Here is a 57,023-nt window from a genome sequence, read left to right on the forward strand (position 1 = left end):
CTTCGACAAGGACACGGCCGGCAACGGCAAGTCGGTCTGCAACGGCCAGTGCGCCACCAACTGGCCGCCGTACATGGCGGCCGATGGCGACAAGGCCGCGGGCGACTTCAGCATCGTCACGCGCGACGACGGCAAGAAGCAGTGGGCCGCCAAGGGCTGGCCGCTGTACTACTGGATCAAGGACACGAAGCCCGGCGACAAGACCGGCGACGGCGTCAACGGCAGCTGGAAGACCGCCAAGCCCTGAGCCCGGGCCTTCCCGCCTTCCATGGACGCCCGCCAGCTCGCCCCGCACATTCCCGGCCTGCGCCGCTATGCGCGCGCGCTGACCGGCAATGCCTGGGCGGCCGACGACCTGGTGCAGGACACGCTCGAGCGCGCCTGCAGCAAGTGGCGGCTGTGGGTGGCGGGCAGCGACCTGCGCGCCTGGCTGTTCGCGATCATGCACAACCTCTTCGCGAGCCAGGTGCGCCGTGCGCCGCCGCCGCATGCGGCGGTATCGCTCGACGAACTGCCGCCCGAACAGCAGGGCGGCGTCGACCCCGGCCGCGATCACGGCGTGCGGCTCGACCTGCAGCGCTGCCTGCTGCAGCTGCCGGAAGAGCAGCGCGCCGTGCTGCTGCTGGTGACGCTCGAAGACCTGTCCTATGCCGAGGTCGCGAAGGTGCTCGGCATTCCGCTGGGCACCGTGATGTCGCGGCTCTCGCGTGCCCGCGCGCGGCTGCAGGAACTGCTCGATGGCGCCGCCGCATCCGGTGCATTGGCGGGCACGTCGGCAGGCACACTGGCGGGCAGTGCGCCCCCGCGCCCCGGCCTGCGCCGCCTCAAGTAACGCCATGAACCGCCCCGCCCCGCCCCCTTCCGACGACGAGTTGCACGCCTGGGTCGACGGCCGGCTCGCGCCCGAGCGCCGCGCCGCCATCGAGGCCGCGCTGGCGGACGATCCTGCGCTCGCGGCGCGGGTCTCGCTCTGGCAAACGCAGCGCGACACGCTGCGGCAGCTCCATGCCGAGCTGCTGCACGAACCCGTGCCGGCCCACCTGTCGGCCGTGCTCGAGCGCGAGGCCGCGCCGCGCGACGGCTGGTGGCGCTGGGGCGGCATCGCGGCCGGCCTGCTGATCGCCTTCGGCGCCGGCTGGCTCGGCAATGCCCAATGGAGCGCCAGCCAGCGCCCGGGCACCGCGCTGGCGCGCGCGCCGGCGGTGCGCGAATTCGTCCATGCGGCCTCGCTCGCGCACCAGGTCTACACGCCCGAGAAGCGCCACCCGGTCGAGGTGGCCGCGGCCGAGCAGCAGCACCTGGTGCAGTGGCTGTCACGGCGGCTCGACCGGCCGCTCAAGGTGCCGGACTTCTCGACCCTGGGCTACACGCTGGTCGGCGGCCGGCTGCTGCCCGGCGAGAACGGCGCCCGGGCCCAGTTCATGTTCGAGGATGCGGCCGGCGAGCGCGTCACGCTCTATGTCGGCCAGCTCGATCCGAAGACCGCGGGCGCCGCGCCGGCCCCCGCGCCCGAGACCGCGTTCCGCTTCGCCACCGAGGGCGCCGTGCCCAGCTTCTACTGGGTCGACCAGGGTTTCGGCTACGCGGTGGCCGGCCGGCTGCCGCGCGAGACGCTGATGAAACTCGCGACGCTGGCCTACCGGGATCTGTCTTGAGCGCGGCATACACTCGGCCGGTTCGCGCATGCATTCCCTCATTTCCATGTTCGCGATCACTCAACGAAGGAGAAACTGCATGAAATTGCTCAGCGCCTCGATCCTCGCGGCCGCCCTGCTCGCCGGCTGCGGCAGCATGTCCAACCAGAGCGCCAGCGCGCCCGACACCCCGACGCGCACCGCCGACGGCGTGCTGGTCGGCCCCAACGGCATGTCGCTCTACACCTTCACCAAGGATGCCGCCGGTTCGGGCACCTCGGCCTGCAACGGCCAGTGCGCGACCAACTGGCCGCCGCTGGGCGTGGCCGAAACCGCCAAGCCGATGGGTGGCTACACCATCATCATCCGCGAGGACGGCAAGCGCCAATGGGCCTACAAGGGCTGGCCGCTGTACTACTGGGCCAAGGACGCCAAGCCGGGCGACAAGACCGGCGACGGCTTCGGCAACGGCGCCTGGAAGCTCGCGCGTCCCTGAGACAGCGCCCATCGCCCGGGGCTCGCGCCCGGGCGATCCACACGCCAGGAAGGCGGCCCGCGGTGGCCGCCTTTTTCGTTTCCGGACCCGCCGCGCGCAGGCGGCAGAATGACCCGATGCCCTTGAACGCCAACCTCGACGCCTTCGCCGCCCTGCTCCCCCTCGGGCTCATCACCGACGAACAGCACGATGCCGCGCTGGCCCATCGCGGATTCGCCGCTCTGCCTTCCCTGCCGACCCCGGCCCATGCGCTGGACTGGATGCAGCAGCAGGGGCTGATCGATCCCGTGGCCTCGCACGTGCTGCGCATCCAGCTCGACCGGCGCGTCGAGCGCAACGAGCTCGACCGCGGCACGCGCGACGAGGCCGTGGACGTCGCCGAACAGGCCGAGGCGCTGCACCGGCTCGGCGAGCGCGGCATCGTGCGCGAGGCCGTGCTCACGCTGCATGCGGACGGCCGCATCGACGCCGATGCGCGCGACGAGGCACTGGAGCGCGTGCCGGTCGGCGGTGCCGAGCCCGACCCCGAGGCCGCGCACGCCTGGCTCGACCCCGAGCCCTTCGAGGCGCTGGTCCTCCAGGGCCTGGTCGATGCGCCCCGGCTCGCCATCGCGCGCGCCCATCCCGAATACGCGAGCCTGCCCAAGCCGCCCACGCCGGCCCATGCCTATGCCTGGATGCGGCTGCGCGGGCTGCTGCCGGCCGAGAACGAGGACCAGGACACGCTGATCGAGCGCATCGTCGCGGCGCACGGCGATTCGATGGCCGAGGACGCGGAGGACACGCTCGACGAATCCGACGAGCTGCTCGAGGCCGGCGCGATCGGTCTCTCGCATGCGGTGGTGCAGGCGCTGCGCGACGACGGCCTGCTCGACGCCGAAGACCTCGAGGAGGCGCTGCCCTGGGTGCCGCTGGTGGCCGACAAGCGCGCCGATCCGCCCACCGCCCTCGCCTGGCTGGTGACCGACGGCTGGCTCGAGGAAGAACGCTTCGAGGCCATCGCCGCGCGCGTGGAGGCCGAGCCGGCCTTCGTCGGCGCCGACGAGCGGCGACGGATCATCGCGCAGGCGCGCGAGCGCATCGCGGCCGAGACCGCGAGCGCGAAGGCCGCGACGCGCAAGCGCTCGACGGGGCTGCGCCCCCCGCGCTGGCTCGGCGTGATCGCGGTGCTCGCGATGGTCGGCGCGGCGGGCGCCTATCTGTGGAAGCTCAACGCCCTGCCGGCCTGCAACAGCGACCTGGCGCGGCGCGAACTCGGCAGCCTGGTGTCGAGCACTAGCAACGACGAGCGGCTGCGTTCCGAGCCCGGCGTCGAGGCCCGCGTGAGCGCGCTGCACGAGATCGGCTTCCTCAAGCCCGACAAGGTGCGCGGCTGCCTGGCCACGCTGTCGCGCGACGGGAAGACCGAGACCATCGGCTTCACCATCGGGTCCGACAGCGGCGGCTCGGGCGGCGACACGGTGGTGCGCGGCGCCGAGGCGGCGATCGTCGAGGCGCGCTTCGGCGCGCTCGATGCCGAAGGCCGCCCGCGGCACAACGCCGAGCCGGTCGGCCGGCCGGCGCTCGCGGACGCGCTGCGCGAAGGCGTGGACAAGCTGGAGGCGCGCATGCGGGCGCCCAAGACCCTGCAGGAACGCCTGCGCGCGCTGCGCGAAATGCCGCTCATGGCGATCGATCCGGACCCCAGGCTCGCGCTGACCGAGGTCGAACCCGCGGGCGCCTGCCAGGCCGGGGACGGGCAGCAGCAGGTCTGCCCGGTGGTGATGGTCTACGACGACCGTCGGCTCGGCGCCATCGGCGGCGTGCAAGCCAGCGGCGCCGCGTCGCTGCCGCTGCGCGCCGAGATCACGCTGGCGCCCGACGACAACGACGTCTGGCGCGTGGATGGGGATTTCGATCGACGCTTCGCGATGGCGGTGGTCGAGGCGCGGCTCACGAAACAGGGCGTGAGCGATGCCGCGCTGGGACCGCTCGAGCTGCCCGAGCCGCCGCCGCCCCCGCCGACGATCGTGCTGCCGAAGCTGCCGCCACCGAAAGTGGCGCGCTGAGTGGCGCGCTAAGTGGTGCGCTGAACGCCGCGCCCGGCCTCGATGGCCGGGACGCGGGGACCGTCGTCAGACGGCCGATTCGCGGCTCGCGCGCTTGCGCTCGTGTTCCTTCAGGAAGCGCTTGCGCAGGCGCACGCTCTTGGGCGTGATCTCGACCAGTTCGTCGTCCTCGATGAACTCGACGCCGTATTCGAGCGTGAGGTCGATCGGCGGCGTGATCTTGATCGCGTCTTCCTTGCCCGAGACGCGGAAGTTCGTGAGCTGCTTGGTGCGGGTGGCGTTCACCACCAGGTCATTGTCGCGGCTGTGGATGCCGACGATCATGCCTTCGTAGACCGGATCGTTCGCCTTCACGAACATGCGGCCGCGGTCGTCGAGCTTGCCGAGGGCGTAGGTGAAGATCTCACCGTCGTCCATCGAGATCAGCACGCCGTTCTTGCGGCTGCCGATCTCGCCCTTGTGCGGCTCGTAGCTGTCGAAGATGTTGCTGATCAGGCCCGAACCGCGCGTCAGGTTCAGGAATTCGTTGGTGAAGCCGATCAGGCCGCGCGCCGGAATGCGGTACTCGAGGCGCACGCGGCCACGGCCGTCCGGTTCCATGTTGACGAGTTCGCCCTTGCGCTCTCCCAGGGCCTGCATCACGCCACCCTGGTGCTGCTCTTCGATGTCGGCCGTCACCAGCTCGATCGGCTCGTGCTTCTCGCCGTTGACGTTGCGGAACACCACGCGCGGCTTCGAGACGGCCATCTCGTAGCCTTCGCGGCGCATGTTCTCCAGCAGGATGGTCAGGTGCAGTTCGCCGCGGCCCATGACTTCGAACACGCCTTCCTCGTCGGTCTCGTTCACGCGCAGCGCCACGTTGTGCTGCAGTTCCTTCTGCAGGCGGTCCCAGATCTGGCGGCTGGTGACGTACTTGCCTTCGCGGCCGGCCAGCGGGCTGGTGTTGACGCAGAAGTTCATGGTCAGCGTGGGCTCGTCGACCTTGAGCATCGGCAGCGGGGCCGGGTTCGCGGGATCGGTCACGGTGACGCCGATGCCGATGTCGGCGATGCCGTTGATCAGCACGATCTCGCCCGGGCCGGCTTCGGTGGCCTGCACGCGGTCCAGGCCCTGGAAGGTCAGCACCTGGTTGATGCGGCCCTTGACGGACTGGCCGTCCGGGCCTTCCATCACCAGCACGTCCATCATCGGCTTCAGGGTGCCCTGGCTGATGCGGCCCACGCCGATGCGGCCGACGAAGGTCGAGAAGTCGAGGGCCGAGATCTGCAGCTGCAGCGGCGCGGCCGGGTCGCCCTTCTGCGAAGGCACGTGCTTCAGGATGGTGTCGAACAGGGCCGACATGTCGGGACCCCACTGCTCGCCGGGCGCGCCCTCTTCGAGCGAGGACCAGCCATTGATGCCCGAGGCGTAGACCACGGGGAAGTCGAGCTGTTCGTCGGTCGCGCCGAGCTTGTCGAACAGGTCGAAGGCGGCGTTGACCACCTTGTCGGGGTTGGCGCCGGGCTTGTCGACCTTGTTCACCACCAGGATCGGCTTCAGGCCCAGGGCCAGTGCCTTCTTGGTCACGAAGCGCGTCTGCGGCATCGGGCCTTCCTGCGCGTCGATCAGCAGCACCACGCCGTCGACCATCGACAGCGCGCGTTCCACTTCACCGCCGAAGTCCGCGTGGCCGGGGGTGTCGACGATGTTGATGTGCGTGCCCTGCCAGGTCACGGCGCAGTTCTTCGCCAGGATCGTGATGCCACGTTCCTTTTCGATCGCGTTGTTGTCCATCACCGTGTCGACGACCTTCTCGTGCTCGGCGAAGGTGCCCGATTGGCGCAGCAGCTGGTCGACCATCGTGGTCTTGCCATGGTCCACGTGGGCAATGATGGCGATATTGCGGATTTGCTTGGTCATGGTGTCGCTTCGGTCTGTGGTGCGTTCAAAAGAATTTGCTGGATTTCGATGGGGTTCAGCAAGCGCCCCGGGATCAGTTCATGGGCGGCCACATGGGCCGTGCCGAGGAAGGCCGGGGGCGATTCGCCGAACACCGCGACCCGGGCCGCATCGGCCCACGGCCCGCGCCGACGCAGGCCGGACAGAAAGCGCCCTGCATCCTCGCTGCCCAGCGTGACGATCGTGTGGCCCTCGACCAGGCATTCGGCAGGCAACAACCGGGCCAGCCGCTCGTCCTCGTCCATGGCCTCCAGGGCCTCGAGCGTGATGCACTGGGCCGCCACGAAGCCGCCGGTGGCGGTGCGACGCAGCGAGCTCAGGTGGGCGCCGCAGCCCAGGGCCTCGCCGATGTCCTCGCCCAGGGTGCGGATGTAGGTGCCCTTGCTGACCGAGGCCTCGATGCGGATGGCATCGGCCCCGGTCTGCGCGATCTTCAGCGCGTGGATGACGACGTCGCGCGGCGCGCGCTCGACCTCGATGCCCTCGCGCGCGTATTCATAGAGTGCCTTGCCGTCCTTCTTGAGCGCGCTGTGCATCGGCGGCACCTGGCGGATCGGGCCGGTGAACAGCGCCTCGGCGCGCGCGAGGTCCTCGGCCGTGACCTGGACCGGGCGTTCGGCGATCACCTCGCCCTCGGCGTCGCCGGTGGCGGTGCGGATACCCAGCCGCGCGGTGGCGACGTAGGTCTTGTCGGCGTCGAGATGCAATTGGCTGAACTTGGTGGCCGCGCCGAAGCACAGCGGCAGCACGCCGGTGGCCAGCGGATCGAGCGTGCCGGTATGGCCCGCCTTCTCGGCGCGCAGCAACCACTTGGCCTTCTGCAAGGCCTGGTTGCTGGACAGTCCCAGCGGTTTGTCGAGCAGCAACACCCCATGCACAGGGCGCCGCTGCACCCTTGTGCGTGGCGCATTCATGGCTAGTCGTCTTTCGAACGCGAAGCGACGGCCTGCGCAATCAGCGCGTTCATGTCGGCGGCACGCTCGGTGGTGCGGTCGAACACGAAGTGCAACGTGGGCACGGTGTGGATGTGCAGGCGCTTGAACAGGCCGTTGCGCAGGAAGCCCGCGGCCTGGTTGAGCGCTTCGGTGGTCTCGTCCACGTCGCCGGTGAGCAGGCTGAAGAAGATCTTCGCGTGCGCATAGTCGGGCGTGACTTCCACCGCCTGCAACGTGACCATGCCCACGCGCGGGTCCTTCAACTCGCGCGCGATCAGCTCCGTCAGATCGCGCTGGATCTGATCGGCGACCTTGAAGGCGCGGTTGGGAGTGGCGGCTTTTCTTTTGGGCATTGACGAATGCGGAAGCGTTCCCGGATGTGGAAAGCGCAGATCGCGAAGCTCGGCGCTTCGCGACCTGCGCGTTCGGTCGTCCGTTTACAGCGTCCGGGCGATCTCCTTGATTTCGAAGAATTCGAGTTGATCGCCTTCCTTGATGTCGTTGTAGTTCTTGAGCTTGATACCGCACTCGAAGCCTTCGCGCACTTCGCGGACGTCGTCCTTCATGCGCTTGAGCGAGTCGACTTCGCCGGTGTAGACCACCACGTTGTCGCGCAGCAGGCGGAAGTGCGAGCTGCGGGTGACATAGCCCGAGGTGACGTACGAGCCGGCCACGGTACCGATCTTCGAGGCCACGAACACCGTGCGGATCTCGGCCGAGCCGATGATTTCCTCGCGGCGCTCCGGCGCCAGCATGCCCGACATGGCGACCTTGATCTCGTCCACCGCGTCGTAAATGATGCTGTAGTAGTTGAGCTGGACACCATTGCCCTCGGCCAGCTTGCGCGCGCCGGCATCGGCACGCACGTTGAAGCCGATCACCACCGCCTTCGAGGCGATCGCGAGGTTGATGTCGCTTTCGCTGATACCGCCCACGCCGGCATACACCACCTGCACCTTGACCTCTTCGGTCGCGAGCTTGAGCAGCGATTGCGCGAGCGCTTCCTGCGAGCCCTGCACGTCGGCCTTGATGATGATGCGCAGCGTCTGCACTTCGCCCGCCGACAGGTCGGTGAACATGTTCTGCAGGTTCGCGGCCTGCAGCTTCGCCAACTTGGTGTTGCGGAACTTGCCGGCACGGTAGGTGGCGATTTCGCGCGCACGGCGCTCGTCGCTCATCACCATGAACTCGTCGCCGGCCTGCGGCACTTCGGTCAGGCCCTGGATCTCGACCGGGATCGACGGACCCGCCGTCTTGGTCGGCTTGCCGTCCTCGTCGAGCATGGCGCGCACGCGGCCATAGGTCGAGCCGGCCAGCACCACGTCGCCGGTCTTGAGCGTGCCGGACTGAACCAGCACGGTCGCGACCGGGCCGCGGCCCTTGTCGAGCTGCGCTTCGATGACCAGGCCCTTGGCGGCGGCATCCACCGGCGCCTTGAGTTCCAGCACTTCGGCCTGCAGCAGCACCTGTTCGAGCAGGTCGTCGATGCCCTGGCCGGTCTTGGCCGAGACGCCGACGAACGGAACGTCGCCGCCGTACTCTTCGGGCACGACCTCCTCGGCCACCAGTTCCTGCTTCACGCGGTCCAGGTTGGCATCGGGCTTGTCGATCTTGTTGATCGCGACCACGATCGGCACACCCGCCGCCTTCGCATGCTTGATGGCTTCCTTGGTCTGGGGCATGACGCCGTCGTCGGCCGCCACCACCAGGATCACGATGTCGGTGGCCTGCGCACCGCGGGCACGCATGGCGGTGAACGCCTCGTGACCCGGGGTGTCGAGGAACGACACCATGCCGCGTTCGGTTTCCACGTGGTAGGCACCGATGTGCTGCGTGATGCCGCCGGCTTCGCCCGCGGCCACCTTGGCGCGGCGGATGTAGTCCAGCAGCGAGGTCTTGCCGTGGTCGACGTGACCCATGACGGTCACGACCGGTGCGCGCGGCAGGGCCTCGGCGGTTTGCGCCGACACGTCCTCGTCGGTGAAGGCTTCGGGATCGTCGAGCGCGGCAACCACCGCGTTGTGACCCATTTCCTCCACCACGATCATCGCGGTGTCCTGGTCGAGCGCCTGGTTCATCGTGGCCATCTGGCCCAGCTTCATCAGCTGCTTGATCACCTCGGACGCCTTGACCGACATCTTGTGCGCGAGCTCGGACACCGTGATGGTTTCCGGCACGTGCACCTCGATGATGCGGGCCTCGACCGGTGCTGCCGGTGCGTGCTGCTGGTCGTCGTGGCCACGGTCGTTGCCGCGGCGTCCGCGCGGACCGCCGCGCCAGTTGCCACGGCCCACGCCGCCGCTCGCGTCGCCGCGGGTCTTGATTTCCTTCTTCTTGGCGGTGTCGCCGGCCCAGCTCGACGAGAGCTTGGCCGATTTCACTTCCTTGCCGGCGGCACCGCCGGCGGGCGCGGCCGCGGCACCCGGCGCGGCCGGCGCGCCGGCGCGGGCCGCGGGCGCGGTCGGCTTGTGCAGCGTGCCCTTGACGCCACCGGCGGGCTTGACCTCGGCGGGCTTCTCGGCCTTGTGCGGCACCAGCACTCGGGCCGGCGCATTCATCATGGCGCGGATGGCCTCGGCTTCGGCCAGGGCCTTGCGGCGACGCTCGTCGAGGTCGCGCGCACGCGCGGCTTCCTCGTCGGCACGGGCCTTGGACTCGGCGGCGGCCTTGGCCTTCGCGTCTTCCTTGGCTTGCGCGGCGGCGGCCTGGGCCGTGGCCTTGGCCTCGGCGGCCTGCTTGGCGGCGGCGACCTGCGCTTCCGCGGCTTCCTTCAGCGCAGCGACTTCGGCCTCGGCCTTGGCGGCACTGTTGGCGGAGCTGCGAGCGACCGGCTTGGCCGCTTCGGCTTCGGTCTCGGCCTTCTTCTGGGCTTCCTGGCGAGCCACCTGCGCGGCTTCCTGGCGTGCCTGCTCGGCCTGTTCGGCCTGCTCGGCGCGTTCCACCTTCTCGCGTTCGCGGGCTTCGGCTTCCTCGCGCTGGCGGCGCTTCTCGGCCAGCTCTTCTTCCTGGCGACGGATCAGCTCGGCCTGGCGGCGGGCTTCCTCCTCGCGACGCGCGAGTTCGGCTTCATCGATGCGCGGCGCGGCCGGCTCGGCCGGGGCGGCGACGGGCGCGGCGGCCACCGGTGCCGGTGCCTCGACGGCACCCGCGGGGCCTTCGTCGCGCTGGATGAAGGTGCGCTTCTTGCGCACCTCGACCTGGATCGTGCGGGCGCGGCCGGTGGCGTCCGCCTGCTTGATCTCGCTGGTCGACTTCTTGGTCAACGTGATCTTCTTGCGCTCGGGCTCGACAGTGCCGTGGCTGGCCTTCAGGAAACCGAGCAGGCGCTGCTTGTCCGACTCGGTCAGTGCGTCGCTGGCGGCCGCTTTGGGCACACCGGCGCTGCGAAGCTGATCGAGCAAGGTTTCGGGAGTCTTCTTGAGTTCATTCGCGAACTCGGCGACAGTGGTACTGGACATATTCGTTTCGTGCCTCCATGACCATCACTCTTGGCCAGCGAACCAGTGTTCGCGGGCCTTCAAGATGAGGGTTTTGGCGTCATCGGCGCTCAGGCCGGTGATCTCGGTGAGTTCATCGACCGCGAGGTCGGCCAGGTCGTCGCGGGTGTTCACCCCCGCCTCGGCCAGCTTCGGAATCAGGTCGGGGTTCAGGCCTTCGAGGTCGCGCAGGTTCTGCGAGACGGTATCGACGCCCTCTTCCTTGGCGATTTCCATGGTCAGCAGCGCATCCTTGGCACGCGAGCGCAGCTCGTTGACCGTGTCTTCGTCGAAGGCTTCGATCTCGAGCATCTCGGAGATCGGCACGTAGGCCACTTCCTCGAGGCTGGTGAAGCCCTCGGAGATCAGGATGTCCGCGATTTCCTCGTCGACGTCGAGCTTCTCCATGAACAGGCGGCGCGCGGCATCGGTCTCGTTCGCCTGCTTCTGGGCCGACTCGTTGGCGTCCATGATGTTGATCTTCCAGCCGGTGAGCTCGGAAGCCAGACGCACGTTCTGGCCGCCACGGCCGATCGCGATCGCGAGATTTTCCTCGTCGACCACCACGTCCATGGCGTGCTTTTCCTCGTCCACCACGATGGACGACACGTTGGCCGGCGCCAGGGCGCCGATCACGAATTGGGCCGGATCCTCGCTCCACAGCACGATGTCCACGCGCTCGCCGGCGAGCTCGTTGGTCACGGCGTTGACGCGTGTGCCGCGCACGCCGACGCAGGTGCCGATCGGGTCGACGCGCTTGTCGTGCGAGAGCACGGCGATCTTGGCGCGCGAACCGGGGTCGCGGGCGCAGCTCTTGATCTCGAGCAGGCCCTGTTCGATCTCGGGCACTTCCTGGCGGAACAGCTCGATCATGAACTCGGGGGCCGAGCGCGACAGGATGATCGGCGCGCCGCGCAGCGTCAGGTCGACCTCCATGATCATGGCGCGCACGCGGTCGCCGTTGCGCAGGTTTTCCTTGGCGATCATCTCGCTGCGGCGCAGGCGGCCTTCGACGCGGCCGGCCTCGACGATGATGTCGCCCTTGTCCAGGCGCTTGACGGTGCCCACGAAGATCTTGTCGCCGCGCGACATGAAGTCGTTGAGCAGCATCTCGCGCTCGGCGTCGCGGATCTTCTGCAGGATCACCTGCTTGGCGGCCATGGCGCCGATGCGGCCGATCGGCACCGAGTCCACCGATTCCTCGATGTACTCGTCGACCTCGATGTCGGGCATCTCTTCCTTGGCCTCGAACAGCAGGATTTCCTGGTCGGGCTGCTGCAGGCCGGCTTCGTCGGGCACCACGTGCCAGCGACGGAAGGTCTCGTAGTCGCCGCTGTCGCGGTCGACGGCGACGCGGATGTCCACCTCGCCCTGGTACAGCTTCTTGGTGGCCTGCGCCAGCGCGGACTCGACCGCGCCGAAGACGACGTCACGCTCGACGTTCTTCTCGCGCGAGATCGCATCCACCAACATCAACATTTCGCGATTCATGCCACCACTCCTCTAGTCAGTCCGGAACCTTTGTTCCGCCAATGTCCTGCGAGCCCTGACGGGCCCTGGGCTTGCGCCCCTTGAAATCCACGATGGGTGCCAGCCGCGCTTCGCGCAGCTCGTCCAGCACGAAGCCCAGCGCCTGCAACGGTGCCGGCGCGCGCTTCCTGCTGACCTTCTGACCCGGCTTGGGCTCCGGCGCGTCGCTCCAGACGATCTGCCAGCCCTGAGGGCCGTCGGCCCCTTCCGCCTGTGCGGCCCGCTCGAGCGTGCCGCGAAACTTCTTGCGATTGGCCGACACCTGGCCGGCCGCCGCCTCGCCGATCGGCGCCTTCAGCGTGATGTCGATCACCTCGCCCTCGAAGCGCTCGAAATCCTTCTCGTGGCGCAGCGGGCGGTCGATGCCCGGCGAGGACACCTCGAGCCGCTTGTACTCGGCGCCGTCGACCTCGAGCGCGAACTGGAGCTGTCGCGTGACCTTCTCGCAGTCCTCGACCGTGACGAAGGGCTCGGGCGTGCCGGCGGCGAGAGCCTCCGATGTGGGGGCCGTCCACGGCAAATCAATCGTCACGCGCAGCAATCCTCCCGCCGAGCGTTCGATCTCGACCAGGTCGTAGCCGAGCCCGGCCACGGTTTGTTCCACTGTCTGCTGCAATGCCACGTGTTCGAAGATGCCTTTTTATTCAGTTCAACGATGCGCAAGACCCGCCCGCCAGGTAATGCGCCATCGATCAAAAAATCCGTGAGAGACCGGGTCTTGCCCGGCGATCCGAGAACGGATGGACCAAAAAAAACGGGCGGTTGGTACCCGCCCGTTTGGTCGTGAGCCTCGAATTATATGCCACTTCTGTGATAAATGAAGGGGCACTTCTGCACACGGGCCACACCCGTTCGCGTCTCAGGGCGTGGCAGCCCCTTCCCGTGCGGCGGCCACGCGCCGCGAGCGCGCCCAGACGGCCGCGAACAGCACCGATCCCAGCGCCAGCGCGGCAGCGGCGACCAGCAGCGGAATCTGGAACGAACCCGTGCGCTGCGCCAGCGGCGCCGCGAACAGCGGGCCGATGATTTGCCCCACGCCGTACGAGGCGGTGGCATAGCCGATCAGCCCGGCCGCCGCGTTGCCGCGCAGCCGGCGCGCGTCGCGCACCGCGAACAGCGTGATGGCGGTGAACGGCATGCCCAGCAACAGGCTGCCGAGGGCGAAGCCGACCACGCTGGGCCAGGCCACCGACAGCACCACCCCGACCGCCTGCAGCGCATAGGCGATCGCCAGCAGCAGGCGGTTGTCCCAGTGCACCGGCGCGCGCGCGCCGATCAGCGCGCCCGGGATGATGGCGGCGCCGAACAGCGGCCAGAAATAGTCGGGCCAGAACGAGCCCGGCAGCGCCTGGCGCGCGATCACCGGCAGGAAGGTGGCGGTGATGATGTAGCCGAAGCCCGCCAGCCCGTAGAGCGCGACCAGCCAGATCGCATCGGTGCGCGCCGCGGCCGAATCCCGCGCGCTCGGCGCCGCGGCGGGCGCGGGGGCCGCCCCGCCGGCCACGGCCTGCTCGCCGTCGTTGAAGACGCGCCAGATCACCGCGATCAGCACCAGCGCCAACAGGCCCAGGCCGATCCAGCCGGTTTCCGATCCCCAGCGGCCGAGCGCCCCGCCCAGCAGCCCCGTCATGGCGATGCCGACGCCCGGGCCGGTGTAGATCACGCCGCCGAGCGCCGGCGAACGCGTTTCGGCCAGCCGGCGCAGGCCCCAGGTCGAGGCGAACACGAACACCCAGGCGCTCATCACGCCGGCCGCCGCGCGCAGCACGCCCCAGGCACCGAAGCTGTGCAGCAGCCCCATGCCGATCAGCAGCGCGGCGGTGGCCAGCAGCCCGCCGCGCACCATGGTCTTGGCGCGCACCCCGATGGCGGCGCAGCTGACCGCGCCGACGAAGTAGCCGAGGTAATTGAGCGAGGCCAGCAGCCCGCCGGCCTCGAGCTCGAGCTTGCCCTCGTGCAGCATGATCGGCAGCATCGGCGTGAAGGCGAAGCGCCCCAGCCCCATGGCCACCGCCAGCGTCACCATGCAGGCGAGCGCCGCCCGCCAGGCGCCGCGCCTGTCTTGTCCGATTTCCGACATCTTTTCGCGCAATGCTCGTTGTTGTGGGTGGCGCCCGCCCTCAGGCCAGTTGCGCGGCGGCCACCAGTTTCTGCGTGTAGGGGTGTTCGGGCGCGTCGAGCACCCGGTCGACCGGGCCCGATTCGAGGATGGCCCCGTCCTTCATGACGATGACCTGGTGCGCCATGGCGCGGATCACCTCCACGTCGTGCGTGATCAGCAGATAGCTCAGCCCGCGTTCGCGCTGCAGCCGCTGCAGCAGCCCCAGCACCTGCTTCTGGATCGTGACGTCGAGCGCGCTGGTGGGCTCGTCGAGCACCAGCAGGCGCGGATCGACGATCAGCGCGCGCGCGATCGCCAGCCGCTGCCGCTGGCCGCCCGAGAACTCGTGCGGATAGCGGTCGAGCAGCGCCGGGAACTGCGCCTCGGTGAGCCCGACGTCGGCCAGCGCCTGCAGCGCGCGCGCGCGACGGTCGGACGCCTTGAGCTCGGGCGCATGCACCAGCAGGCCCTCGCCGACGATCTGCTCGACGGTCATGCGCGGCGAGAGCGAGGAGAACGGGTCCTGGAACACCACCTGCATCGCGCGCCGCAGCGCGAGATCGGACGCCTGGCCCTGCCCCCAGCCCTGCCCCTCGACCTCGAGCGCGCCCTGGAAGCGCAGCAGCCCCAGCGCGGCGAGCGCCAGGGTCGACTTGCCCGAGCCCGACTCGCCGACCACGCCCAGGGTTTCGCCGGGCGCGATGCGGAAATCGGCGCCCTGCACCGCCACGAACTCGCCCTTGCCGAACCAGCCAGCGAACCCGGGCTTGGGCACCGGGTAGCTCACCCGCAAGCCCGTGGCCGAGAGGATCGGCGCCGCGTCGGGGCGTGCCGGCGCAGGCGTCACGTCCCGTGTGGGATGGCTGTCGATCAGCTTGCGCGTGTAGGGATGCTGCGGCGCCTCGAACACGCCCGCGACCGGGCCGTGCTCGACGATGTGGCCCTGCTCCATCACCGCGACGCGGTCGGCGAAGTGCCGCACCAGGTTCAGGTCGTGGGTGATCAACAGCACCGCCATGCCGTACTTGCGCTGCAGCTCGGCCAGCAGCGCGAGGATCTGGGCGCGCACCGTCACGTCGAGCGCGGTGGTCGGTTCGTCGGCCAGCAGCAGGCGCGGCCGGCAGGCCAGCGCCATGGCGATCATGGCGCGCTGGCGCTGGCCGCCCGAGAGCTGGTGCGGCACGCGCGCGCGCGCGCCGCGCCGGCTCGGGAATGCCGGTGTCGGCGAGCAGCTGCACCGCGGCCTCCTGCGCGGCGCGCGCCGGCAGGCCCTCGTGCAGCTCCAGCACCTCGGCGATCTGGTCGCCCACGCTGTAGAGCGCGTTGAGCGCGGTCATCGGCTCCTGGAAGATCATCGCGATCTCCTTGCCGCGGATGCCGCGCAGCTCGCGCTCGGGGGATCGACAGCAGGTCGCGCCCGTCCCGCGCGTGCTCGGCATCGAAGAGGCGCGACGAACCCGAGAGCTCGGCGTTCTGCACCAGCCGCAAGAGCGACAGCGCGGTGACGGTCTTGCCCGAGCCCGACTCGCCCACCAGCGCGAACTTCTCGCCGGCCGCGATCTGGAAATCGACGCCGTGCACCACCGGCTTGCCGCCGAAGGCCACGCGCAGGCCGCGCACGTCGAGCAGCGGCGCGCCGGCCGCGAGGGAGGATTCGCCCGGCTTCACTTGTCGGCCTTCCGTGGATCGAGGGCGTCGCGCAGCGCGTCGCCCATGAAGGTCAGCAGCATCAGGGTGAACACCAGCACGCCGAAGGTGGACATCGAGATCCACCAGGCGTCGATGTTCGCCTTGCCCTGGTTGAGCAGTTCGCCCAGCGAGGGCGTGCCTGGCGGCACGCCGAGCCCGAGGAAGTCGAGCGAGGTCAGCGCGAGGATCGCCGCACTCATGCGGAACGGCAGGAAGGTGACGACCGGCACCATGCTGTTGGGCAGGATGTGGCGCCGCATGATCTGCAGGTTGCTCACGCCGAGCGCGCGCGCGGCGCGTACGTAGTCCATCTGGCGGTTGCGCAGGAACTCGGCACGCACGTAGTCGGCCAGCGACATCCAGCCGAACAGGCTCAGCAGCACCAGCAGCAGCAGCACGCTGGGCGTGAAGATGGCGCTGAAGATGATCAGCAGGTAGAGCTCGGGCATCGAACCCCAGATCTCGAGGAGCCGCTGCAGGAACAGGTCGGTCTTGCCCGCGAAGAAACCCTGGATCGCGCCGATGGCGATGCCCAGCACCACGCCCACCGCCGTGAGCGCCAGCGCGAACAGCACGCTGACGCGAAAGCCGTAGATCAGCTGCGCCAGCAGGTCGCGCCCGCGGTCGTCGGTGCCCAGCAGGTTCTCGCCCGAGGGCGCGGCCGGATTGGGCTGCTTGGCGAAGTAGTTGAGCGTGCGCGGGCCGTAAGGATTGGGCGCGTAGAGCGCCCAGTTGGCGCCGGCCGTGATGCGGTCGCGGATGAAGGGATCGAGGTAGTCGGCCGGCGTCTCGAAGTCGCCGCCGAAAGTCTTCTCGGAGTAGTCGCGCAGCACCGGGAAGTAGGTCTGGCCCTCGTAGCGCACCACCAGCGGCTTGTCGGTGGACAGCAGCTCGGCGAACAGGCTCAGCACCACCAGCACGGAGAAGAGGACCAGGCTCCAGAAGCCCAGCGGATTGCGGCGGAAACGGCGCCAGGCGCGCCGGCCGGGGCTGTCCGATTTGGCCGGCGGACGCGGCGCGGCGGGAGTGGGCATCGATTCAGTCAAACTTCACCCTCGGATCGACCCAGACGTAGCAGAGATCGGAAATCAGCTTGGTCACCAGCCCGATCAGCGTGAACAGGTAGAGCGTGCCCAGCACCACCGGGTAGTCGCGCCGGATCACGCTCTCGTAGCTCAGCAGGCCCAGGCCATCGAGCGTGAACAGCGTCTCGATCAGCAGCGAGCCGGTGAAGAAGGCGCCGATGAAGGCGGCCGGAAAGCCCGTGATGATCGGGATCAGGGCGTTGCGGAACACGTGCTTCCAGAGCACCTGCCGCTCGGCGAGGCCCTTGGCGCGCGCGGTCAGCACGTACTGCTTGCGGATTTCCTCGAGGAAGGAGTTCTTGGTCAGCATCGCCGTCACGGCGAAGCTGCCGATCACCATGGCCGTGACCGGCAGCGCGATGTGCCAGAGGTAGTCGACGATGCGCGCGCCCCAGCTCAGGCTCTCCCAGTTCGGCGAGGTGAGGCCGCGCAGCGGGAACCACTGCAGCTGGCCGCCGAAGATCACCAGCAGCGCCACGCCGAGCACGAAGCCCGGGATGGCATAGCCCACGAGCACGATCAGCGTGGTGAGGAAGTCGAAGCGCGAGCCGGCGCGCACCGCCTTGGCCACGCCCAGCGGCACCGCGATCAGGTAGCTGATGAAGAAGGTCCACAGGCCCAGGCTGATCGAGACCGGCATCTTCTCCTTGACCAGTTCCCACACGTCCTTGCGCTGGTAGAAGCTGGTGCCGAGGTCGAAGCGCGCGAAGGACTTGAGCATGGTCCACAGGCGTTCGTGGGCCGGCTTGTCGAAGCCGTAGAGCTTCTTGATCTCCTCGATGCGCTGCGGATCGAGGCCCTGGCGGCCGCGGTAGCCGGCACCGCTGCTCGCGGCCCGCTCGCCGCCCGAATCGCGTCCCTGCAATTGCGCCACCATCTGCTCGACCGGACCGCCCGGCACGAACTGGATCACGCCGAAGGTGATGATCAGCACGCCCAGGAGCGTGGGGATCATCAGCAGCAGTCGCTTGAGGATGTAGCTGGCCATGCGGTTGTCGTGCTCCGGATCTCTTCTGGTGCGGCGGGCGCTACTTGTTGGCCGGCGAGGCCCACCACGTCGCGAGGGCCCAGTCGCCCACATCGTAGTACGGCGGAACGGTCGGCGGCAGCACCACGCCGGCCGGGCGGTAGCCGACCAGGAAGGCGCTGCCGTAGTACATCGGGATCGAGTAATAGCCGGCCGACAGCACGCGGTCGAGCACGCGCAAGGCGGTGGTGAGCTCGGGGCGCGTGGTGGCCGACACCACCTTGCCGACGATGGCGTCGACCGCTGGATCGGCGATGCCCCAGTAGTTGGAGGAGCCCGGCGTCTCGGCCGACTTCGAGCCGAACAGCTCGAACAGTTCGCCGCCCGGCGCGCTGTTGCCCGGCAGCCGCATCGAGGTCATGTCGAAGTCGTAGTTCTGCATGCGCTGCTGCGAGAGCGAGAAGTCGACGGTGCGAAAGCTCATCTCGATGCCCAGCTTCTTGAGCGCGGTCTGCAGCGGCGTGGCCACGCGGATCAGCGAGGGCTGGTCGTTGAGGAACTCGATGGTGAAGGCCTCGTTCTTCGCGTTGCGCAGCGCGCCGTCGCGGTAGGTCCAGCCGGCCCCGGCCAAGAGCGCCCTCGCCTTGCGCAGGTTCTCGCGCAGGCTGCCGGGCGGATCGGTGCTCGCGGGCACCGGCGCGGGCCCGAACACCTCGGGCCGGAGCTTGGCGCGCAGCGGTTCCATCAGCGCCAGCTCGTCGGGCCCGGGCAGGCCGTCGGCATGGAAGTCGCTGTTCGGGAAGTAGCCCTGCACGCGCGTGTAGATGCCGTAGAACAGCTGGCGGTTGAGCCACTCGAAGTCCATCGCGAGGCCGATGGCCTGGCGCACGCGCACGTCCTTGAACTTGTCGCGGCGCGTGTTGAAGATGTAGCCCTGGAAGTCGCCGGGGTTGTGGTTCTCGAAACCGCGCTTGGTGATCTCGCCGCTGTCGAACTGCTTGCCCTTGTACTGGCGCGCCCAGTTGCGCGAGACGAACTCGCGCATGAAGTCGAACTCGCCGGCCTTCAGGCCCTCGAAGCGCGCGGTCTCGTCGAGGTAGACCTTGTAGGCAATGCGGTCGAAGTTGAACAGGCCCTTGCGCACCGGCAGCTCGGCGCCCCAGTAGTCGGCGCGGCGCACGTAGGTGATGTCGCGGCCCAGCCGGTCGCTCGCGGGCTTGTAGGGGCCCGAGGCGATCGGCACCTCGGTCACGATCTGGTCGAAGGGCTTGCCGCCGCCCCATTTGCGGCTGAACACCGCCATGCTGCCGACCACCAGCGGCAGCTCGCGGTTCGGGCTCGCGAAGTCGAAGCGCACCGTGCGCTCGCCGAGCGCGCTTGCCTTCTTGACCTCGGCATAGATGGTCTTGAACTGCGGCGCCGCGAGCGGGCCGATCAGGGTCTGGAACGAATGGACCACGTCGGCCGCCAGCACCGGCGAGCCGTCGTTGAAGCGGGCCTTGGGGTTGAGCCTGAAGGTGGCCGAGAGCCGATCGGGCGCCACGTCGATGTCTTCGGCCAGCAGGCCGTAGGCGGTGGTCGGCTCCTCGGAGTTGCCGGTCATCAGGCTCTCGAACATCAGCTGGCCGAGGCCCGAGGGCCCGGTGCCCTTGAGCGTGAACGGGTTGAACTTGTCGAAATTGGTGGGCCGGGTCGGCGGCACCAGCCTGAATTCACCGCCCTTGGGGGCGTTGGGATTCACGTAGTCGAAATGCGTGAAACCCGGCGCGTACTTGATGTCGCCGAATTGCGCGTACGCATGGGCGGCCCACGAAGGGGCCGCCGAGAGCGCCAAACCGAACCAGAGCAGCCAACCTCGCATGCGAGAATTCTGCCCCGAGATTTTCACGAGGCAACTCCATGGGCTTTCTTTCCGGCAAAAAACTCCTGATCACCGGCGTGCTGAGCAACCGCTCGATCGCCTACGGCATCGCCAAGGCCTGCCACGAACAGGGTGCCGAGCTCGCCTTCAGCTATGTCGGCGAGCGCTTCAAGGACCGCATCACCGAGTTCGCGGCCGACTTCGGCTCGAAGCTGATCTTCGACTGCGACGTCGGCGACGACGCCCAGATCGAGAAGCTGTTCGCCGACCTGTCGCAGGTCTGGCCGAAGTTCGACGGCTTCGTGCACAGCATCGGCTTCGCGCCGCGCGAGGCGATCGCGGGCGACTTCCTCGAGGGCCTGTCGCGCGAGGGTTTCCGCATCGCGCACGACATCAGCGCCTACAGCTTCCCGGCGATGGCCAAGGCGGCCCAGCCCTACCTCAACGACAAGTCGGCCCTGCTCACGCTGACCTACCTGGGCGCCGAGCGCGCGCTGCCCAACTACAACACCATGGGCCTGGCCAAGGCTTCGCTCGAGGCCTCGGTGCGCTACACGGCGGCCTCGCTGGGCCCGAAGGGCGTGCGCGTCAACGGCATCAGCGCCGGCCCGATCAAGACGCTCGCGGCCAGCGGCATCAAGGGCTTCGGCAAGATGCTCGGCGCCGTGGCCGAGGCCTCGCCGATCCGCCGCAACGTGACGATCGAGGAAGTCGGCAACGTGGCGGCCTTCCTGCTGAGCGACCTCGCCAGCGGCGTGACGGCCGAGATCACCTATGTCGACGGCGGCTTCAGCAACGTCGTCGGCGGCATGGCCGAGTAAGCGGCACCACGGCTCCCGGACGCGTTCTCGCGCCCGTCGGACGGCGATGCGCGCCGGTCGCGCAGCGCTTGCCTCGCCATGGAACTTCGGCCTCAAATGGGCATCCATCGGTCGTTTCCAGCTACTCATTTCATAGCACCCGTGCTCCATCGACGTTCCCTGCTGCTCGCCACCCTGGGGTTGGCGCTGACCTTGCCGGCGCTCGCCGGCGCGCCCGCGCTGATGCTGGCCGAGGTCTACAGGCCGGGCATGTCGCTGGCCGACTACTGGGTCAGCGAGAAGTACGACGGCGTGCGCGCGTACTGGGACGGGCGCCAGCTCTTCACGCGCGGCGGCGAGCGCATCCTGGCGCCGGCCTGGTTCACCGCGGCACTGCCCAGGCAGCCGCTTGACGGCGAGCTCTGGGCCGGCCGCGGGCGCTTCGCGCATGCGGTGTCGACGGTGCGCAGCCAGACGCCCAACGACGTCGCCTGGCACGAGATGAAGTTCATGGTGTTCGACCTGCCGGCCCAGGGCGGCGACTTCACGGCCCGCCTCGGCGTGCTGCGCCGGCTGCTGCCGATCACCGACGCGCCCTGGGTGGTCGCGGTGCCGCAGGAGCGCGCCACCACGGCCGAGGCGCTGCAGGCGCTGCTCGACAAGACCGTGAAGATGGGCGGCGAAGGCCTGATGCTGCACCGCGGCGCCTCGCTCTACCGCGCCGAGCGCAACAACGACCTGCTCAAGGTCAAGACGCACGATGACGCCGAAGCCCGCGTGGTCGGCCACGTGCCGGGCAAGGGCAAACACGCCCATCGGCTCGGCGCGCTGCTCGTCGAAATGCCCGGTGGCCAGCGCTTCAAGCTGGGCACCGGCCTGAGCGATGCCGAACGCGAGCAGCCGCCCGCGATCGGCAGCTGGGTCACCTACCGCTACAACGGGCTCACGGCCGGCGGGCTGCCGCGCTTCGCACGCTTCATGCGCGTGCGCGAGGACGGCTGAGCCGCCCCTCCCGCCCTGCCCGCTTCGCGCCGCGGCGCTCAGGCGCTCTTTCGCACGCAGTCGGCGTAGTAGCGCTTCTTGCCCGTCTCGTCGACGCGCGCCACCAGGCCGTGGATGTCGGTCTCGAAGCCCGGGCACTGCGTGTTGAACTCGCGCGAGAACTTCAGGTAGTCGACGATCTTCTTGTTGAAGACCTCGCCCGGGATCAAGAGCGGAATGCCCGGCGGGTACGGCGTGATCAGGCTGGTGGTGATGCGGCCCTCGAGCTCGTCGATCTCCACGCGCTCGGTCTTGCGGTGCGCGATGTGCGCGAAGGCGTCGCTGGGCTTCATCGCCGGCGTGAGGTCGCTCAGGTACATCTCGGTCGTCAGGCGGGCCACGTCGTAGCGCGCGTAGAGCTGGTGGATGTGCTGGCACAGGTCGCGCAGGCCGAGGCGCTCGTAGCCGGAATGCTGCTGGCAGAACTCCGGCATGATCCGCCACATCGGCTGGTTGCGCGCGTAGTCGTCCTTGAACTGCTGCAGCGCCGTCAGCAGCGTGTTCCAGCGGCCCTTGGTGATGCCGATGGTGAACATGATGAAGAAGCTGTAGAGGCCGGTCTTCTCGACGATCACACCGTGCTCGGCCAGGAACTTGGTCACCACGCTGGCGGGAATGCCGCTGTCGGCGAAGTTGCCCTCGAGGTCCAGGCCCGGCGTCACGATGGTCGACTTGATCGGGTCGAGCATGTTGAAACCGTCGACCAGTTCGCCGAAGCCGTGCCAGTTGCGCGGCGACTTCTTCGAGCGGCTCTTGCCGTTCTTCTCGCCGTGCATGATCCAGTCGTCCGGGACGCCGATGCCCTCGTCCACGAGCTTCTCGGGGCCCCAGACCTTGAACCACCACTCGTCCTTGCCGAACTCCTCCTCGACCTTGCGCATGGCGCGGCGGAAGTCGAGCGCCTCGAGGATGCTCTCCTCCACCAGCGCGGTGCCGCCGGGCGGCTCCATCATCGCGGCGGCCACGTCGCAGCTCGCGATGATCGCGTACTGCGGGCTGGTCGACGAGTGCATCAGGTAGGCCTCGTTGAACAGGTCGCGGTCGAGCTGGCGGTTCTGCGAGTCCTGCACCAGCACGTGGCTGGCCTGGCTGATGCCGGCCAGCAGCTTGTGCGTGGACTGGGTCGCGAACACCAGCGACTCCTTCGGCCGCACACGGCGCTTGCCCATCGCGTGGTAGGAGCCGTAGAACGGGTGGAAGGCGGCGTGCGGCAGCCAGGCTTCGTCGAAGTGCAGCGTGTCGACGTAGCCGTCGAGCGTGTTCTTGATGGTCTCGGTGTTGTAGATCACGCCGTCGTAGGTCGACTGCGTGAGCGTCATCACGCGCGGCTTGACCTTGTTGGCGTCGACGTCGGACAGCAGCGGGTTGGCCTTGATCTTGGCCTTGATCGCCTCGGGCTCGAACTCGCTCTTGGGGATCGGGCCGATGATGCCGAAGTGGTTGCGCGTGGGCTTCATGAACACGGGGATCGCGCCCGTCATGATGATCGCGTGCAGGATCGACTTGTGGCAGTTGCGGTCCACCACCACCACGTCGTCGGGCGCCACCGTGTGGTGCCACACCATCTTGTTGCTGGTGCTGGTGCCGTTGGTCACGAAGAAGCAGTGGTCGGCATTGAAGATGCGCGCCGCGTTGCGCTCGCTGGCCGCCACCGGGCCGGTGTGGTCGAGCAGCTCGCCCAGTTCCTCCACCGCGTTGCAGACGTCGGCACGCAGCATGTTCTCGCCGAAGAACTGGTGGAACATCTGGCCCACCGGGCTCTTGAGGAAGGCGACGCCGCCCGAGTGGCCCGGGCAGTGCCACGAGTAGGAACCGTCTTCCGCGTAATCGATCAGCGCCTTAAAGAAAGGAGGCTGTACGCTCTCGAGGTAGCTCTTGGCCTCGCGGATGATGTGGCGCGCCACGAATTCGGGGGTGTCCTCGAACATGTGGATGAAGCCGTGCAGCTCGCGCAGGATGTCGTTCGGGATATGGCGCGAGGTCTTGGTCTCGCCATAGATGTAGATCGGCACGTCGGCGTTCTTGCGCCGCACTTCGCCGATGAAATTGCGCAAGTTCAGCACCGCCGGATCCAGGTCGGGACCGACCGTGAATTCCTCGTCGTCGATCGACAGGATGAAGGCGCTGGCACGGCTTTGCTGCTGAGCGAACTGGCTCAGGTCGCCGTAGCTCGTGACGCCCAGCACCTCGAAGCCTTCCGTCTCGATGGCCTGCGCGAGCGCGCGGATACCGAGGCCCGAGGTGTTCTCGGAGCGGAAGTCCTCGTCGATGATGACGATGGGAAAGCGGAATTTCATGGGGCGGAGCTCCGGACAGGCAATGAGGCGCGAAGTGTACGGAATTCAGATGAAGAATTCGCCCACGCGCCGAATGTCCGCCGAATGCCGTCGCGACACGCTTTTCGCCGCCGCGCCGGGGAGCCCCCACAAAGTGCAGGCGAGTCCGGGGCCTCGCGAGCGCATGCCTCAGAATGGCGTCGCCTGAAACAAAACACAGAGGAGATGTCATGGCGAATTCCACGATCTGGTGGTTGATCGCTGGCGCGGCAATCGTGGTCGAACTCCTGTCCGGCACGGTCTACCTGCTGCTGCTGGCCGGCGGGTTCGCCGCCGCGGCGATCTCCGCCCACCTGGGCTTCGGTACCGTCACGCAGTTGCTGGTGGCCGCCGTCGTCGGCGTGGTGGCGGTGCTGACCTGGTACTCGATCCAGCGCAAGCGCCCGCCGCCCCCTCCCACCGAAGCCAACCGCGACCTCAATCTCGACATCGGCGAGAGCGTGCAGGTCGAGGCCTGGAACCCCGACGGCACCGCCACCGTGCGCTACCGCGGCGCGCAGTGGACCGTCGTGCAGCGCGCGGGCCATGCGCCCTCCACCGGCGAACACCGCGTGGTCGAGGTCGTCGGCAGCCGGCTGGTGGTCGACAAGGTCTAGCTAGAACCCGAGAACGAAAGAGGAAAGGTACAGAGTCATGGAATATTCGGTCCCCATCATCATCCTGGTCATCGCGATCATCTTCATCAGCCAGTCGGTGAAGTTCGTGCCGCAGCAGAACGCCTGGGTGCGCGAGCGCCTGGGCAAGTACCACGGCACCATGACGCCCGGCCCCAACTTCCTGATCCCCTTCATCGACCGCGTGGCCTACAAGCACAGCCTGAAGGAAATCCCGCTCGACGTGCCGAGCCAGATCTGCATCACGCGCGACAACACGCAGCTGCAGGTCGACGGCATCCTCTACTTCCAGGTCACCGACCCGATGCGCGCGAGCTACGGCTCGTCGAACTACATCGTGGCCGTGACCCAGCTCGCCCAGACCTCGCTGCGCAGCGTGATCGGCAAGCTGGAGCTCGACAAGACCTTCGAGGAACGCGACGTCATCAATGCCCAGGTGGTCGCGGCCATCGACGAGGCCGCGCTCAACTGGGCGTGAAGGTGCTGCGCTACGAGATCAAGGACCTGACGCCGCCGAAGGAAATCCTGCAGGCCATGCAGCGCCAGATCACGGCCGAACGCGAGAAGCGCGCGCTGATCGCGGCCTCCGAGGGCCGGCGCCAGGAGCAGATCAACATCGCCACCGGCGAACGCGAGGCCTTCATCGCGCGCTCCGAGGGCGAGAAGCAGGCCCAGATCAACAACGCCCAGGGCGAGGCGGCCGCGATCACCGCGGTGGCCACGGCGACGGCCGACGCCATCGAGCGCGTGGCCGCTGCCATCCAGCAACCGGGCGGCGAGCAGGCGGTGCAGCTCAAGGTCGCCGAACGCGCGGTCGATGCCTACGGCAAGGTCGCGGCCGATTCCAAGACCACGCTGATCGTGCCGAGCAACATGACCGAGACCGCGGCACTGATCGCCTCGGCCATGCGCATGGTGCAGGCCGGCAAATCCTCGGGCCCGACGGCCTGAGGCTTTCCGGAAACGGGCCCGGCGACTGCTACAATCGTGGGCTTCGGAGCGGTGGATGAGCGGTTTAAGTCGCACGCCTGGAAAGCGTGTGAGGGTTAATAGCCCTCCGCGGGTTCGAATCCCGCCTGCTCCGCCAGAGAGTCTTTGTTCGCAACCGTTCGCGAACATGCAAATAGCCCGAGTTGCCTTTGGCACTTGGGCTTTTTTGTGGGCGCCCGTTGCTTGCGCGCGACTGGCGTACGATCAGCAGGTACTCAGTTCCCAGGAGGCGCCGCATGGCAGGACACCCCAGCACCAAGCCGCTCGGCATCACGTCGCTCGATCGCACGCTCGAGAAAACCGAGCAGGTCGCCGCCGACGTGCAGAAGGCCTCCGACAATCTCGCGGTGGTCAACACCGTGCTCGAGCAGGAGCTGCCCGAGGAGGTGCAGGTGGGCGACGTGGCACTGGCCATCGCGCACACCAGCCAGCTCGAGGAGAAGCTCGCGCAGTCGGCCGAGCAGCTCGCCGAGGTCAACGCAGCCCTCAGCGAGGAGATCGAGAAGCGCATCGAGGCCACGGCCCAGCGCGACGAGAGCGTGGCCCGCGCGAAGAAGCTCGAACAGGCCGCCGGCACGGGCAAGCGCGCGAGCGACTGACGCCATGGCACCCGGCGATGCCCGAGTGCCATGGACATCGTATGAAATAGGGACACGCCGCGTTTCTCCGTCTCCTTTCTCCTACGCAGCAAGCGCGCGCGGCACGCTACGCTATTGGTTCTCACACCCTAACCGTGGCATGGCCCTCATCACGTTCCTCGTCGAGGACAACAAGACCATCAGGGACAACCTGGTTCCGGCACTCGAGGACCTCGTGAATGCCCAAGTCGTTGGCTTTGCCGAAACCGAATCCGAAGCGCTGGCATGGCTGCGCGACCATCCGGCCGCGTGGGAACTGCTGATCGTCGATCTGTTCCTCAAGGAAGGCTCGGGCCTGGGCGTGCTCGCGGGCTGCAAGGAACGCCGTCCCGGCCAGCGCGCGGTGGTGCTGAGCAACTACGTGACGGCCGACATCCGCGCGCGCTGCGAAACGCTCGGCGCCGACGCGGTGTTCGACAAGTCGCGCGACCTCGATGCCTTCATCGAGTACTGCAACACCGACCGCCCCTCGGGACTCGCGCCGCTCTGAGATCGCGGGCGTTCCCCGCCCTTCCCTTCGTCCCCTGACGTTTCGAGCGCTCATGAAAAAAGGGCCCGAAGGCCCTTTCTCTTTGGAACGCGGATCGCAGCCGATCAGCGCACCACGGCGATCTGCGTACGCTGGCCACCCTTGTAGGTGTAGAGCGTCAGCGCGCCGTTCTTGATGTCGCCCTTCTCGTCGAAGGCGATCGGGCCGGTCACGCCCTTGTACTGGATCTTGCCGACTTCGGGCAGGTACTTCTCGGGGTCGGACGAACCGGCCTTGACCATGGCTTCGGCCAGCACGTTGACCGCGTCGTAGACGTACGGTGCGTAGATCTGGACGTCGACGCCGTTCTTGGTCTTGAACTTGGCCTTGAAGTCTTCCAGCGGTTGCTTGAAGTCGCCGTCCACGCCGCCGGCTTCCGCGCACACCACCATGTCTTCGCCGATGGCATCGCCAGCGAGCTTCGGCAGTTCGCCGGTGCACAGGCCGTCGCCGCCCATGAACTTGACGTTCAGGCCGAGCTGCTTGACCTGCTTGAGCATCGGGCCGCCGACGGCGTCCATGCCGCCGAAGAACAGCACGTCGGGCTTGGCCGACTTGAGCTTGGTCAGGATGGCGTTGAAGTCGGTCGACTTGTCGGTGGTGAATTCGTGACCCACGATGGTGGCGCCGGCGGCCTTGGCCGACTTCTCGAATTCTTCGGCGACGCCCTGGCCGTAGGCCGTGCGGTCGTCGATCACGGCGATGTTCTTGCCCTTGAGCGTTTCGACCGCGTACTTGCCCAGCGTGCCGCCGAGTTGCGTGTCGTCAGCCACCACGCGGAAGGTGGTCTTGAAGCCCTGGCGGGTGTACTTGGGGTTCGTCGCCGACGGCGAGATCTGGGGGATGCCGGCGTCGCTGTAGAGCTTCGAGGCGGGGATGGTGGTGCCCGAGTTCAGGTGACCGACCACGCCGTTGACCTTGCTGTCGACCAGCTTCTGGGCCACGGCCGTGCCTTGCTTCGGATCGCCGGCGTCGTCTTCGGCGACCAGTTCGAACTTGGCGACCTTGTCGCCGATCTTCAGACCCTTGGCATTCAGTTCCTCGATCGCCATCTTGGCGCCGAACTCGTTGTCCTTGCCGAGGTGGGCAATGGGACCGCTGGTCGGAGCCACGTGGCCGATCTTCACGACCAGTGCATCGGCGGGAGGTGCAGCGGGTGCCGGGGCGGCCGCGGTGGGCGCCGGGGCAGCAGCGGGTGCCGCAGCTTCTTCTTTCTTGCCGCAAGCCACCAGCGTGAGTGCAGCCAGAGCGACCGCAGTCCATTTCAATTGCATGAGAACCTCCAGAACATGGATGATGAGATTGAGAAACCGGTCGTGTGATCCGGGCGCTCCTGACCTCGCAAGTTCCGCGCCGCAGACCCGGGCCACCCTAACCCTCCAGCTTTGGCCCACCCGACCTGGCGCGCAGTTTAGCTGAAGCTTCACCCCTCGAAAGTTGGCGTAGACCCTGGGTTTTCCGAGAGTTCGGCGGCCATTGCCTCGATCACCAACGCACGCAAAACGGCTTCGATTTCGCCACGCAAACGCGGCACCATCGCATCGAGTTGCTGCTGCACGGCGGCGGCCACGGTGTCACTCAAACGCTCCTCGAGCGAGAAGTCCACGCGCTGAAGAACACGGTGCAGCAACTGCTCCTCGAGCCGCACGATGTCGGCCTCGGAACGCTGCACCGCGGGCGGCAATGCAACGGCCTGGGCCGGGTCGGGCACGGCCGGCGCGGTGGCATCCGCGGCCGCGTTGTCGGCGAGTGGCGAATGCGCCGCGACCGGCTCGGCGGGCAGGTCGAGCACCGTCGTCAGGGTGGGAACGAAACGCGGCGGTGTGCGGGTCGGACTGGCCATCAGGATGCGCTCCTCGCGAAGTCGTGCGGCTGGATCGTGTAGCCGCGATCGGCGTAATGGCGCCAGCGCGCGCGGCCGATCTGGCGGTCGTCGGGCTCGTTGCTCACGATGTCGATCAGGCGCTCGTAGCGCTCGAAGCCCGCGGGCACCTGCGCACCGAGATTGACCAGCAGTTCGCGGTGCGGCAGCGCGGCCGACTCGGCGCCCTCGTCGGCCAGGATCACCGGCGAGCGCGAGAGCACATGGGCCGGCGCGTCGCCGCGGCAATGCGCGACGAACTCGGTCGGCGCGAGCTGCCAGAGCCCGGCATCGACCGCATCGAGCCACTGCGCCTCGCCGACCACCACCACGCGCATGCCGCGCGTGGCGACGGCCTTGCGCACGAGCCGGCAGGCGTAGCTGAGCTTGTCCGGCGCGTTGTAGTGAAAGCCGATCTCCGTCACTGCACCGAACGCGCCTTGCGGGCCGCCGCCTTGCTGTCGCCCTTGCCCTTGCCCTTGCCCTTGGCATTGCCGGCGCCGGCAGTCGCCGCGCCGTCCTGCGCGCGGCCCGTCAGGTACGAGACCAGCAGGCCGACCGGCCGGCCCGTCGAGCCCTTGGCCGCGCCGCTCTTCCACGCGGTACCCGCGATGTCCAGGTGCGCCCAGGCGAAGTCAGCCGTGAAGCGCTGCAGGAACTTGGCCGCGGTGATGGCACCGCCCGCGCGGCCCGCCACGTTGGCGACGTCGGCGAAGTTGGTCTTCAGCCCCTCGGCATATTCGTCGTCGAGCGGCAGGCGCCAGCAGCGGTCCTGCGAGCTTTCGCCCGCGGCCTCGAGTGCCGCGGCCAGCGCGTCGTCGCTCGAGAACAGGCCGCTGCGCACGCCGCCCAGGGCCACCACGCAGGCGCCCGTGAGCGTCGCGATGTCGATCACGGCGGCGGGGTCGAAGCGCTTCGCATAGGTCAGTGCGTCGCAGAGGATCAGCCGGCCCTCGGCATCGGTGTTGAGGATCTCGATGGTCTGGCCGCTCATGCTGGTGACCACGTCGCCGGGCTTGATGGCGCGGCCGTCGTTCATGTTCTCGCACGAGGGGATCAGGCCGATCACGTTGATCGCGGGCTGGATGCCGGCCAGTGCGCGGAAGGTGCCGAGCACGCTCGCGGCACCGCACATGTCGAACTTCATCTCGTCCATTTCGGCCGCCGGCTTGAGCGAGACGCCGCCGGTGTCGAAGGTGATGCCCTTGCCGACCAGCACCACGGGCGCCTGGTCCTTGGGTCCGCCCTGGTAGCGCAGCACGATGAAGCGCAGCGGCTCGGCCGAACCCTGGGCCACGGCGGCGAAGGCACCCATGCCGAGCTTGTCGACCTCCTTGGGACCGAGCACTTCGCACTTGATGCCGGGCAGCTTGCCCAGGCCCTTGGCGGCCTCGGCCAGCATGGTCGGCGTGGCGTGGTTGGCGGGGCGGTTGCCCCATTCCTTGGCGAACTCGATGCCCTCGACGGTGGCGCGCGCCTGCTCGAAGGCCGCGCCGACCGGGGCCGCGTCGGCCACGCCCACGGTCACCTGGCGGATGCTGCGCGGCTCGGCCTTGGACTTGGTGGCGGTGTAGACATAGCTGGCGTCGGCGGCCGCGAGGACGGCGCTCGCCACGGCCGCGGGCTCGGCCTCCTGGGCGAAGGCCAGCACCACGCGCTTGGGCGACTGGGCCTTGGCGGCGTTGACGGCGGCGATCACGCCGCTGCGTACCGAGGCCGGCTTGCCGTCGCCGATGGCCGCCAGCACCACGCGGGCGGCGGCCACGTCCTCGGGCCGGTACAGGGACAGCAGCTTGCCGGCCTTGTCGGGCAGGTCGCCGGCCTTGCGGGCGGCCGCGATCTGAACGGAGAGGGGGTCCTTGGACGCGAGCGGCGCGCTGCCCACGAGCACGATCAGGACGTCGGATTTTTCGGCCGCTGCGCGGGCGACGGTGAGGGTCTTGAGTTGAAAGTCCATAATCCTTTTTTTCCTCGAACGATGTTATTCCATTCTTCCCTACGCAAGGAGCTGTCCCGCAGCTTCGGAGCGACCCTCGTGGTCCTGGTCACCATCGTGATGACCATGATGCTCATCCGCACGCTCGGACTGGCCTCCAAGGGCAGCGTGAACCCGTCCGAAGTGTTCCTCGTCATGGCCTACACGGTGCTCGGCTACATGCCGACCATCCTGAGCCTGAGCCTGTTCATCGCCATCGTCGGCACCCTGTCGCGCATGTACCGCGACAGCGAGATGGTGATCTGGTTCTCCAGCGGCCGCGGGCTGTCCGACTTCGTGCAGCCGCTGTTCCGCTTCGCCTGGCCGGTGCTGCTGCTGATCGCCGCCATGGCGCTGATCGGCTGGCCCTGGGCCAACTCGCAGACCATGGGCATGCGCCAGCAGTACGAGCAGCGCGGCGACCTCGAGCGCGTGTCGCCCGGCGAATTCCGTGAGTCGGCCGGCCGGCTGCGCGTGTTCTTCATCGACAAGGACTCCGCCGACAGCGCCACCGCCACCAACGTCTTCATCTGGTCGATCGAGCGCAACCTGCAGATCACGACCTCGGCGCGCAGCGGCCGCATCGAGACGCTCGGCAATTCGCGCTACCTGATGCTGAGCAACGGCCAGCGCCTGGAGCGCCCGCTGCTGCCCGACAGCGGCCTGAAGATCAGCGAATTCGAGACCTACGGCACGCGCGCCGGCGGCAGCGCCGCGGGCTCCAGCGACGCCACGCCGCCACGCGCGCGCACCACGCTGTCGCTGCTGGGCGACTTCAACGCCAACGCGGCGCGCGGCGAACTCGCCTGGCGCGTGGGCATGCTGCTGGCGGCCATCAACTTCGTGCTGCTGGCGCTGGCCGTCTCCAGCGTCAACCCGCGCGTGGGCCGCAGCGGCAACCTGCTGTTCGCGCTGTTCGCCTTCGTCATCTACTACAACCTGCTGAACCTGGGCCAGAGCTGGATCAGTTCGGGCCGCTACGGCATGGGCGGCTTCATGCTGCTGCTGCACGGCGGCGTGGCGCTGATCGCCGTCTCGTGGCTCACGTTGCGCAACAACAACTGGGCGCGTCGCAAGAGCCGCGGCGGCCCCGGCGCCGGCCCCACGCCGCCCGCCACCACCGCCCGGCTGGAACCCACGCCATGAGAACCATCCGCCGCCTGATCTACGTCGAGGCGCTGAAGGCCGTGGCCTTCGTGACCCTCGGCTTCCTGAGCCTGTTCTTCTTCTTCGACTTCGTCGACGAGCTGCAGGCCGTGGGCCGCCCCGAAAGCCTGGCCTACGGGCCGGCGCAGGCGCTGCTCTACGTGACCTTGCTGCTGCCGAGCCATCTCTACGAGCTGCTGCCGATCACGGTGCTGATCGGCTGCATCTTCGTGATGGCGCGGCTCGCGCAGAGCTCCGAATACACCATCCTGCGCACCAGCGGCCTCGGCCCCTGGCGCGCGCTGCGCACGCTGCTGGTGCTCGGCCTGGGCTTCGTGGTGCTGACCTTCGCCGTCGGCGACTACCTCGCGCCGACCGCCGAGCGCGCAGCGCAGCTCGTGAAGTCGCGCTACCAGGGCACCTTCACCTTCGTCGGCAACACCGGCGCCTGGCTCAAGGAAAAGCAGGAGAAGTCGTCCTATGCCGTCAACGTGCTGTCGATCTCGCGCAACGGCGTGCTTAAGACCGCGCGCATCTTCGAGTTCGACGACAAGGGCTACCTGCGCAAGCAGATGACAGCGAACACGGCGCGCATCGAGCGCGGCTACTGGGTGCTGTCGGAGATCGAGCAGCAGGACTACGACACCCACGCGCCCGAGGGCAAGGCGCATGTCGGCACCACCCGGATGCTCGAGCTCAACTGGCCGACCTCGCTGACGGCCGAGATGGTGTCGGTGGCGCTGCTGCGGCCCGACCGCATGAGCACCATCGACCTGTTCGACTACATCCGCCACCTCGACGCCAACGGCCAGACCGCGCAGCGCTACGAGATCGAGTTCTGGCGCAAGGTGTTCTATCCACTGTCCTGCCTGGTGATGGTGGTGCTCGCCCTGCCCTTCGCCTACCTGCACTTCCGCCAGGCCGGCATCACGACCTACGTGTTCGGCGGCGTGATGATCGGCATCAGCTTCTTCCTGCTGAACAACGTGTTCGGCTACCTCGGCAACCTGAGCAACTGGTCGCCCTGGATCACGGCGGCGGCGCCAGGGCTCATCTACTCGGTGATGTCGCTGGCGGCCTTCAGCTGGCTGGTGCTCAGACGCTGATGGCCACGCCGACGGTCCAGGGCATCGTGCTGCTGGCGCATGGCTCGCGCGACGAGCGCTGGCGCCTGCCGATCGAGGCCGTGGCGGCACGGGTGCGGGCGCTGTCGCCCGCGGCGCTGGTGCGCTGCGCCTACCTCGAGCTGGCCGAGCCCGACCTGCGCACCGCGGCGGCCGCGCTGGCCGGCGAAGGTGCCACCGCGATCCGCGTGGTGCCGATGTTCCTCGGCATGGGCAAGCATGCGCGCGAGGACATCCCGCGCCAGTTCGATGCGCTGCGCGCCGAGTGGCCCGCGCTGGCCTTCACGCTCGGCCCCACCGTGGGGGAATCGCCGCAGGTGATCGATCTGCTGGCCCGAATTGCGGCGGAAATCTGAACATTCGGCAATTTCCATAGATTCCGAAGGCATAATAAATTCCGCAATAAGACGGAATTTGATATGAATCTGCACCAGTTCAAATTTGTTCAGGAAGCCGTGCGGCGCAATCTGAACCTGACCGAGGCCGCCAAGGCGCTGCACACTTCCCAGCCCGGGGTGTCGAAGGCGATCATCGAGCTCGAGGAAGAACTCGGCGTGGAAATCTTCGCGCGACACGGCAAGCGCCTCAAGCGCGTGACCGAGCCGGGCCAGCACGTGATCGCGAGCATCGAGCTGATCATGCGCGAGGTCGGCAACCTCAAGCGCATCGGCGAGCAGTTCAGCGCCCAGGACAGCGGCACGCTGTCCATCGCCACCACCCACACGCAGGCGCGCTACGTGTTGCCGGTGCCGGTGGCGAAGTTACGCGAGGCCTACCCCAAGGTCAACGTGAGCCTGCACCAGGGCTCGCCCGACCAGGTGGCACGCATGGTGATCGACGAGGTGGCCGAGATCGGCATCGCGACCGAATCGCTCGCCGACTACGCCGAGCTCGTGACCCTGCCGTGCTACGAATGGCAGCACGTGCTGGTGCTGCCCAAGGAACATCCGCTGGCCACCAAGGAGCGCATCTCGCTCGAGGACCTGGCCTCCGAACCGATCATCACCTACCACCCCTCGTTCACCGGCCGCACGCGCATCGACCATGCGTTCGCGCAGAAGAAGCTCGCGCCGCGCATCGCGCTCGAAGCCATCGACTCCGACGTGATCAAGACCTACGTGCGCCTCGGGCTCGGCGTGGGCATCGTGGCCGAGATGGCGGTGCGCGACGAATCGAACGCCGACCTCGTGGTGCGCCCCATGGGCCAGGTGTTCGGCCAGAACATCGCGCGCGTGGCCTTCAAGCGCAGCGCCTACCTGCGCAACTTCGTGTTCAAGTTCGCCGAGCTGCTGTCCGACCGGCTCGACCGCAACCTGATCGCCAAGGCCCTGAGCGGCCACCAGCAGGACTACGAACTCTGAGCGCCACCGAGGATCACGCGCTCGTCCCGACATCCCTCCCACGCATCCCACCATGAGCACCGCCCTTTCCCCCCGCACGCCCGCGATCGCGACCAAGCTGCCCGCCGTCGGCACCACCATCTTCACCGTGATGTCCGCGCTCGCGGCCGAGAAGAACGCGGTCAACCTGGGCCAGGGCTTCCCCGATTTCCACTGCGATCCGCAGTTGCTCGAGGACGTGACGGCCGCCATGGCCGCGGGCCACAACCAGTACCCGCCGATGCCGGGCATCCCCGCGCTGCGCGAGGCCATCGCCGCCAAGATCGAGGCGCTCTACGGCCACGTCTACAGCGCCGCGACCGAGATCACGGTGACCGCCGGCGCCACGCAGGCGATCATCACGGCCATCCTCGCGGTGGTGCGCGCGGGCGACGAGGTGATCGTGCTCGAGCCCTGCTACGACAGCTACGTGCCCAACATCGAGCTCGCGGGCGGCAGCGTGGTGCGCGTGCCGCTGGTGCCGGGCACCTTCCGCCCCGATTTCGACCGCATCGCCGCCGCTTTAAGCCCGCGCACGCGCGCGATCATCGTCAACACGCCGCACAACCCCAGCGCCACCGTGTGGACCGAGGCCGAGATGCGCCGGCTCGAGGAACTGCTCGCGCCCACCGAGGTGTTCGTGATCGCCGACGAGGTCTACGAGCACATGGTCTACGACGGCGCGCGCCACGAGAGCGTGGCCCGCTTCCCGGGCCTGGCGGCGCGCAGCTTCATCGTCAGCAGCTTCGGCAAGACCTACCACGTCACCGGCTGGAAGGTCGGCTTCGTGGCCGCGCCGGCGCCGCTGATGGCCGAGTTCCGCAAGGTGCACCAGTTCAACGTGTTCACCGTCAACACGCCGATGCAGCATGCGCTGGCGCGCTACATGGCCAACCCCGCGCCCTACCTCGAGCTGCCGGCCTTCTACCAGCGCAAGCGCGACCTGTTCGCCGCCGGCCTCGCCAGGACCCGCTTCAAGCTGCTGCGCAGCGAAGGCAGCTACTTCCAGTGCGTCGACATCTCGGCGGTCAGCGATCTCTCGGAGGCCGACTTCTGCCTCTGGCTCACGCGCGAGATCGGCGTGGCGGCGATCCCGCTGTCGGCCTTCTACGGCGACGGCTTCGACCAGCGCGTGGTGCGCTTCTGCTTCGCCAAGAAGGACGAGACGCTGGTCGCCGCGCTCGACCGGCTCGCCAAGCTCTGAGACGGGCGACCGCCTCCCGCGCCACGAGACCGCAAGCGATGCAGGCGCCCCGGCTCCTCCTCGGCGCGCTGGCGCTGTCCTTCCTCGCCGCCGGCATCGCCGACGCCTTCGTGCCGCTGCTGCCGGGCCGGCAGTACTCGGCCATCGACATGCTGCACATGCCGCTGATCACCGCACTGTGCTACGCCTGGTGCCGCGCCGACCTGCTCGCGCGCGGCCAGGTCCCTCGCGGGCGCATCGCGCTGTTCGCGGGCGTGTTCCCGCTGCTGGGCGTGCCGCTGTTCTTCCTGCGCACGCGGCCCTGGCGGCAGGCGCTGCTCGGGCTGCTGCGCACCGTGGGTTTCCTCGCCGCCTGCCTGCTGCTCGCGAGCCTGGGCGGCCTGCTCGGCGAATTCGCCGCGGGCGCATCGCACCGCGGCGGCTGAAGGAGAAACGACCATGGCGAATCCCCAACTGCGCACCCTGCAGAAGGTCTTCGGCGGCATCGCCGCGTCCCTGTTCGCGGTGGCGCTGCTCGTGGCGGCCCACACCGTCTACTTCATACGGTCGGCGGTGCACGCACAGGGCGAGGTGATCGAGCTGCTGCACGTGGAATCGGACGACGACGGCGACGGCACCTGGAAGCCGCGCGTGCGTTTCCGCACGGCCGCGGGCGAGACGATCGATTTCGAGTCCTCGGCCAGCAGCAACCCGCCCTCCTACGAGGTCGGCGAGGCGGTGCGGGTGCTGCATGCGCCCGGCGATCCGCGCAACGCGCGCATCGACAGCTTCTTCTCGCTGTGGGGCATGTCCATCGTCTTCGGTGCGATCGGCACGGCCTTCCTGGTGGTCGTGCTGGTGCTCGCCGTCGTCGTCGTCGCTACGCCGGCGCAGCCCACCCGGCGCGGGCGCCGACGCCCACGGTAGGACAGTCCTGACCGGCGAAGGCGCGGCTCTCTTGCGCTGCGCGCACCCCGGGGTCACGAGCATCGAGGCTCGATAACAACGTCCCTGGAGAAAACATGTCGCTCTCGTTCATTCTGCTGATCGTCCTGATCCTTCTGCTGATCGGCGCGCTGCCGAGCTGGGGCCACAGCCGTACCTGGGGCTACGGTCCCAGCGGCGGCCTGGGCCTGGTGCTCGTGATCGTGATCATCCTGGTGCTGATGGGCAGGATATGACGCGCGGGCGAGGCTGCACCCTGCCTCGCCCTTCATGACGAGGCGAAGGCCTCTTCGGACGAAGCCCGCGACAGCGGGCTTTTCTTTGGAACCTCGAAAGAACGCTCAGGCCTGCAACTGCGCCCAGGCCTTGTCGAGCCGCTTCACGCTCACCGGCTGCGGCGTGCGCAGTTCCTGCGCGAAGAAGCTCACGCGCAGTTCCTCGAGCAGCCAGCGGAACTCGAGCATGCGGTCGTCCACCACGCCCTTGCGCTCGGCCACCAGCCGCCAGTAGCGCTGTTCCTGCGGGCGCAGCTCGGCCAGCTTGGCGGTGTCGCGCGCCGGGTCGCCGCGCAGCTTGTCGAGCCGCAGCACGATGGCCTTGAGGTAGCGCGCGAAATGCTGCAGCTGCGTCCACGGCGCATCGGCGATGAAGCGCTTGCCGACCAGCTTCTGCAGCTGCTGCGCGGCGTCCTGCACCGACTCGGGCTGGATCTTCGTGTCCTTGATCTTGCGCGCGGCCGCGGCGTATTCGGCGAGGATCGTCGCGGCCAGCCGCGCGACCTCGTTGGCGATCAGCGTCAGCCGTCCGCGCCCCTCGTCGAGCCGCCGCTTGAACGCGAACTCGTCGGCCGGCAGCGGCTCCTGCAGGAAGGCGCGGTCGATCGCGATCTCGACGATCTGCGCGCGCAGCTCGTCGGCGGTGCCCAGCGGCATGTAGGCCACGGCCATCTTCTGCAGGTCGGGGATGTTCTTCTCGAGGTACTTGAGCGCGTCCTTCAGCTGCAGCGCGAACAGCCGGCGCAGACCCGCGCGATGTTTCGCGGCCGCGACCGCGGGCTCGTCGAAGACCTCGATCGTGACCGCGTCGCCCTCGTCGCGCAGCGCCGGGAAACCGACCAGCGACTGGGCGCCGCGGCGCACCTCCATCAGCTCGGGCAGTTCGCCGAAGCTCCAGGCGGTGTAGCGCTGGCCGGCCGGCAGCGCCGGGGTGGCGGGCGCGGGCGGTGCCGCCTCCTGGGCACGACGCGCGTCGGCGGGCGCCGCGGCCTTGGCGGGTTCGGCCGAGGCCTTCACGTTGAGTCCGGCGAGCGCCTGGAACGCGCCGCGCGCCTTCGCGCCGAGCTCGGCCTTGAGCGCGCCGAGGTTGCGCCCCATGCCGAGCTGGCGGCCGTGCTCGTCGACCACGCGCAGGTTCATGAACAGGTGCGGCGCCAGCATGTCGAGCTTGAAGTCGGCGCGCTTGACGTCGATGCTGGTCATGTCGCGCACGCGCTTGAGCAGCACATCGGTCAGCGAGCCGGTGCCGAACAGCTCGGGCTCCGACAGCGCCTCGGCTAGCTTCGCCGCCGACTCGGGCAGCGGCACCAACCGCGAGCGCGGACGCTGCGGCAGGCTCTTGAGCAGCGCCTGGATCTTGTCCTTGAGCATGCCCGTCACCAGCCACTCGCAGCGTTCCTCGCTGACCTGGTTGAGCACGAACAGCGGCACGCTGACCGTGAGGCCGTCCTTGGCATCGCCGGGCTCGTGCAGGTAGCTCGCGGCGCAGTCCACGCCGCCGAGTCGCAAGGTGGGCGGAACGATTGGGTGGTGATGCCGGCCGCCTGGTGGCGCATCAGCTCGTCGCGCGTGAGGAACAGCAGCCGCGGCTGCTCCTTCGAGGCCTGCCGATACCAGTTCTCGAAGCCGGTGCCGCTGGCGACGTCGGCCGGCAGTTGCGCGTCGTAGAAGGCGAAGATCAGTTCGTCGTCGACCAGCACGTCCTGCCGGCGCGACTTGTGCTCGAGGCCCTCGACCTCGCGCACCAGCTTGCGGTTGGCCGCGAGGAACGGGAAGCGGCTGTCCCACTGCCCGCCGACCAGCGCCTCGCGGATGAAGATCTCGCGCGCGGCGACCGGGTCGACGCGCGTGAAGTCGACGCGCCGGCCGCTGTAGACCACCAGGCCGTAGAGCGTGGCGCGCTCGAGCGCGGCCACCTGCGCGTTCTTCTTCTCCCAGTGCGGATCGAGCAGCTGCTTCTTCAGCAGATGCCCGCCCACCTGCTCGAGCCACTGCGGCTCGATGTTGGCGATGCCGCGGCCGAACAGCCGCGTGGTCTCGACCAGTTCGGCCGCCACGATCCAGCGCCCGGGCTTCTTCTTCAGGTGCGCGCCGGGATGCTTGTAGAACTTGATGCCGCGCGCGCCGAGGTAGGCCTCGTCGTCCTCGAGCTTCCAGCCGATGTTGCCGAGCAGGCCCGCCAGCATCGACAGGTGCAGCGGCTCGTAGCCCGCGGGCTCGGCGTTGATGCGCCACTTGTGCTCGGTGACCACCGTGAGCAGCTGCGAGTGGATGTCGCGCCATTCGCGCACGCGACGCACGTTGACGAAGTTCTGGCGCAGCAGCTGCTCGTACTGGCGGTTGCTGAGCTTGTGGCTGTCGCCATGGCCGCCGCGCGCGTCGGCGATCCACTTCCACAGCCGCAGGTAGCCGCTGAACTCGCTCTTCTCGTCGTCGAACTTCGAATGCGCCTGGTCGGCCTGCTGCTGCGCTTCCATCGGGCGGTCGCGCACGTCCTGCACGCTGAGCGCCGAGGCGATCACCAGCACCTCCTCGAGCGCGCCGCGCGAACGGGCTTCCAGGATCATGCGGCCCACGCGCGGGTCGAGCGGCAGCTTGGCGAGCTCGGCGCCGGTGGCGGTCAGCTCGTTGGCATCGTCGACCGCGCCGAGCTCGTTGAGCAACTGGTAGCCGTCGGCGATGGCGCGCGGCGACGGCGCCTCGAGGAACGGAAAGCGCGACACGTCGCCCAGGCGCAGCGACTTCATGCGCAGGATCACGCCCGCGAGCGACGAACGCAGGATCTCGGGATCGGTGAAGCGCGGCCGGCCCTCGAAGTCCTTCTCGTCGTAGAGGCGGATGCAGATACCGTTGGCCACGCGGCCGCAGCGGCCCGCGCGCTGGTTGGCGGCGGCCTGGCTGATCGGCTCGACCAGCAGCTGCTCGACCTTGCTGCGGAAGCTGTAGCGCTTCACGCGCGCCGTGCCCGTGTCGATCACGTAGCGGATGCCCGGCACGGTGAGCGAGGTCTCGGCCACGTTGGTGGCCAGCACGATGCGCCGGCCGGTGTGGCCGTCGAAGATGCGGTCCTGCTCGGCCTGCGACAGCCGCGCGAACAGCGGCAGCACCTCGGCGTTGCGATACAGCGGCTGGTGCGTGAGATGGCGGCGCAGGTGGTCGGCGGCCTCGCGGATCTCGCGCTCGCCGGGCAGGAAGACCAGGATGTCGCCCGCATGGTGCGGATCGCGCCAGAGCTCGTCGACGCCGTCGGCGATGGCGTCGTTGAGGTCGTGTTCGCGCGATTCCTCGAACGGCCGGTAGCGCTGCTCCACCGGGAAGGTGCGGCCCGAGACGAACACCGTGGGCGCCGGCCCCTTGGCCGAGGCGAAATGCTGCGCGAAGCGGTCGGCGTCGATGGTCGCCGAGGTCACGATCACCTTGAGGTCGGGCCGGCGCGGCAGGATCTCGCGCAGGTAGCCGAGCAGGAAGTCGATGTTCAGCGAGCGCTCGTGGGCCTCGTCGATGATGATGGTGTCGTAGGCCTTGAGCAGCGGATCGGTCTGCGTCTCGGCCAGCAGGATGCCGTCGGTCATCAGCTTGACCGACGCATCGCGCGACAGGCGGTCCTGGAAGCGCACCTTGAAGCCGACCACGTCGCCCAGCGGCGTCTTCAGTTCCTCCGCGATGCGCTTGGCCACCGAGCTCGCGGCGATGCGGCGCGGCTGCGTGTGGCCGATCAGGCGACCCTTGCCGGGCTCGGCATTGAGCTTGCCGCGGCCCAGTGCCAGCGCGATCTTCGGCAGCTGCGTGGTCTTGCCCGAGCCGGTCTCGCCGCAGACGATCACCACCTGGTGCGCCTGGATGGCGGCCATGATCTCCTCGCGCCGGGCCGAGACCGGCAGCGATTCGGGAAAGTCGATGCGAAGGGGGGAAGTCGTCGTGGTCGTCAAGGGAGGGGGTCGCAAGCGCAGGCGCCCGTTCTCTTCGGGCAAACCGTCGATTATCGGCGCGCACCGTGGATGTTGCAGCGCTTCCACACCACGGCGTAAATATTCTTTACGCGCCGGACCTGCGCCGCTACGATCGCGGCCATGACCACCATCCTTGTACCCCCCTCGCTGCGCATGCGCGCAGGCCACGTGATTGCACGTGGCGGGGTCAAGTCGACCCGCCCGGCCTGACGAAGCCCGCGCGCGCCGCGTTTCCTCCCCTCACGGAACGCCGCCGCCCGCACGCTTCGGAAGCGATCCGAAGCGCGCCGCCCTGATCCCGAACCGCGCATCGCATGCAGCCTCTCCCCGTTCGCGGGAAGCGGCCGCGTTCCCGTCTCCCGAAAAATCATCCGAAGAAGAAAAAGACCGCCATGTCCAACGACATCCATTCCGACCTGCATGCGACGCTCGCCGAGCGCTCGCGCCACCTGCAGGCCGTGGCCCATTCGCTGAAGACCGAGCTCTTCGGCATCGACGACATCATCGATCGCGTGATCGATTCGCTGCGCGCCTGGTACGTGCTGCCGCAGCTCATCGCCCGCCCGGTCATCGTCTGCCTCTGGGGCCTCACGGGCACCGGCAAGACGCAGTTGGTGCGCCGCCTGGCCCAGCACCTGGGCTTCTACGACCGCTTCATCGAAGTGCAGATGGACGGCTTCAGCCATGGCTCTGGCCACCGCAGCGCCGGCTCGATCTCGGCCATGCTGGCCGAGTCGGGCATCGCCGAGGGCGAGCGCGGCATCCTCGTGCTCGACGAGTTCCAGCGCTTTCGCACCGTCGACAAGCACGGCAAGGAAGCCAAGGTCGAGCGCTACCAGGACGTCTGGGCGCTGCTGTCCGACGGCCGCCTGCCGCCTTCGCTGTCGGTGCTCGGCGAGATCGAGTCCTCGCTGGCCTGGGCCGAGTACGACCAGGACCGCAAGAGCGCGGACGAGGACGACGAAGAAGACGACGAGAAGGACGGCAAGCCGCGCCGCAAGCGCCGGCTGCAGCTGTCGCCGTGGGAAGCGCAGGAGTTGAAGCGCTGCCTCAAGCTGCGCGAATCGCTGCTCGAGATCATGACCTGGAGGCCGGCCGAGATCCAGGAGCGGCTGCGCGCCTTCCGCGCCTCGCAGGAGAGCTGGGAGACCGACTACTCGAAGCTGCTGGTGTTCGTCGCGGGCAACCTCGACGAGATGTACGCCGAGACCGCCAAGCGGGTCGAGGACTGCGACACCGACGCCGACATCTTCCACGCGCTGACGAAGAAGCTGTCGCTGATCGACGTCAAGAAGGCGCTGGCCGAACGCTTCAAGCCCGAGCAGATCGCGCGGCTGGGCAACAACCACGTGATCTATCCCTCGTTCGACCGCGCGACCTACGTGCGCCTGATCCTCTCGATCTGCGACCGCTACGTGAGCGAGATCCAGGAGAGCTCGGGCGTGCGCTTCGTGCTCGACGCCAGCGTCTACGAGCAGATCTACGCCAACGCGGTGTTCCCCGCGCAGGGCACGCGGCCGCTGTTCTCGTCGATCCACGCGATCCTCAGCGCGACCCTGGTCAACGCGGCGCTCTGGGCGCTCGAGCACGGCGCCAACGGCGCCGAGCCGGTGTGGCTGATGCTGGACGCGGGCGACGGATCGCAGGGTGCGCAGGGCCAGGCGAAGATGATGGCGCGCTTTCGCCTCGCGCGGCGCGAGTTCCCGGTGGTGCTCGAGCTCAACCGGCTCAAGCAGCGCGCCAATGCCGACTTCCGTGCGCTGCTGGCGGTGCACGAGGCCGGCCACGGGCTGGTCTATGCGCTGCTGTTCGGCCGCGCGCCGCAGGAGATCCGCATCAACGTGGCCTCGTTCGAGGGCGGCTACAACAGCTATGTGAAGCGCAAGGCCTGGTCGAAGCAGAACACGCTCGACAGCATCTGCGTGAGCCTGGCCGGCCGCGCGGCCGAGCGGCTGGTGTTCGGCGATGCCGGCGCCACCACCGGCGCCGAGCAGGACCTGGCGCAGGCCACCGAGACCGCGGCGCGCCACGTGCGGCACCACGCCTTCGGCAGCCGCTGGAGCCGCACCGACGTGACGCGCGAGGCGAACGACAACCTCAACACCGACGTGGCGGCCACCAACCGCGAGATCGAGCAGATCCTGGCGCGCGAGCACATCCGCGCGCTCGAGCTGATCGAGTCGCATGCGACGGCCTTCCTGGCCGTGGTCGATGCGCTGATGGCCCAGGGCTCGATCGCGCCCGCCGAGCTCGCCGGGCTGCTCGGCCTGCCGCTCGCCACGGCAGTGCCTTCGACCGCGCCGGAGGCCGAACCGCTGGACGCCTACGCCACGCAGCTCGCGTCGTTCAAGGCCCGCGGCACGCCGCCGGCCGCGGGCGCCGCGCGGCTGCTGCGCGCCCTGGCCTGATGCGCTGCACCAAAACGCGTCCAAGAATGCACAATCACGCCCATGTCGACCGTCTTCAATTTCACTTTCGTGCCCTGGTTCCGTTCCGTGGCGCCCTACATCCACACGCACCGGGGCAAGACCTTCGTGGTCGGGCTCGCGGGCGAGGCGATCGCGGCCGGCAAGCTCCAGAACATCGCGCAGGACCTGGCCCTGATCCAGAGCATGGGCGTGAAGATCGTGCTGGTGCACGGCTTCCGCCCGCAGGTCAACGAGCAGCTCGCCGCCAAGGGCCACGAGGCGAAGTATTCGCACGGCATCCGCATCACCGACGCGGTGGCGCTCGACTCGGCCCAGGAAGCCGCGGGCCAGCTGCGCTACGAGATCGAGGCCGCGTTCAGCCAGGGCCTGCCGAACACGCCGATGGCGGGCTCGACGGTGCGCGTGATCTCGGGCAACTTCATCACCGCGCGACCCGTGGGCGTGGTCGACGGCGTGGACTTCAAGCATTCGGGGCTGGTGCGCAAGGTCGACTCCACCAGCATCCGTCGCACGCTCGATTTCGGCGCCATGGTGCTGATCTCGCCGTTCGGCTTCTCGCCCACCGGCGAGGCCTTCAACCTCACGATGGAAGACGTGGCCACCAGCGTGGCGATCTCGCTGCAGGCCGACAAGCTGATCTTCCTGACCGAGATTCCCGGCATCCGCATCGACAGCGAGCTGCCCGAGAGCGAGGACAACCCGATCGACACCGAGCTACCGCTGGACGCCGCCGAGAAGCTGCTGGCCTCGCTGCCGCCGCCGCAGAAGCCCACCGACACCGCCTTCTACCTGCAGCACTGCGTGAAGGCCTGCAAGGCCGGCGTGGAGCGCAACCACATCCTGCCGTTCGCGCTCGACGGCTCGCTGCTGCTCGAGGTCTACGTGCACGACGGCGTGGGCACCATGGTGATCGACGAGAAGCTCGAGAGCCTGCGCGAGGCGACCGTGGACGACATCGGCGGCATCCTGCAGCTGATCGAGCCCTTCGAGCGCGACGGCACGCTGGTCAAGCGCGACCGCACCGAGATCGAGCGCGACATCCACCAGTACACGGTGGTCGAGCATGACGGCGTGATCTTCGGCTGCGCCGCGCTCTATCCCTATCCCGAGGCGAAGACCGCCGAGATGGCCGCCCTCACCGTCTCGCCGCAGTCGCAGGCCCAGGGTGACGGCGAACGCATCCTCAAGCACATCGAGCACCGCGCCAAGGCCATGGGCATCGAGAGCCTGTTCGTGCTCACCACCCGCACCATGCACTGGTTCCTCAAGCGCGGCTTCCAGCAGGTCAACCCCGACTGGCTGCCCGAGGCGCGCAAGCGCAAGTACAACTGGGACCGCAAGAGTCAGGTGCTGGTGAAGAAGATCTGAACCCTCCCATCGATCCCGCCCGCGAGAAGCCATGACGCTCACCACCGCCCTGCTGTTCTCCATCGTGGCCCTGGCCGCCATCGCCACGCCCGGCCCCCACCGTGCTGCTGGCGCTGAGCAACGGCTCGCGCCGCGGCGTGCGCGGCGCGCTGCCGGGCATGTTCGGCGCGATGCTGTCGGACTTCGTGCTGGTGGGCGCGGTGGCGCTGGGCCTGGGCGCGCTGCTGGCGGCCTCGGAGTTCTGGTTCTCGATGCTCAAGTGGGTGGGCGCGGCCTACCTCGCCTGGCTCGGCATCCGCATGCTGCGCTCGCAGGGCGGCAGCTTCGAGCGGCCCGCCGAGGGCGCGGCCGTCGCGACCGGCAGCGGGCGCCAGGTCTTCTTCAAGTCCTTCCTGGTCGCGGTGACCAATCCCAAGGGCTACCTGTTCTGCTCGGCGCTGCTGCCGCAGTTCATCGATCCCGCCGCGTCGCAGGGCATGCAGTACGCGATCATCGCGGTGCTGTTCGCGGGCCTCGACATGGCCGTGATGCTGGTCTATGCCTTCGTCGGCGCCAAGGCGATGCAGCTGCTGACCGCGCGCGCCGCACGCTGGATCGACCGCACCTGCGGCGCGATGCTGCTGGCGCTGGCCGGCTCGCTGGCCTTCTACCGCCGCGCCACGCCCTGAGCCCGCGCCGGGGCGGCGGCGGCCCGTGTCGCCGATAATCTCGCCCCATGAATCCCCTGCTTTCCAGGCTCCAGCCCTATCCCTTCGAACGGCTGAAGCAGCTGTTCGCCGGCGTCACGCCGAACCCCGACCTGAAGCCCATCAGCCTCGGCATCGGCGAACCCAAGCACGCGACACCCGAATTCATCAAAGAGGCCCTGAGCGCGGGCCTCGGCGCGTTGGCCGCCTACCCCGCCACCGCGGGCGACCTGAAGCTGCGCACCTCCTTCACCGACTGGCTGCAAAAGCGCTACGGCCTGGCGCTCGATCCCGCCACCCAGGTGCTGCCGGTCAACGGCTCGCGCGAGGCGCTGTTCTCGCTGGCCCAGACCGTGATCGACGCCAGCGACACGGCCCATCCGCCGGTCGTGATCTCGCCCAATCCGTTCTACCAAATCTACGAGGGCGCGGCCTTCCTCTCGGGGCGCCGAGCCCTACTACGCGCCCAGCGTGCCCGCGCGCAACTTCGCGGTCGACTGGGACAGCGTGCCCGAGGCGATCTGGCAGCGCACCCAGCTGGTCTTCGTCTGCTCGCCCGGCAACCCCACGGGCGCCGTGATGCCGCTCGACGAATGGCGCAAGCTGTTCGAGCTGTCGGAGCGCCATGGCTTCGTGATCGCCGCCGACGAGTGCTACAGCGAGATCTACTTCCGCGACGAGCCGCCGCTCGGCGGGCTCGAGGCGGCGGCCCGGCTCGGCCGCGGCGACTTCAAGAACCTGATCGCGCTGACCTCGCTGTCCAAGCGCAGCAACGTGCCGGGCCTGCGCAGCGGCTTCGTCGCGGGCGACGCGGACATCCTCAAGAAATTCCTGCTCTACCGCACCTACCACGGCAGCGCCATGAGCGGGGTGGTGGCCGCGGCCAGCATCGCCGCCTGGGGCGACGAGGAGCACGTGGTGCGCAACCGCGAGATGTACCGCGCCAAGTTCGCGGCCGTCACGCCGCTGCTCGAGCCGGTGCTCGACGTGCGCCTGCCCGACGCCAGCTTCTACCTCTGGGCCGGCGTGCCCGAAGTGTGGGCCGGCGACGACGAAGGCTTCGCCCGCGCCCTCCACGCTCAATACAATGTCACGGTTTTGCCGGGAGCTATCCGGCACGCGACACGCACGGCCCGCAGGGCGGCGCCCCCGTCAACCCGGGCAAGGGCCGCATCCGCATGGCGCTGGTGGCAGAGACCGCCGAGTGCGTCGAGGCGGCCGAGCGCATCGTGCGCTTCGTGCAGGGCGGCCGCTGATCCTTCCCTCCCCGCCTCCGATTTTTTCGCTTCTTCATCCGAGAGTTCTCATGACCCAGCAACTGCAACAAATCATCGACGCCGCGTGGGAAGACCGCGCCAACATCTCCGTCAGCGCCTCCTCGGCCGAGGTGCGCGATGCCGTCGAGCACGTGATCGTCGAACTCAACAACGGCAAGCTGCGCGTGGCCACGCGCGAGGGCGTGGGCCAGTGGACGGTGCACCAGTGGATCAAGAAGGCCGTGCTGCTGTCGTTCCGCCTCAAGGACAACGAGCAGATCCAGGCCGGCTCGCTCGGCTTCTACGACAAGGTGCCGACCAGTTCTGCACCTGTCGGCCAGCGAACTCAAGGATTCGGGCGTGCGCATCGTGCCGCCGGCCGTGGCCCGCCGCGGCAGCTTCATCGCCAAGGGCGCGATCCTGATGCCCTCGTACGTGAACATCGGCGCCTACGTGGGCGAAGGCACCATGGTCGACACCTGGGCCACCGTGGGCTCGTGCGCGCAGGTCGGCGCCAACGTGCACCTGTCGGGCGGCGTGGGCCTGGGCGGCGTGCTCGAACCCCTGCAGGCCAACCCGACCATCATCGAGGACAACTGCTTCATCGGCGCGCGCTCCGAAGTGGTCGAAGGCGTGATCGTGGAAGAGAACTCGGTGCTCGGCATGGGCGTCTACATCGGCCAGAGCACCCCGATCTTCAACCGCGACACCGGCGAGATCTCGTACGGCCGCGTGCCCAGCGGCAGCGTGGTGATCAGCGGCAACCTGCCCAAGAAGACCAAGACGGGCCAGGACTACAGCACCTACGCCGCGATCATCGTGAAGACGGTCGACGCGCAGACGCGTTCGAAGACCAGCCTCAACGACCTGCTGCGCGACTGATCCGACGATCGATCCGGGCGGCCTGAGGGGGCCGCCTTTTTTTCCGTTCCACCAGAGCGCCACGACGGCACCGCCGAACGACCGAGGAGAAGGAGAGCGACGATGAACATGATGGAGCGAATTCTTCGGCTGATGGCCGAGCGCAAGGCCTCCGACATCTACCTGTCGGCGCACTCCCCGGCGGATACCGCATCAACGGCGTGTGCGTGCCGATCAATGCGCAGGTGCTGCCGCCGGCCGCGCCGCTCGCGCTGCTGTCCGAGGTGGTGCCGCCCGCGCGCATCCAGGAGCTCGAGGCCAACGGCGAGCTCAACATGGCGGTGGCCATCGAGGGCGCGGGCAACTTCCGCATCAGCGCGATGCGCCAGCGCGGCACCTACGCGGTGGTGGTGCGGCACATCGCCTCGGTCATCCCGGGCTTCGACGAGCTCAACCTGCCCGACATCCTGAAGACGCTCATCATGGAGAAGCGCGGGCTGATCCTGATGGTGGGCGCCACCGGCGCCGGCAAGACGACCACGCTGGCCTCGATGCTCGACTACCGCAACGAGCACGCCAGCGGCCACATCCTCACGGTCGAGGAGCCGATCGAGTTCACCTACACCAACAAGCGCTCGCTGGTGAACCAGCGCGAGGTGGGCAGCGACACGCAGTCGCTGCAGACGGCGCTGAAGAACGCGCTGCGCCAGGCGCCCGACGTGATCCAGATCGGCGAGATCCGCGACCGCGAGACCATGACCGCGGCCATCGCCTATGCGCAGTCGGGCCACCTGTGCGTGGCCACGCTGCATGCCAACAACAGCTACCGCGCCCTCAACCGCGTGCTGAGCTTCTTCCCGGTCGAGGTTCGCCCCACGCTGCTGGGCGACCTGGGCTCGGCGCTGCGCGCCATCGTCTCGCAGCGGCTGCTGCGCACGCCCCAGGGCGCGCGCGTGCCGGCGCTCGAGGTCATGCTCAACACCGCGCTGGTGGCCGAGCTGATCGAGAAGGGCGACTTCTCGGGCGTCAAGGAAGCGATGGAGCAATCCATGGCCGAAGGCTCGCAGACCTTCGAGGAAGACATCGCGCGCCTCGTGATCGAGGAACGCATCACCCGCGAGGAAGGGCTGGCGCATGCCGATTCGCCCACCAACCTCATGTGGCGCCTGCAGAACCGCCAGGCGCTTAAGTCCCAGGTCGACGAGCGGCACCTGACCGACCAGCTCGACGAACCGACCTTCACCGACATCACGCTCGACGTGAAATTCTGAGAACCGCCCCCCCGATGTCCCGCACGCTCCAGCTCGCCGAACAACTGATCTCGCGCCCTTCCGTCACCCCCGACGACGCGGGCTGCCAACAGATCCTGGGCGAGCGGCTCGCGCGGCTGGGCTTCGTGCTCGAGACCATCGAGAGCGGTCCGGCGGATTTCCGGGTCGCCAACCTGTGGGCGGTGCGCCGCCCGGCCGACGCCTCGGCCGCCACGAAGACGCTGGTGTTCGCGGGCCACACCGACGTGGTGCCCACCGGCCCTGTCGAGCAGTGGACCAGCCATCCGTTCACGCCCACCCACCGCGACGGCAAGCTCTACGGCCGCGGCGCCTGCGACATGAAGACCTCGGTGGCCGCCTTCGTGGTCTCGATCGAGGAGTTCCTGCAGGCCGTGCCCGATCCGCGCCTGACGCTGGCGCTGCTGCTGACCAGCGACGAGGAAGGCCCGGGCGTCGACGGCACCGTGGTCGTGTGCAACGCGCTGGCCGCGCGCGGCGAGAAGCTCGACTACTGCATCGTCGGCGAGCCCACGGCCGTCCAGCGCTGCGGCGACATGATCAAGAACGGCCGCCGCGGCACCATGAGCGGCAAGCTCACGGTCCGGGCGTCCAAGGCCACATCGCCTATCCGCACCTCGCGAAGAACCCGGTGCATGCGGTGGCGCCCGCGCTGGCCGAGCTGGTCGCGATCAACGCGGCCGGCGGCTGGGACGCCGGCAACGCCTGGTTCCAGCCCACGAGCTGGCAGATCAGCAATTTCCACGCGGGCACCGGCGCGAGCAACGTGATCCCGGGCAGCGCGGTGATCGACTTCAACTTCCGCTTCTCGACCGAGTCCACGCCGCAGGCGCTGCAGCAGCGCGTGCAGGCCGTGCTCGACGCGCATGGCGTCGACTGCACGCTGGCCTGGACCGTCGGCGGCCTGCCCTTCCTGACCACGCCGGGCGAACTGGTCGCGGCCGTGCAGGGCGCGATCCGCGACGAGACCGGCATCGAGACCGAGCTGTCGACCAGCGGCGGCACCAGCGACGCGCGCTTCATCGCCAAGGTCTGCCCGCAGGTGGTCGAGCTCGGCCCGGTGAATGCCAGCATCCACAAGATCGACGAGCACATCGACGTGGCCGAGATCGAAACGCTGAAGAACATCTACCTGCGCACCCTGAAGCAGCTCGACGCTGCGCTCGCGGCATGAAGACCGTCATCGCGCTGATCGAAGCGGGCGCCGAGCAGTTGGAGCAGGCCGGCGTGGCCTTCGGCCATGGCACGGCCAATGCCTTCGACGAAGCGGCCTGGCTGGTGCTGTGGCGCCTCAAGCTGCCGCTCGACGAGCTCGACGCCGTGGCCGACACGCCGGTGGCACCGGCCGACGCGGCCAAGGTCGAGGCGCTGATCGCCGAGCGCATCGCGAGCCGCAAGCCCGCCGCCTACCTCACGAAGGAAGCCTGGCTGCAGGGCGTGTCCTTCTACGTGGACGAGCGCGCCATCGTGCCGCGCAGCTTCATCGCCGAGCTGATCGCCGACGGCTCCATCGACTACTGGCTCGGCGAGCACACGCAGCGCGTGCTCGACCTGTGCACCGGCAACGGCAGCCTCGCGGTGCTCGCGGCGCTGACCTACCCCGAGGTGACGGTGGACGCGGCCGACCTGTCGGTGGCGGCGCTCGAGGTGGCCGCGATCAACGTCACGCGCCACGCGCTCGATGCGCGCGTGACGCTGATCGAGTCCGACGGCCTCGCGGCCACGCCCGGCCCCTACGATCTGGTGCTGTGCAATCCGCCCTACGTCAACAGCCGGAGTATGGCCGCCCTGCCCGCCGAATACCGCGCCGAGCCCGAGCTGGCGCTGGCCGGCGGCGCCGACGGCATGGATTTCGTGCGCCGACTGTTCGCCGACGCGCCCGCGCGCATGAGCGAGCGCGCCGTGCTGGTGCTCGAGATCGGCAACGAGCGCGAGCATTTCGAGGCGGCGTTTCCGCAGCTCGAGGTGGTGTGGCTCGAAACCTCGGCCGGCGACGACCAGGTGCTACTGGTCACGCGTGAGGCGCTGTTGAAAGCGGGCTGACCGGACGCGAAGAACGCGAAGATTTCGCGAAGGACGCGAAAGAAACCAGGAAATTTCTTTTTTGCGACCTTCGCGAAATCTTCGCGTCCTCTGCGTCCGGTACCCGTATTCCGTCCCCCTTTCGGCCCAACTCGGATAATCCGAGGTTGGGCTCCATTTCATGATCACTCTCAAGAACGTCATTCTTCGCCGCAGCGCCAAGGTCCTGCTCGACGGCGCCACCGTCACCCTCAACCCCGGCGAGAAAGTCGGCCTGGTGGGCCGCAACGGCGCGGGCAAGTCCACCCTGTTCGCATTGCTCAACGGCACCCTGCACGAGGACGGCGGCGATTTCTCCGTGCCCAAGCAATGGCGCATGGCGCAGGTCGCGCAGAACATGCCCGAGACCGAGGAGTCGGCCACCGATTTCGTGGTGGGCGGCGACACCCGCCTGACCGAGCTGCGCGAAGCGCTGGCCGCCATCGAGGCCGCCTACACCGCGAGCCCCGACGACGCCGACATCGGCATGGAGCTGGCCCATGCCTACACCGACCTGGCCGATGCCGGCGAGCACGACGCCGTGCCGCGCGCGCAGGCGCTGATCCTGGGCCTGGGCTTCAAGGCGCACGAACTCGACGCGCCGGTCAACAGCTTCTCGGGCGGCTGGCGCATGCGGCTGCAGCTCGCGCGCGCGCTGATGTGCCCGAGCGACCTGCTGCTGCTCGACGAACCCACCAACCACCTGGACCTCGACGCCCTGGTCTGGCTCGAAGCCTGGCTGCAGCGCTACGCGGGCACCATGATCGTCATCAGCCACGACCGCGAGTTCCTCGACGCCGTGACCGACGTGACCCTGCACATCGCCAACGCCCAGCTCACGCGCTACGGCGGCAACTACAGCAAGTTCGAGGACATGCGCGCGCTGCAGATGGAGCAGCAGCAGCAGGCCTTCGTCAAGCAGCAGGACAAGATCGCCCATCTGCAGAAGTTCATCGACCGCTTCAAGGCCAAGGCCAGCAAGGCCAAGCAGGCCCAGAGCCGCGTGAAGGCGCTCGAGCGCATGGAGCGCGTGGCGCCGCTGCTGGCCGAGGCCGACTTCAGCTTCGAGTTCAAGGAGCCGGGCAACATCCCGAACCCGATGCTGTCGATCAGCAACGCGAGCTTCGGCTACGAGATAGAGAACGAGGAACCCAAGACCATCCTGCGCGGCGTCAACCGCTCGGTGCTCGCGGGCCAACGCATCGGCATCCTGGGCGCCAACGGCCAGGGCAAGTCGACGCTGGTGAAGACCATCGCGCGCGAGATGGGCGCGCTGGCCGGCCAGGTCACCGAGGGCAAGGGCCTGAACATCGGCTACTTCGCGCAGCAGGAACTCGACGTGCTGCACCCCGAGAGCAACCCGCTCGAGCACATGGTGCGCATGGCGCGCGAGCTCGGCAGCAGCGTGAAGGAGGCCACCGGCGAACAGGCGCTGCGCGGCTACCTCGGCAGCTTCAACTTCAGCGGCGACATGGTGAAGCAGCCCGTGGGCACCATGAGCGGCGGCGAGAAGGCGCGGCTGGTGCTCGCGATGATGGTCTGGCAGCGCCCCAACCTGCTGCTGCTCGACGAGCCCACCAACCACCTGGACCTCGCCACGCGCGAGGCCCTGGCCGTGGCGCTCAACGAGTTCGAGGGCACGCTGATGCTCGTGAGCCACGACCGCGCGCTGTTGCGCTCGGTCTGCGACGAGTTCTGGCTCGTGGGCCGCGGCGTGGTCGGCGACTTCGACGGCGACCTCGACGACTACCAGCGCTACCTGCTCGACGAGGCCAAGCGGCTGCGCGAAGAGGCCAAGGTGGCGAACGCGGCCGCCGCCGCGGCTCCGGCGCCAGCGCCGGTCGCAGCGCCCGCGCCGGCGCCCGTGGCGGCGCCCGCGGCCGCGTCGCGCAACCCGCAGCAGCGCAAGCAGGACGCCCAGGAGCGCCAGCAGCGCAGCGAGCAGGCCAAGCCGCTGAAGCGCGAGCTCACGAAGATCGACGAGCGCATGGCCGCGGCCGGCAGCGAGCGCACGGCGCTCGAGGCCCGGCTGGCCGAGCCGCTGCCGCCGGCCGAGATCGCCGAGGCCGGCAAGCGGCTCAAGGCGCTCAACGACGAGATCGGCCAGCTCGAGGAACGCTGGCTCGCGCTGTCGGACCAGCTCGAAGCCCTGAGCGCGTGACGGGCCTGATACCCCTGAACCGCCTGTAACGCCTTCGGGCCTTGAACCACCGCCCGGTCGGACCATCTATCGGAAGATCCCCATCCATCCGACGACCACCCGGGAGGTGCACCGCATGCCATCCGCCATCGAATTGGCCCAGGGCGACGAGAAGCTGATCGCCGCCATCCAGCGCAGCCGGCGCCTGCTCGGGCGCAAGGCGCTGATCGCCGCGGCCGCCAGCGCGGTGCCGTTGCCCGGTGTGGACTGGATGGCCGATGCCGCCCTGCTCTCGCGACTCGTGCCGCAGATCAGCGCCGAATTCGGGCTCTCGGTGACCCAGATCGATCGCCTGGGCACCCACCAGCGCGAGCGCGTGCAGAAGGCCGCCACCACCGTCGGCGCGCTGCTGGTCGGCCGGCTGGTCACGCGCGAGCTGCTGATCAAGCTCGCGCGCCATGCGGGCATGCGGCTCACGGCCAAGCAGGCCACCAAGTACGTGCCGATCGCCGGCCAGGTGGTGTCGGCCGCCCTCGGCTATGCGGCGCTGCGCGCGCTGGGCGAACAGCACATCAAGGATTGCGTGCGCGTGCGCACCGTGCTCGCGCTGCCGCCCGCCGAAGCGCCCGCGTCCGCCTGAGCGATTCGCGGTCGGGCGCGGCCAGCGCCAGGGCCACGCCGAGCGCCAGGCCGAAGCCGCCGAGGCCGAATGCCAGCACATCGCCGGCCTGCCAGCCCACGCAGATCACGGCGACCGACACCAGCATCAGCAGTCCCCGCAACACGCCCTCGAACTCGAGGCCCGGCGCGACGCCGCGGTGCATGGCTCAATCGCGGTGCATCGCGGGCCAGGGCAGCGGGCCGCGCGGAAAGGGTCGCAACACCACCGGGGCCGGCGCGGGCCGGCGGCGCGACGAGCTGCCGGTCCTGGCCGCCACCGGTGCGGGCGCGGGGGCCGGCGTCACCGGTGCCGGTTCGGAAATCGCGGGCTCGGCCGGCATGGCGCGCGACAATGGCCGGCCCCTGCCCGGCCCCGGCGCCACCGGCCCTTCCTTGAGCTGCTGCTCGTAGGCGGCGAGCAGCGCGTCGTAGGTGCGCAGCATCACGTCGCGCTCGCCGTAGCGCCCGATCTTGCTGATGGTCGGTTGCGGAATGCCGGTCCGTTTCTGGATCTGCTTCTGCGTAAGTCCCATGGCGCGCAGCGCCAGTACGAGCTCTTGAGGCTTCATGGCTGACTCCCTTTCGCCCATTCTAAAGTTGAGAGTGAATATTCCTTCACGCTTAAATTCGCGCCCATGGAAGATCCCCTTGCGGCACGGGCGCTGGCGGCTCGCAAATACGCCAAATTGACGCAGCGGCAGGCCGAGGAGCACTCGGGCGTGCGGCAATCCGACATCTCGAAGATCGAACGCGGAGAAACGGTGCGGCCCTCGGGCCTGGTGCAACTCGCGCGCGCCTACCGCTGCGATCCGATCTGGCTGGTCACGGGCGAGGGGCGCGCCCCCTGGGAGGAAGCCGCGCTGCCGCGCTCGGCCGACATCACGGGCGAGCGCGACGGCCCCTACCGCGTGACGCGCGTGCCGCCGCCGATCCCCTTCTACCGCCCCGGCACGCCCGGTACCGTGCCGCTGATCAGCTGGGAACAGGCCGCCACCTGGACCGGCCCCACCATCCCCGAACCGCCACCGCCGGCCCCGCCGCCGCTGCCGCTGAACGTGCGCGAACTGCGCAAGGGCATGCTGCCACCCGCGCCGCCGCCGCAACCGGTGCCCGCCGAGATGTGGATTCCCTGCGTGAGCCGCCACAGCGAACTCGCCTATGCGCTGCGCGTGCGCGGCGACAGCATGACCGCGCCCAGCGGCCATCTGAAGAGCTACCCCGTCGACGCGATCATCTTCGTCGACCCGCAGCGCGTGCAGCCCATGGATGGCGAACGCATCATCGCCAGGCTCGATGCCAGCGGCGAGGTCACCTTCAAGGCCTTCAAGCAGGAGGACGGACGGCGCTGGCTGCAGCCGCTCAATCCCGCGCACGAACCGATCCGGCTCGCCTTCACCGTGCTGGGCACGATCATCGGCAAGTGGAAGACGAGGACTGAATCGAGGGCCGGCTTCCGAAGAATGAGCCCAGGATGAGCAATCCTCCAGGAATGCGAAACGGGGCGCGAGGTCAGGTTGCATGCAGGTTCGCAGAGCACATTAAGGGCTCTCCCTGTGACCTGTACCTCTGATCCTCCCTCCTCCGCAGGTCACCTTCCAGCCCGCCTCGTGCGGGCTGTTTTTTTTCCGCGACGCCCCGCGTCCGGCGTCATCGTTCTGCCATCGCACCGCCGAAGAATCGCGCCCGGTCTTCCCTGACCGCGACCTGACTTCACGATGCACGGAACATGACAAAAGCCTTCCCCACGATTCCCCTCGACCTGCCCCAGCGCCGCGCCTTCCTGCGCCAGAGCTTCGCCACCGCCGGTGCGGTCACGCTGCCCGCCTTCCTCGCCGCCTGCGGCGGCGGTGGCGACGGCGTGGCCTTCCCGCCGATCGGCGCCCTGCCGCCGAGCCCGCCACCCGCGGGCGATCCGCCCGCGCCGCCGCCCCCGGCGCCGCCCGTGAAGAAGAGCCCGTTCGCCGAGTTCTCCGAACTGCAGGCGCCCGACGCCAACGGCGTGAGGCTGCCCAAGGGCTTCAGCTCGCGCATCGTCGCGCGCTCGGGCACCGCGGCCGCGGGCAGCTATGCCTGGCATGCCGCGCCCGATGGCGGCGCGGTCTACCCCGGCCCCGACGGTGGCTGGATCTACCTGAGCAACTCGGAGGTCGGCAGCAAGAACGGCGGCGTCGGCGCGCTGCGCTTCGACAGGAACGGCGTGGTCGTCGATTCCTACGCCGTGCTCAAAAACACCTCCACCAACTGCGCCGGCGGCCCCACGCCCTGGGGCACCTGGCTCTCGTGCGAGGAGCATTCGAGCGGCATGGTGTGGGAGTGCGATCCCGCCAAGCCCTGGGTCGACGCCAACAGCGCGCCCAGCCTGCCCGCGCTCGGCCTCTATGCGCACGAGGCGGTCTGCGTGGACCCGGTCCACAAGACGCTCTACCTGACCGAGGACGCATCGGGCGGCCGGGTGTATCGCTTCGTCTGCGACGCCAGCGACTGGCCCGAAGGCGCGGCCCGTCCCGCGATGAAGAGCGGCCGGCTCGAGGTGCTCAAGGTCAAGGGCATCGTGAACGACGTGGACCTTGCCGCGCCCGACTACGCCAAGCTCAAGGACTACGGCACGCCCCAGCCCGTGGAATGGCTCGACGTGATCAATCCCGAGAAGGCGCAGGCCGGCGTGCGCAGCGCCATGCGCACCGGCGGCCTCACACCGCCCGGCGCCATCTTCACCAAGGCCGAGGGCATCTGGTTCTTCAACGGCATCGTCTATTTCGTGACCTCGTTCAATGCGCGCATCTGGGCCTACGACACGCTGAACCAGACGCTCGAGGTGATCTACGACGGCAAGGACAAGAACCCGGCCACGCACTCGATCGACGAGCCCGACAACCTGACGATCTCGGCGCTCGGCGACATCCTCGTGGCCGAGGACGCGGGCAACCTCGAGATCGGCGTGCTGCGCATCGAGGCCGGCACCTCCCAGCCGCTGATGCGCCTCGAGGGCCACGACGACAGCGAAGTCACCGGCCCCGCCCTCTCGCCCGACGGCACGCGCCTGTACTTCAGCTCGCAGCGCGGCACCAGCGGCTCGAGCACCGGCGGCATCACGTTCGAGATCACGCTGCCTTCGCCCGCGAAGTAGAGCGGCACGGCACGCCATTCCTGCGAGCAGACTCTGCCCGGTTCGTCCGGGCCTTTTTTCGCCCGCGTCGGCATGCCAATGCGCATCGCCCTACGCACGCGCATGCCCCGCCGCCGCATACTCGTCGCATGAACGCTCCTTCCGACCGCGTGCGGCGCGTCTACCTCGCCGGCCCCGATGTCTTTCGCGTCGATGCCACGGCGCGCCTGCAGCGCCTGGTCGAGGCCTGCGCGGCGCGCGGCCTCGAGGCGCTGCCGCCGGCCGAGGACGCGAGCGGGCCGGCCACGCCGCCGGCCGAGGTGGCGCAGGCGATCTACGACACCAACATGGCGCTGCTGCGCCGCGCCTCGGGCGTCATCGCCGACCTGTCGCCGTTCCGCGGCACAGAGCCCGATTCGGGCACGGTGTTCGAGGTCGGGGTGGCGATCGCGCTGGGCCTGCCGGTGGTGGGCTATGGCATTCCCGAGGGCAGCTATGCGGCGCGCGTCGAAACGGCGTTGCCCACGCGGCGCGATGCCGACGGCACCTTGCGCGACGCGAACGGCATGGCGGTCGAGGGCTTCGAGCTGCCGCTCAACCTGATGCTGGCCTGCTCGATCC

General features: G+C 68.7%; 43 protein-coding genes, 1 tRNA gene and 8 pseudogenes (2 of these 52 running past the window's edge). 33 read left to right on the plus strand and 19 right to left on the minus strand.

All coding sequences use genetic code 11. From position 1 onward, the window contains the following. The 5 genes from ACHMXE_RS27960 to ACHMXE_RS27980 form a co-directional block, all read left to right on the plus strand. Window positions 1–247, plus strand: the 3' portion of a protein-coding gene (locus ACHMXE_RS27960; RefSeq protein WP_093341776.1) for a hypothetical protein. Its footprint begins 137 nt before the window's first position; 247 of the gene's 384 nt are visible here — the last part of the coding sequence; the start codon falls outside the window, past its left edge; the stop codon is at window positions 245–247. 21 nt (window positions 248–268) lie between these two features. Beyond that, the gene (locus ACHMXE_RS27965; RefSeq protein ID WP_395347488.1) at window positions 269–832 is read left to right on the plus strand and encodes an RNA polymerase sigma factor; all 564 of its coding nucleotides are present in this window, start codon (window positions 269–271) and stop codon (window positions 830–832) included. A 4-nt stretch (window positions 833–836) separates the two neighbouring features. Then, the gene (locus ACHMXE_RS27970) at window positions 837–1,655 is read left to right on the plus strand and encodes an anti-sigma factor family protein (RefSeq protein ID WP_395347489.1); all 819 of its coding nucleotides are present in this window, start codon (window positions 837–839) and stop codon (window positions 1,653–1,655) included. A gap of 79 nt (window positions 1,656–1,734) precedes the next feature. Then, window positions 1,735–2,130: an ATP-binding protein gene (locus ACHMXE_RS27975; protein WP_203205960.1), complete on the plus strand. Its 396-nt coding sequence runs from the start codon at window positions 1,735–1,737 to the stop codon at window positions 2,128–2,130. A 116-nt stretch (window positions 2,131–2,246) separates the two neighbouring features. Continuing rightward, complete coding sequence (locus ACHMXE_RS27980; RefSeq protein ID WP_395347490.1) at window positions 2,247–4,178, plus strand: hypothetical protein; 1,932 nt, start codon at window positions 2,247–2,249, stop codon at window positions 4,176–4,178. 66 nt (window positions 4,179–4,244) lie between these two features. Here ACHMXE_RS27980 and typA read toward each other — a convergent pair whose 3' ends face one another. The 11 genes and pseudogenes from typA to ACHMXE_RS28035 all read right to left on the minus strand — a co-directional run bounded on the left by typA (window position 4,245) and on the right by ACHMXE_RS28035 (window position 19,760). Then, window positions 4,245–6,077, minus strand: a complete 1,833-nt coding sequence (typA, locus tag ACHMXE_RS27985; RefSeq protein ID WP_203205958.1) for a translational GTPase TypA — start codon at window positions 6,075–6,077, stop codon at window positions 4,245–4,247. Next, on the minus strand, window positions 6,074–7,030 hold the full coding sequence (gene truB / locus ACHMXE_RS27990) for a tRNA pseudouridine(55) synthase TruB (RefSeq protein WP_395347491.1): 957 nt from the start codon (window positions 7,028–7,030) through the stop codon (window positions 6,074–6,076). The genes typA and truB overlap by 4 nt, the downstream gene beginning before the upstream one ends. 2 nt (window positions 7,031–7,032) lie before the next feature. After that, window positions 7,033–7,404, minus strand: coding sequence for a 30S ribosome-binding factor RbfA (gene rbfA / locus ACHMXE_RS27995; RefSeq protein ID WP_093341767.1), 372 nt, complete (start codon window positions 7,402–7,404; stop codon window positions 7,033–7,035). Window positions 7,405–7,488: 84 nt separating this feature from the next. Beyond that, window positions 7,489–10,509: a translation initiation factor IF-2 gene (infB, locus tag ACHMXE_RS28000; protein WP_209545004.1), complete on the minus strand. Its 3,021-nt coding sequence runs from the start codon at window positions 10,507–10,509 to the stop codon at window positions 7,489–7,491. Between the two features lie 24 nt (window positions 10,510–10,533). Next, entirely contained in the window at window positions 10,534–12,018 is a 1,485-nt protein-coding gene (nusA, locus tag ACHMXE_RS28005; protein WP_093341763.1) for a transcription termination factor NusA, read from the minus strand. Between the two features lie 16 nt (window positions 12,019–12,034). Continuing rightward, the gene (gene rimP / locus ACHMXE_RS28010; RefSeq protein ID WP_209545002.1) at window positions 12,035–12,679 is read right to left on the minus strand and encodes a ribosome maturation factor RimP; all 645 of its coding nucleotides are present in this window, start codon (window positions 12,677–12,679) and stop codon (window positions 12,035–12,037) included. A 237-nt stretch (window positions 12,680–12,916) separates the two neighbouring features. Next, window positions 12,917–14,137: a YbfB/YjiJ family MFS transporter gene (locus ACHMXE_RS28015; RefSeq protein ID WP_395347493.1), complete on the minus strand. Its 1,221-nt coding sequence runs from the start codon at window positions 14,135–14,137 to the stop codon at window positions 12,917–12,919. Window positions 14,138–14,177: 40 nt separating this feature from the next. Then, window positions 14,178–15,826, minus strand: a pseudogene (locus tag ACHMXE_RS28020) (ABC transporter ATP-binding protein). Then, the gene (locus ACHMXE_RS28025) at window positions 15,823–16,881 is read right to left on the minus strand and encodes an ABC transporter permease (protein ID WP_395347494.1); all 1,059 of its coding nucleotides are present in this window, start codon (window positions 16,879–16,881) and stop codon (window positions 15,823–15,825) included. The pseudogene ACHMXE_RS28020 and the gene ACHMXE_RS28025 overlap by 4 nt, the downstream one beginning before the upstream one ends. Window positions 16,882–16,885: 4 nt before the next feature. Beyond that, the gene (locus tag ACHMXE_RS28030) at window positions 16,886–17,920 is read right to left on the minus strand and encodes a microcin C ABC transporter permease YejB (RefSeq protein ID WP_203205952.1); all 1,035 of its coding nucleotides are present in this window, start codon (window positions 17,918–17,920) and stop codon (window positions 16,886–16,888) included. A 40-nt stretch (window positions 17,921–17,960) separates the two neighbouring features. Continuing rightward, the gene (locus ACHMXE_RS28035; RefSeq protein ID WP_395347497.1) at window positions 17,961–19,760 is read right to left on the minus strand and encodes an extracellular solute-binding protein; all 1,800 of its coding nucleotides are present in this window, start codon (window positions 19,758–19,760) and stop codon (window positions 17,961–17,963) included. A 38-nt stretch (window positions 19,761–19,798) separates the two neighbouring features. Between ACHMXE_RS28035 and fabI the strand changes: the two genes are divergently transcribed. Together fabI and ACHMXE_RS28045 are read left to right on the plus strand one after the other, a co-directional pair. Continuing rightward, a complete protein-coding gene (gene fabI, locus ACHMXE_RS28040; protein WP_395347498.1) occupies window positions 19,799–20,581 on the plus strand; it encodes an enoyl-ACP reductase FabI in 783 nt (260 codons plus the stop codon). A gap of 141 nt (window positions 20,582–20,722) precedes the next feature. Further along, entirely contained in the window at window positions 20,723–21,562 is an 840-nt protein-coding gene (locus tag ACHMXE_RS28045; RefSeq protein WP_395347499.1) for a DNA ligase, read from the plus strand. A 38-nt stretch (window positions 21,563–21,600) separates the two neighbouring features. On the opposite strand, the gene ACHMXE_RS28050 is transcribed toward ACHMXE_RS28045, so the two are convergent. Next, complete coding sequence (locus ACHMXE_RS28050) at window positions 21,601–23,898, minus strand: Orn/Lys/Arg decarboxylase N-terminal domain-containing protein (protein WP_395347500.1); 2,298 nt, start codon at window positions 23,896–23,898, stop codon at window positions 21,601–21,603. Between the two features lie 209 nt (window positions 23,899–24,107). On the opposite strand from ACHMXE_RS28050, the gene ACHMXE_RS28055 reads away from it, so the two are divergent. From ACHMXE_RS28055 to ACHMXE_RS28075, 5 genes and pseudogenes are all read left to right on the plus strand, one after another. Next, entirely contained in the window at window positions 24,108–24,533 is a 426-nt protein-coding gene (locus tag ACHMXE_RS28055) for an NfeD family protein (protein ID WP_203205947.1), read from the plus strand. 37 nt (window positions 24,534–24,570) lie between these two features. Continuing rightward, window positions 24,571–25,502 (plus strand): annotated as a pseudogene (locus ACHMXE_RS28060) (SPFH domain-containing protein). 45 nt (window positions 25,503–25,547) lie between these two features. Continuing rightward, a tRNA-Ser gene (locus tag ACHMXE_RS28065) sits at window positions 25,548–25,638 on the plus strand. A 139-nt stretch (window positions 25,639–25,777) separates the two neighbouring features. After that, a complete protein-coding gene (locus tag ACHMXE_RS28070) occupies window positions 25,778–26,140 on the plus strand; it encodes a hypothetical protein (protein ID WP_203205946.1) in 363 nt (120 codons plus the stop codon). Between the two features lie 139 nt (window positions 26,141–26,279). Next, window positions 26,280–26,669 (plus strand): response regulator, encoded by a 390-nt coding sequence (locus ACHMXE_RS28075; protein WP_203205945.1) that lies wholly within the window; start codon window positions 26,280–26,282, stop codon window positions 26,667–26,669. Between the two features lie 104 nt (window positions 26,670–26,773). Here ACHMXE_RS28075 and ACHMXE_RS28080 read toward each other — a convergent pair whose 3' ends face one another. The 4 genes from ACHMXE_RS28080 to ACHMXE_RS28095 all read right to left on the minus strand — a co-directional run bounded on the left by ACHMXE_RS28080 (window position 26,774) and on the right by ACHMXE_RS28095 (window position 30,526). Next, window positions 26,774–27,982, minus strand: coding sequence for a branched-chain amino acid ABC transporter substrate-binding protein (locus tag ACHMXE_RS28080; protein ID WP_203205944.1), 1,209 nt, complete (start codon window positions 27,980–27,982; stop codon window positions 26,774–26,776). Window positions 27,983–28,131: 149 nt separating this feature from the next. Next, on the minus strand, window positions 28,132–28,551 hold the full coding sequence (locus ACHMXE_RS28085; RefSeq protein WP_209544993.1) for a hypothetical protein: 420 nt from the start codon (window positions 28,549–28,551) through the stop codon (window positions 28,132–28,134). Beyond that, window positions 28,551–28,994 (minus strand): DNA polymerase III subunit chi, encoded by a 444-nt coding sequence (locus ACHMXE_RS28090; protein WP_395347503.1) that lies wholly within the window; start codon window positions 28,992–28,994, stop codon window positions 28,551–28,553. Before ACHMXE_RS28090 ends, ACHMXE_RS28085 begins: the two co-directional genes overlap by 1 nt. Next, window positions 28,991–30,526, minus strand: coding sequence for a leucyl aminopeptidase (locus tag ACHMXE_RS28095; RefSeq protein WP_395347505.1), 1,536 nt, complete (start codon window positions 30,524–30,526; stop codon window positions 28,991–28,993). The genes ACHMXE_RS28090 and ACHMXE_RS28095 overlap by 4 nt, the downstream gene beginning before the upstream one ends. Before the next feature lie 21 nt (window positions 30,527–30,547). Here ACHMXE_RS28095 and lptF point away from each other — a divergent pair, with 21 nt between their 5' ends. The 8 genes from lptF to ACHMXE_RS28135 all read left to right on the plus strand — a co-directional run bounded on the left by lptF (window position 30,548) and on the right by ACHMXE_RS28135 (window position 36,557). Next, complete coding sequence (lptF, locus tag ACHMXE_RS28100; protein ID WP_203205940.1) at window positions 30,548–31,690, plus strand: LPS export ABC transporter permease LptF; 1,143 nt, start codon at window positions 30,548–30,550, stop codon at window positions 31,688–31,690. Further along, window positions 31,687–32,796: an LPS export ABC transporter permease LptG gene (gene lptG, locus ACHMXE_RS28105; protein WP_203205939.1), complete on the plus strand. Its 1,110-nt coding sequence runs from the start codon at window positions 31,687–31,689 to the stop codon at window positions 32,794–32,796. Before lptF ends, lptG begins: the two co-directional genes overlap by 4 nt. After that, complete coding sequence (locus tag ACHMXE_RS28110) at window positions 32,796–33,170, plus strand: sirohydrochlorin chelatase (protein ID WP_203205938.1); 375 nt, start codon at window positions 32,796–32,798, stop codon at window positions 33,168–33,170. Before lptG ends, ACHMXE_RS28110 begins: the two co-directional genes overlap by 1 nt. Window positions 33,171–33,233: 63 nt before the next feature. Further along, a complete protein-coding gene (locus ACHMXE_RS28115; protein WP_203205937.1) occupies window positions 33,234–34,175 on the plus strand; it encodes a CysB family HTH-type transcriptional regulator in 942 nt (313 codons plus the stop codon). Between the two features lie 52 nt (window positions 34,176–34,227). Continuing rightward, window positions 34,228–35,397, plus strand: a complete 1,170-nt coding sequence (locus ACHMXE_RS28120; protein ID WP_395347507.1) for a pyridoxal phosphate-dependent aminotransferase — start codon at window positions 34,228–34,230, stop codon at window positions 35,395–35,397. A 38-nt stretch (window positions 35,398–35,435) separates the two neighbouring features. After that, window positions 35,436–35,822 (plus strand): rard protein, encoded by a 387-nt coding sequence (locus tag ACHMXE_RS28125; RefSeq protein ID WP_395347509.1) that lies wholly within the window; start codon window positions 35,436–35,438, stop codon window positions 35,820–35,822. Between the two features lie 13 nt (window positions 35,823–35,835). Continuing rightward, window positions 35,836–36,303 (plus strand): DUF3592 domain-containing protein, encoded by a 468-nt coding sequence (locus ACHMXE_RS28130; protein ID WP_395347510.1) that lies wholly within the window; start codon window positions 35,836–35,838, stop codon window positions 36,301–36,303. A gap of 95 nt (window positions 36,304–36,398) precedes the next feature. Beyond that, window positions 36,399–36,557 carry a DUF3309 family protein gene (locus tag ACHMXE_RS28135; RefSeq protein WP_082321553.1) on the plus strand — a complete coding sequence of 53 codons (159 nt, stop codon included), beginning with the start codon at window positions 36,399–36,401 and terminating at the stop codon, window positions 36,555–36,557. A 105-nt stretch (window positions 36,558–36,662) separates the two neighbouring features. On the opposite strand, the pseudogene hrpA reads toward ACHMXE_RS28135, so the two are convergent. Next, window positions 36,663–40,447 (minus strand): annotated as a pseudogene (gene hrpA, locus ACHMXE_RS28140) (ATP-dependent RNA helicase HrpA). A gap of 491 nt (window positions 40,448–40,938) precedes the next feature. Here hrpA and ACHMXE_RS28145 point away from each other — a divergent pair. The 10 genes and pseudogenes from ACHMXE_RS28145 to ACHMXE_RS28190 all read left to right on the plus strand — a co-directional run bounded on the left by ACHMXE_RS28145 (window position 40,939) and on the right by ACHMXE_RS28190 (window position 53,276). Further along, complete coding sequence (locus tag ACHMXE_RS28145) at window positions 40,939–42,954, plus strand: AAA family ATPase (protein ID WP_395347511.1); 2,016 nt, start codon at window positions 40,939–40,941, stop codon at window positions 42,952–42,954. 42 nt (window positions 42,955–42,996) lie between these two features. Next, on the plus strand, window positions 42,997–44,343 hold the full coding sequence (gene argA, locus ACHMXE_RS28150; RefSeq protein WP_203205931.1) for an amino-acid N-acetyltransferase: 1,347 nt from the start codon (window positions 42,997–42,999) through the stop codon (window positions 44,341–44,343). Between the two features lie 31 nt (window positions 44,344–44,374). Beyond that, window positions 44,375–45,011 (plus strand): annotated as a pseudogene (locus tag ACHMXE_RS28155) (LysE family translocator). 47 nt (window positions 45,012–45,058) lie between these two features. Next, window positions 45,059–46,285 (plus strand): annotated as a pseudogene (gene dapC / locus ACHMXE_RS28160) (succinyldiaminopimelate transaminase). A 50-nt stretch (window positions 46,286–46,335) separates the two neighbouring features. Then, a pseudogene (gene dapD, locus ACHMXE_RS28165) lies at window positions 46,336–47,167 on the plus strand (2,3,4,5-tetrahydropyridine-2,6-dicarboxylate N-succinyltransferase). 102 nt (window positions 47,168–47,269) lie between these two features. Then, window positions 47,270–48,417, plus strand: a pseudogene (locus tag ACHMXE_RS28170) (PilT/PilU family type 4a pilus ATPase). Window positions 48,418–48,431: 14 nt separating this feature from the next. After that, a pseudogene (dapE, locus tag ACHMXE_RS28175) lies at window positions 48,432–49,609 on the plus strand (succinyl-diaminopimelate desuccinylase). Beyond that, on the plus strand, window positions 49,606–50,478 hold the full coding sequence (prmB, locus tag ACHMXE_RS28180; RefSeq protein WP_395347512.1) for a 50S ribosomal protein L3 N(5)-glutamine methyltransferase: 873 nt from the start codon (window positions 49,606–49,608) through the stop codon (window positions 50,476–50,478). Before dapE ends, prmB begins: the two are co-directional and overlap by 4 nt. A 160-nt stretch (window positions 50,479–50,638) precedes the next feature. Next, on the plus strand, window positions 50,639–52,657 hold the full coding sequence (locus ACHMXE_RS28185; protein WP_395347513.1) for an ABC-F family ATP-binding cassette domain-containing protein: 2,019 nt from the start codon (window positions 50,639–50,641) through the stop codon (window positions 52,655–52,657). Between the two features lie 115 nt (window positions 52,658–52,772). Further along, window positions 52,773–53,276: a hypothetical protein gene (locus tag ACHMXE_RS28190; RefSeq protein ID WP_209544973.1), complete on the plus strand. Its 504-nt coding sequence runs from the start codon at window positions 52,773–52,775 to the stop codon at window positions 53,274–53,276. Here ACHMXE_RS28190 and ACHMXE_RS28195 read toward each other — a convergent pair. Then, complete coding sequence (locus ACHMXE_RS28195) at window positions 53,209–53,460, minus strand: hypothetical protein (protein ID WP_395347514.1); 252 nt, start codon at window positions 53,458–53,460, stop codon at window positions 53,209–53,211. The genes ACHMXE_RS28190 and ACHMXE_RS28195 overlap by 68 nt on opposite strands. A 3-nt stretch (window positions 53,461–53,463) precedes the next feature. Then, on the minus strand, window positions 53,464–53,865 hold the full coding sequence (locus tag ACHMXE_RS28200) for a helix-turn-helix domain-containing protein (RefSeq protein ID WP_395347515.1): 402 nt from the start codon (window positions 53,863–53,865) through the stop codon (window positions 53,464–53,466). A gap of 66 nt (window positions 53,866–53,931) precedes the next feature. On the opposite strand from ACHMXE_RS28200, the gene ACHMXE_RS28205 reads away from it, so the two are divergent. The 3 genes from ACHMXE_RS28205 to ACHMXE_RS28215 all read left to right on the plus strand — a co-directional run. Beyond that, window positions 53,932–54,771, plus strand: a complete 840-nt coding sequence (locus ACHMXE_RS28205; protein WP_395347516.1) for a helix-turn-helix domain-containing protein — start codon at window positions 53,932–53,934, stop codon at window positions 54,769–54,771. A gap of 251 nt (window positions 54,772–55,022) precedes the next feature. Continuing rightward, a complete protein-coding gene (locus tag ACHMXE_RS28210) occupies window positions 55,023–56,423 on the plus strand; it encodes an alkaline phosphatase PhoX (protein WP_395347518.1) in 1,401 nt (466 codons plus the stop codon). A gap of 128 nt (window positions 56,424–56,551) precedes the next feature. Continuing rightward, window positions 56,552–57,023, plus strand: the 5' portion of a protein-coding gene (locus tag ACHMXE_RS28215; protein ID WP_209544969.1) for a nucleoside 2-deoxyribosyltransferase. 56 nt of this gene lie beyond the right edge of the window; the window shows 472 of its 528 coding nt (coding positions 1–472); the start codon lies at window positions 56,552–56,554; its stop codon lies off the right edge, out of view.

The organism is Variovorax sp. UC122_21 (assembly GCF_044056785.1).
Lineage (GTDB): Bacteria > Pseudomonadota > Gammaproteobacteria > Burkholderiales > Burkholderiaceae_C > Variovorax.

Excerpts from the sequence above, each read along its gene's own strand:
- ACHMXE_RS28115 (WP_203205937.1), top strand. The coding sequence starts at position 33,234 with ATGAATCTGCACCAGTTCAAATTTGTTCAGGAAGCCGTGCGGCGCAAT.
- ACHMXE_RS27965 (WP_395347488.1), top strand. The coding sequence starts at position 269 with ATGGACGCCCGCCAGCTCGCCCCGCACATTCCCGGCCTGCGCCGCTAT.
- ACHMXE_RS28125 (WP_395347509.1), top strand. The coding sequence starts at position 35,436 with ATGCAGGCGCCCCGGCTCCTCCTCGGCGCGCTGGCGCTGTCCTTCCTC.
- ACHMXE_RS27970 (WP_395347489.1), top strand. The coding sequence starts at position 837 with ATGAACCGCCCCGCCCCGCCCCCTTCCGACGACGAGTTGCACGCCTGG.
- ACHMXE_RS28015 (WP_395347493.1), bottom strand. The coding sequence starts at position 14,137 with ATGTCGGAAATCGGACAAGACAGGCGCGGCGCCTGGCGGGCGGCGCTC.
- lptG (WP_203205939.1), top strand. The coding sequence starts at position 31,687 with ATGAGAACCATCCGCCGCCTGATCTACGTCGAGGCGCTGAAGGCCGTG.
- ACHMXE_RS28195 (WP_395347514.1), bottom strand. The coding sequence starts at position 53,460 with ATGCACCGCGGCGTCGCGCCGGGCCTCGAGTTCGAGGGCGTGTTGCGG.
- truB (WP_395347491.1), bottom strand. The coding sequence starts at position 7,030 with ATGAATGCGCCACGCACAAGGGTGCAGCGGCGCCCTGTGCATGGGGTG.
- ACHMXE_RS28085 (WP_209544993.1), bottom strand. The coding sequence starts at position 28,551 with ATGGCCAGTCCGACCCGCACACCGCCGCGTTTCGTTCCCACCCTGACG.
- nusA (WP_093341763.1), bottom strand. The coding sequence starts at position 12,018 with ATGAATCGCGAAATGTTGATGTTGGTGGATGCGATCTCGCGCGAGAAG.
- prmB (WP_395347512.1), top strand. The coding sequence starts at position 49,606 with ATGAAGACCGTCATCGCGCTGATCGAAGCGGGCGCCGAGCAGTTGGAG.
- ACHMXE_RS28210 (WP_395347518.1), top strand. The coding sequence starts at position 55,023 with ATGACAAAAGCCTTCCCCACGATTCCCCTCGACCTGCCCCAGCGCCGC.
- lptF (WP_203205940.1), top strand. The coding sequence starts at position 30,548 with ATGTTATTCCATTCTTCCCTACGCAAGGAGCTGTCCCGCAGCTTCGGA.
- ACHMXE_RS28120 (WP_395347507.1), top strand. The coding sequence starts at position 34,228 with ATGAGCACCGCCCTTTCCCCCCGCACGCCCGCGATCGCGACCAAGCTG.
- ACHMXE_RS28050 (WP_395347500.1), bottom strand. The coding sequence starts at position 23,898 with ATGAAATTCCGCTTTCCCATCGTCATCATCGACGAGGACTTCCGCTCC.
- fabI (WP_395347498.1), top strand. The coding sequence starts at position 19,799 with ATGGGCTTTCTTTCCGGCAAAAAACTCCTGATCACCGGCGTGCTGAGC.
- ACHMXE_RS28190 (WP_209544973.1), top strand. The coding sequence starts at position 52,773 with ATGCCATCCGCCATCGAATTGGCCCAGGGCGACGAGAAGCTGATCGCC.
- ACHMXE_RS28075 (WP_203205945.1), top strand. The coding sequence starts at position 26,280 with ATGGCCCTCATCACGTTCCTCGTCGAGGACAACAAGACCATCAGGGAC.
- ACHMXE_RS28205 (WP_395347516.1), top strand. The coding sequence starts at position 53,932 with ATGGAAGATCCCCTTGCGGCACGGGCGCTGGCGGCTCGCAAATACGCC.
- ACHMXE_RS28135 (WP_082321553.1), top strand. The coding sequence starts at position 36,399 with ATGTCGCTCTCGTTCATTCTGCTGATCGTCCTGATCCTTCTGCTGATC.
- ACHMXE_RS28055 (WP_203205947.1), top strand. The coding sequence starts at position 24,108 with ATGGCGAATTCCACGATCTGGTGGTTGATCGCTGGCGCGGCAATCGTG.
- ACHMXE_RS28200 (WP_395347515.1), bottom strand. The coding sequence starts at position 53,865 with ATGAAGCCTCAAGAGCTCGTACTGGCGCTGCGCGCCATGGGACTTACG.
- ACHMXE_RS28130 (WP_395347510.1), top strand. The coding sequence starts at position 35,836 with ATGGCGAATCCCCAACTGCGCACCCTGCAGAAGGTCTTCGGCGGCATC.
- typA (WP_203205958.1), bottom strand. The coding sequence starts at position 6,077 with ATGACCAAGCAAATCCGCAATATCGCCATCATTGCCCACGTGGACCAT.
- infB (WP_209545004.1), bottom strand. The coding sequence starts at position 10,509 with ATGTCCAGTACCACTGTCGCCGAGTTCGCGAATGAACTCAAGAAGACT.
- ACHMXE_RS28110 (WP_203205938.1), top strand. The coding sequence starts at position 32,796 with ATGGCCACGCCGACGGTCCAGGGCATCGTGCTGCTGGCGCATGGCTCG.
- ACHMXE_RS28080 (WP_203205944.1), bottom strand. The coding sequence starts at position 27,982 with ATGCAATTGAAATGGACTGCGGTCGCTCTGGCTGCACTCACGCTGGTG.
- argA (WP_203205931.1), top strand. The coding sequence starts at position 42,997 with ATGTCGACCGTCTTCAATTTCACTTTCGTGCCCTGGTTCCGTTCCGTG.
- ACHMXE_RS27975 (WP_203205960.1), top strand. The coding sequence starts at position 1,735 with ATGAAATTGCTCAGCGCCTCGATCCTCGCGGCCGCCCTGCTCGCCGGC.
- ACHMXE_RS28035 (WP_395347497.1), bottom strand. The coding sequence starts at position 19,760 with ATGCGAGGTTGGCTGCTCTGGTTCGGTTTGGCGCTCTCGGCGGCCCCT.
- ACHMXE_RS27980 (WP_395347490.1), top strand. The coding sequence starts at position 2,247 with ATGCCCTTGAACGCCAACCTCGACGCCTTCGCCGCCCTGCTCCCCCTC.
- ACHMXE_RS28025 (WP_395347494.1), bottom strand. The coding sequence starts at position 16,881 with ATGCCCACTCCCGCCGCGCCGCGTCCGCCGGCCAAATCGGACAGCCCC.
- rbfA (WP_093341767.1), bottom strand. The coding sequence starts at position 7,404 with ATGCCCAAAAGAAAAGCCGCCACTCCCAACCGCGCCTTCAAGGTCGCC.
- ACHMXE_RS28145 (WP_395347511.1), top strand. The coding sequence starts at position 40,939 with ATGTCCAACGACATCCATTCCGACCTGCATGCGACGCTCGCCGAGCGC.
- ACHMXE_RS28095 (WP_395347505.1), bottom strand. The coding sequence starts at position 30,526 with ATGGACTTTCAACTCAAGACCCTCACCGTCGCCCGCGCAGCGGCCGAA.
- ACHMXE_RS28030 (WP_203205952.1), bottom strand. The coding sequence starts at position 17,920 with ATGGCCAGCTACATCCTCAAGCGACTGCTGCTGATGATCCCCACGCTC.
- ACHMXE_RS28185 (WP_395347513.1), top strand. The coding sequence starts at position 50,639 with ATGATCACTCTCAAGAACGTCATTCTTCGCCGCAGCGCCAAGGTCCTG.
- ACHMXE_RS28070 (WP_203205946.1), top strand. The coding sequence starts at position 25,778 with ATGGCAGGACACCCCAGCACCAAGCCGCTCGGCATCACGTCGCTCGAT.